Here is a 57,671-nt window from a genome sequence, read left to right on the forward strand (position 1 = left end):
AGTGGTGATACTTGGACCACCTGTGATGGTGAGACCTGCATTGTTCAGTAAGCTGTTACCCGTGGTGACACTATCAAGATCAAGCGCTCTTTTGGTTTTAACTTCGTAGTTGGTCGCGCCAGTAATGGCGTCGATTGACTCAGTAACTAAGATGTTCTCACCTTGGGTAACCGTAGTCTTGGCTTTGGTGGCGGTGTCTAGTACGTTTGTGATGGCGCCATCAATGGTGTTCTGACCGGTGCCACCAATGTTAGTGGTGCTGATAACACCTGCGGTGTTTGTCGCATTACCACCAATAACGTTTTTGACGGACTCTGCGGTGTTGAACAGCTGTCCACCATTCACCGCATCACTTGATCCAGCAGCAATAGTGCCATTAGCGACGTTGGTGATGGTGTTGTTGCCGTTGTTGAGACCGGTGTTGGTTAAGCTGACTGGGCTCGCACCGTTAGCGATAGTCACACCTGTCGTGGTAATGGTGGTGTTGCCCGCTGTCAAGGTATCTGCTGCCACACTGGTTAAACCAGTTAAATTCTTAGCCAGTTTCACGGTTAGATTGTCAGTACCATCAGCTACAACGCCAATGTTGTTGTCTGTTAGATCAGCAGCTACTGTCACGCCGCCTTTAACATTTAGGGTTTGACCCAGCTTACGAGTGACGTTAGTACCTGTGTCACCAGCGAAGGTTAAGGGGGTTTGTAGGGCTGAGTTGATAGCCGTTATCGCCTCACCCACAGTATTGACGGTGCTGCCTGTGCCGGTACCGCCAATCGTGGTGTTGCTTGGATTGGTAAAGACGCTGTAGCTTGGTGGGGTATAAGTATCGGTTGCCGCATCATAGCTGCCGCCTAAAGCAGTGGTGTTGCCTTGTGAGCGATTGGTGTTATCGGTTACGTTGGCGTTGGTTGAATTAAGCTGACCACCATTCACCGCATCACTTGATCCTGCAGCAATACTGCCTGCTGCAACATTCGTCAGTTTAGTCGGTGTGGTGGTACTGCCATTTGCGTTTTGGATTGAGGTCACAATGTTAGCAGGAGTAACCGCTGTGCCACTGCCATCGATAGCGGTGTTGAAGGTGCCATCGGCTTGTTTGTACACTTGAGCACCAGCTGCATTGGTGTAAACCACAGGAAGCTGCGCATTGTTAACAACAGCTTGCGAATTAACGGCAAGATCAAAGGTGGTGGCATTGGCGGCATTGGTGGTTGAAGTGACGCCTACGGTACCGTTAGTTGAGGTGACTTGAGTACGAGCACCGTCAACATAGCTTTTGTTAGTTACATCAGTGGCAGCCGTCGGTGCGCCCGTTACAGTGACTTTGCTAAAGGTTGGGGTGTCACTTAGACTGATAGCAATACCTGTAGCAGAAGATACGGTGCTCAAATTGCCGCTGCCTGTAATAGCAAGCGTCTGCCCAAGCTTACGATCAGTGGTTCCCGTATTTCCTGTAAAGGTCAGTGGGGTCTGTACCGCTGAGTTTAGGGCAGTAATAGCATCACCAACGCTACGAACATCACTTGCAGCGTTAGCGGGGTTGCTGACGACAGAGTAAGTGGGTGCTGAGATAGTACCAGTCGTTGCGTCATAAGTTGCACCGCCGCCTAAGTTGGTTGCAGTACTGCCTCCTAAATTATTAATCTGAGTGCCAGCAGCTTCAACGAGTGTATTGACCTGACCACCGTTGATAGCGTCTTTAGAGCCTGCAGCGATACTGCCATCAGCAACATTGGTGATGACTTTACTGCCCGCATCGATACCGGTAGTTGTGATACTTGGACCACCTGTGATGGTGAGGCCGGTAGTATTTAAGGTACTATCACCAGTTGTCACGCTGGTTAAATTCAGGTTTGGCGCTAGCTGGTAGTTAACTGTATTATCTGTGTTAGTCGCAATCAAATTGCCATTGCTACTAGTGAAGTTTACTGTTTGACCTAACTTGACGTTATCAGCAGTGCTAGCACCACCTTTAATATTAAAACCTTGATCTGCTGTTGTCTGTGCGGTATTCGCACTAGTCTGAGCAGCGTTTGCAGCGTTCTGCGCTGTTGTCACGTTATTGTTGGTTGTGGTCAGTTGACCGAAGTTTACCGCGTCTGTAGTGGCAGTACCTGCTGCAACGTTGGTGATCTTAGCATTATTAGCATCAAAACCATTGGCTTTTACTTGTCCAGTAAAAACTGGAGCATTAGCAAGTTGAATATCGATCGTATTACCAGTTACTACTGTTTTAATGTTGCTATTAGAGCTCGCACCAGCCAACCCACCAGAGATAGCAAGCGTCTGCCCAAGCTTACGATCAGTGGTTCCCGTATTTCCTGTAAAGGTCAGTGGGGTCTGTACCGCTGAGTTTAGGGCAGTGATAGCACCACCGACACCAGTGACATTACTTGCTGCATTGGCAGGGTTGCTTACTACTGAGTAGGTAGGCGTACTCACTGCGCCAGTTGTTGTATTGTAAGTTGAACCACCACCTAATGCTGTTGCGGTATCAGCGCCTTGCTTATCAGTTAGGGTTTTTTGGGCTTTTAACTGAGCCACGTTTACTGCATCAGTATCAGCAGAACCGCCTGCGACATTCTGGATACGTCTGGTTGCGGCAGCAGTGCCTACAGATATCACACCATTTGCAGGTACTGCAGCTTCGTTAGTCAAAAATGAGTTACCCGCTGGTGTAGTTGTCGTTGAGCCTGCACCCAAAGCGACAGAGTTGGCGATGCTTGCATTAGCACTGGTACCGATACTAATACTAGAAGTTTCAGAGGCTATAGCTCTCTGACCAATAGCAATAGCAGAGGTATTACTAGCTTTTGCACCGTCTGCGTTGGTACCGCCACTACCGATGGCAATAGCGCCAGTAGCAGTGGCGGCAGCTGCACCGCCGCCAGCTGAACCGCCACCTATGGCAACAGAGGATTGACCGGTTGAGCTTGCAGCACGACCGATAGTGACACCATATTGTTGAGTACTGCTACTATCTGCACCAAGTGCAACAGAGTTTTGACCTGCTGCATTGGCGTTTTCGCCGAGGGCATAAGCATTGGCGGCAGAAGCTTTAGAACCCTTACCGATAGCAACAGAGTTTGCGGCTGACGCATTCGCACCAGCCATGAGAGCCAAGGCATGATCTCCTGAAGCAACAGCACCATTTAGGCTATTAGTTGTGCCATTTCCACTTGACCCAATAGCAACAGAACCAACTCCATCTGCGATTGGACTATTTAAGGCTGTATTCAAGCCACTACCAATAGCGACCCCACCTGCACCAGTAGATGTAACGGGATTAGCATTGAAATTTGAACCAATGATAACCGCTTGTGCAGCAGTACTACTTGCAATAATATCATTACCGATAACGGTTGATTGCGAACCTTGTGCTGCAAGATTTGCGCCTATTGCTATTGTCTCTGCACCTGAGGCACAAGCAATATTACCAAAAACACCATTTCCAATAGCTACCGAAGTCGATTCAGTACCAAAACCATTAGTATCTCTTGTACAGTTTGTATTAGTCGATCCACCGCCTGCTTCATAGCCTGCTACTGCCTGCATACTAAATCCAGTAGCAGCCATCCCTACACATAATGCACCTAATTTTACTAGTCGTGCACCTCCTGCCATAGCGCCTGTAGAAGGACTAGCGCCAGAGCTGACAGCACCATTCGATGACTTGCCACGGCTCTTAGCATATTCTGCAACAGCGGTAAAGCAGCCAAGCGCACGATTCCAGATAACTTTATAATTGCGATTCATAACATTACTTCCTATGTAGTGATGTGATTACTGATAGTTTTAGAGATAAAAATGATACGTTTTTAGTATTTTCTAAATTAATAAAATAAAATTAAGACTCTAAATAAAGCTGAACTAAGAGCGTAATTGTTTGTATGATCTGTAGGATTTGAGTTATATATCTAGACTAACGAAACACATTGCTTTGATAAAAATACTTTTAATTACAGAATATTATCACCTTTCATAGACGTTTTACTACCGTTCGTCGGATGTTTGGCAGCATTAACCCTTGATATTTAAGTTCAATAAGGTGATTCAAATAAAAATTAATGTATCTCAATCAGGGAGTTAGTCTTAGCATCTACAAATTTTGTCAGTGGTAATTTTTTACCTGATCAAATCATCTAACTTAAATATGCAATTGTTGTGCCATATCTTAAAATATACTAGCTACGTGAAGAATCTAGAGTAAAGTATCCTTTGACAATGCTTTTGACATAAAAAAACCCTACATCGATAGCTACATCGACATAGAGTTTTGTCAAACTGACAATTTTTGACACCATTGAACTTTAATGCCATAAAAAATGCCTACTCAAAGGTAGGCATATATCGCTATAAATAAGCTAGGACAAGCATTAACTCAAAATCAAACTATCATCATCGACCTTTTCGCCGCGTGTTTGCTCAAACATATCGAGCAGATCATGGACGGTCATACCTTGGCGCTTATCGCCAGCGACATCGAGTACCACTTGTCCTTGATGCAACATAACCGTACGTGTACCGTGGGCTAGCGCCTGCTGCATAGAGTGAGTCACCATCATTGTGGTCAGATTATTATCGGTGACGATTTTGTCCGTTAACTCTAATACAAAGGCCGCAGTCTTGGGATCAAGCGCTGCGGTATGCTCATCAAGTAGTAAGATTTTGGACGGTTGCAGGGAAGCCATAAGCAGGCTGACCGCTTGGCGTTGACCACCCGATAACAGACCCATTCTATCGGTAAGACGGTTCTCAAGTCCAAGCTTTAAGACGGAGAGCTTTTCTCTGAATAGATCGCGGTTATTGGGGTTTAGCGCAAAACTAAGCCCGCGCTTGCCACCGCGCTTATAGGCTAATGCCATATTCTCTTCAATGGTCAGCGCCTCACAAGTCCCTGCCATCGGGTCTTGGAATACACGGGCAACCCAATGAGCGCGCTGATGCGCAGACTTTTTGGTGACATCGATGCCGTTTAATAAAATAGAACCACTATCGACTCGCGTTGTGCCACTGACTGCGTTTAAAAAAGTCGATTTACCCGCGCCATTGGTACCAATCACGGTCACAAATTCGCCGTCAGCAATATTGAGATCGATACCGCGCAATGCAGGGTTTTCGATGGGCGTGCCTGGATTAAAGGTCAAGCGCAAATCTTTAGCTTGCATCATAATCGTTATTCCTTCTGCTTGCTTTTTGGCCAATGAGCGCTTATTAATTGTTATAGCTACGATAAAATGATATGACTGAACCTATATCATTAATAATGCATCTCGTGGCTGCGCTTTAATTACTATGTAATAGACTTATTTTAGGGTTTGCTTATAAGACATAAGTTAATTCTCAGACTCGTAATTTACGACTCATAAACTTACCCTTAGCTTTTGGTAAGACTAGGGCAATGACGACCAATAGGGCAGTGATCAAGTTTAAGTCTTGCGGCCCAAAGCCGATACTGCGTAGGGAGTCGCTGGATAGTGCTACCTGAATAAATAGCTTGTACAGTACCGCACCTAGGATGACAGCCAAGGTGATTAACCAAATACGCTTGGCTGGAATAATCGTCTCACCAATAATAACCGCAGCTAGACCGATAACAATAGTACCGATACCGATAGAGATATCAGCGCCACCTTGAGTCTGTACAAACAGCGCTCCTGCCAAAGCAATCAACCCGTTTGAGACCGCCATACCTGTGATAGTCATCCACGAGGTATTGATGCCCTGTGCCTGTGCCATCCGTAAGTTAGAGCCTGTAGCGCGCATAGATAGACCGGTTTCTGTACTATAAAACCAGTCTAATAAGAGCTTGGCAATAATGACTACAGCGCCGATGATCAAACAGCGCATCCAATAACCGTTTCCATCAGTGACTAGCGAGCTAAACACGGTAGTCTCGCCTAGCAGTGGCAAATTCGGCGCGCCCATAATACGTAGGTTGACCGAATATAGCGCGACCATCACTAAGATACTGGCTAATAGCTGCAAGATACCGAGCTTGACGTGTAGCCAAGCGGTCACGATACCTGCGACTGAGCCTGCCAGCATACCGAAAAGACAAGCCAACCAAGGATTGATTCCAGCCACAATAGAGATGCCAGCGACCGCACCGCCTAATGGAAAGCTACCGTCAGCGGTCAAATCAGGAAAGTCCAAAGTACGAAATGAGATCAGCACGCCAAGCGCCACTAGACCGTAGATTAGACCACTCTCAAGCGCACCAAAAAAAGCAATTAAAGACATAAGTAATCAATAAGTCATAATCAAGCGTTTGGCATTAAAAATGATTTATAAATAAATAACCTTTATAGATCCTACGAGCCAAACCACTGAGCGGTGAATTTAACAGATCAAACAATCTGCAGTTAGGGTGAACCAGAACAGGTTACAATAACAGATAATCATAAGTATTTATTCTAAAATCTATAAAAAACAAGCCCAGCCTAAGACGTTATAGCTGAGCTTGTCTCCATATATATCTATGTATATAGTCATAGAACGCTATTATAGCGTCAAAACAGACGATAATTATGCTCAACTCATAAAATCATCGTTTAAAGCCAAGCTAGCACTAATCAAATAGAGCTAGCGCAAAGCCACTGATAACAAGCGACTTATTCTAGCACTTCTTTGGCTTCATCAATAAGCGCTTGTGGCAACGTAATACCTTGCTCTTTCGCGTTCTTTGGACTGACATATAGATTCAGCATTTGCGGCGTGTAGACTGGAATATCACCTGCTTTTTCACCGTTTAAGATACGAGCGACAATTTTGCCTGTCTCACGACCTAAGCTATAATAATCAACGCCCAATGCTGCAACAGCGCCACGCTCAACTGAGCTGGTATCAGAAGCAATCAGCGGAATTTTACTTTCTTTAGCAACTTGATACAAGGACTCATAAGCGGAGACGACGTTATTGTCCGTTGAGGTATAAATCATATCGACTTTGCCCTCTAAGCTACGAGCAGCCATAGCGATATCATTACTACGCTGAGCAGGCGCTTCTAAGACATTAATACCTAGTGGCGTCAATTTCTCTTTCAAATTCTTTAAGATAATCGTTGAGTTAACTTCACCTGGGCTATAGACATAACCGACGTTTTTCAGACTTGGAATAATTTGACGCATCAATTCAATTTGTGGCTCATAAGGAAGCGCATCAGAACCACCAGTGACATTAGTACCAGAGCCATCAAGAGTAGGGACGAGCTTGGCTTCTACTGGATCCGTCACTGCTGAGAATACTAGCGGGATAGTGCTAGTAGCGGCAGCTACAGATTGCGCCGATGGTGTACCAATAGCGACGATAACATCAGCTTCATCAGCGACAAACTGCTTGGCAATCTGACCAGCTGTTCCAGTATTACCTTGGGCACTTTGGAAATTAACCGTCAAGCTTTTGCCCTCGGTAAAGCCTTGCTCAGCAAGCTCATCAATGACCCCTTTACGGACATCATCTAGCGCTGGATGCTCAACGATAGCCGTGATAGCTACGTTTTTCATAGCCAAGCTGGTGTCGCCACCTACAGCGCCATCGACAGTATCAGGATCGTCTGTTGGTGCTTGATTACAGCCCGCAAGCAAGCCCGCGCAAACACCGCCTAACAATAAGGCTTTGCCAAAACGACCAACATAATTTTGATATAACATGGGTATCACTCCTAAAGGTAAAAGATGCTTCCATACATAGATAAAATGATAATCAAAAATAAAGCTTTTAATTTACTTAGCTTAGATCCTAGCTTCGCTATTTATTCAACTGCTTTAGCCGTTTTAGCATCAACGTCGATAGCTTTTTTGAGCATATCCGCTGACAAGGCAACGCCTTGCGCTTTGGCATGTTTTGGACTGACATACAGCGTCAGATCATTCATGACCTGCGGCTTGATAGTGTTTACCGCTTCACCATTCAATATTCGATAGACCATCTTGCCTGTAACTCGACCAAAATCATAGTCGTTCACGCCAAGTGCTGCTGTAGCGCCGCGCTGCACACTGAACTCATCAGAGGCAACGATAGGCATACGCAGCTCATTAGCCGCTTGGGTCATCGCCTCAAAAGCGGAGGCTACGTTATTATCGAATGAAGTATAAATAATCTCAGCACGACCCTGTAGACTACGAGTTGCCATACCGATATCGGTTGGGCGATTAGCAGGAATATCAAGCAGTTTCAATCCGCGTGCTGGCAGAGCCGCTTTGAGATCATCGCGTAATGATACGGAGTTGGCCTCACCTGGACTATAGACGTAACCGATAGTCTTAAGGTCAGGCTTGAGCTGTTGTAATAGATCCAGCTGTGGCTCTAACGGCAACTGACTAGACAATCCCGTCAAATTACTTTGAAAAGGACTGCCATCTGGATTAATAAGTTTGGCGCCTAGTGGATCAGATACGGCGGTATAGACAATAGGTATCGTAGTCGTCGCTGATACGATAGACTGGGCAGATGGCGTTGAAATAGCCACGATAGCATCGGGACTGTCACCAACGAACTGCTTGGCAATCTGACCTGCGGTTGCAGTATTACCTTGCGCACTTTGAAAGTTAACCTCTAGATTCTCACCTTCAACATAGCCATTATCTGCCAACTCATCGATAATACCGCGGCGCATATCATCTAAAGAGGGATGCTCAACGATTTGAGTGATGGCTATCGCTTTGGCAGGTTTATCTGCGACGGTACTACTGTCATCAGTGCTTACTGTCGTTTCGGTAGAGGAGTTTGAGCATCCTATAAGACCCAACATGCTGATGGCACTGATAGTAGCTCCGCATAAGCTTAGGCGTAAAGTCGTGGCAATAGTCATATATTCAGTTAACTCTTAAATTAGAAAGTGCAGGTTAATCATATAATAGAGCAATAAATAGCTGTCATGTACTGGTTTATTAACAATCAATTTTTTGATCTAAGTGGCTATATTATGACAGTAATGTAACTAAGCGCAATAAAAAATTAAGCCATAAGGGTCAAAGCATTGATTAGCGGTCAATCAAAGACTCGCCATAAGCTTTTAAGTAGCCAAACAAGTAATCGCAATGGTATCTCAAGCAATTCAACGAAAAACCACCAATCCCAAATATCATAAGCATCAATGTTGTGCTTACGCTTGTGCTGTGACTGTCTAATATCCGTAGTTATAATAAATAGTAAAAAGCTGATGACCCCACTAGCAATGGCAATAAGTAGGGCAGTCATATCTTCGGTAAAATACCAATAAGCAAGTGAGCCCAAAGCTAAATATAGGAGAATATCGGCTAATAGTCTAAGCAACACCATAGCGGTTCTCTTTTATCAAAGCATTATTAAGTTAGTCTTAAGCCAACACATCACCAATCACACAGTTATCAGGCAAGGTAACAACGGTCAGCTGAGTTTTTGGATTACCCGTAGACAGCACCATTCCCTCTGAGATGCCAAATTTCATCTTACGCGGAGCGAGGTTAGTCACGCAAATCACTTTTTTATTCAGCAGTTGTTCTGGCTCATAAAATTTACGAATACCGCTAAATACGTTACGTGGCTCATCTTCACCGACATCTAAAGTAAATTGCAGGAGCTTATCCGCGCCTTCGACATAGCTACAGTCGAGAACGTGCGCAACTTTCATTTCAACCTTACTAAAATCATCGATGCCGATATAGTCGATTTGCTCATTATCTGCGCCAGTTAGAGCGTCTTTAGCATTAGCGTTTTCGATAGTAGCGCCGCTGGTAGGTGCAGGAGCGGTTGTAACGTCAGAAGTAGACCCTAGCGATGCTTTTGAGGCTTCAACCATTGCATCAACATCTTTTTGTTCGATGCGCTGCATAAGCGGTTTAAACTTATTAATTTGGTGACCTAATAACCACTCGTTACGACTATGGAAACTTAAGCTATCAATATTTAAGAAACCTTTGGCATTAGCGGTCAGCTCAGGTAATACAGGTGCAAGATAAACCATTAATTGACGGAAGATGTTGATCGCAACCGAGCAGACGTCTTGTACTTCCTGCTCCGTTCCTTCCTGCTTAGCTAATGACCAAGGTTTTTTCTCATCGATATACTCATTGGCCTTATCCGCGCAGTGCATGATTAAGCGCATCGCTTTTGAGAATTCACGATTCTCGTAAGCGGCGGCAATTTCATCGCCTGTCTTAGTGATGTCTTCTAATAGACGCGGCTCAGCGCAAACCTCTGATAGCATACCATCGTATTTTTTGACCAAGAATCCAGCGCTACGACTGGCAATGTTGACTACTTTACCAACAAGATCAGAATTCACCTTTTGCATAAAGTCTTCTAGATCAAGGTTAATGTCTTCAACCTTGTCAGACAATTTACTAGCAAAGTAATAACGTAGATACTCAGGATGCAAGTGTTCAGCATAAGTTTCGGCCTTGATAAAAGTACCGCGCGACTTACTCATTTTCTCGCCATTGACCATCAAGAATCCATGAGCGAATACGCCCGTTGGCGTACGAAACTCACTACCTGCCAGCATCGCAGGCCAGAATAGCGCATGAAAATAGACAATGTCTTTACCGATGAAGTGATATACCTCAGTCTTATGCTCATTTTCTTGCAGCCAATAACGATCAAAGTCTAAAGGTTTGTCAGTGCCTTTGCGCTGCTCACATAAATTCTTAAAGCTGGCCATATAACCGACGGGCGCATCTAGCCAAACATAAAAGTATTTATCAGGCTCATCTTCAGGGGTATCGGGAATCTTAAAACCGAAGTAGGGCGCATCACGCGAGATATCCCAGCTGGCAAGACCGGCATCGAACCACTCTTGTAGCTTATTCGCCACTGATGGTTGCAGGCGATTGTCAGTGCGCGTCCAATCTTGCAAGAACTGATCAAATTCAGGCAAATCAAAGAAATAATGCTTAGAAATCTTTAATACAGGCGTTGCATTTGATAGCGTTGAGCGTGGATTCTTCAGCTCAGTAGCATCATAAGTAGTCCCACATACTTCGCAGTTATCGCCATACTGATCAGCCGCGTCGCACTCTGGGCATGTGCCTTTGACAAAGCGATCCGCTAAGAATAGCTGCTTCTCGGGATCGAATAGCTGCTCAACATCACGGGTTGAGATGTGCCCTGCGCTGTTTAGACGGCGATAAATCAGCTCTGAGAAATGCTTATTCTCATCTGAATGGGTCGAGTAATAATTATCAAATTCAATCAAAAACTTGGCAAAGTCCGCTTCGTGAGAGGCTTTGACCGTCGCTATCTGCTCTTCAGGCGTAATACCATTGTCTTCAGCCTTGAGCATAATAGCCGTACCATGCGCGTCATCAGCACACACATAAGTCACTTGATGGCCCTGCGCCTTCATCGCTCGTGCCCAAATATCCGTTTGAATATATTCTACAAGATGGCCTAAATGGATGTAGCCATTGGCATAGGGCAGGGCACTGGTCACTAGAATCTCACGCACTTTTATCACCTTAATTGAGTTGTATCACTGTTGCGTTTAGCGTCTGTACGGCTTTATCTTAGACACTTAGCAGATATTAGACTGTAAAATTAAAAAATTGCGCCTATGATACCGTAATTTGCCCTAAACGTGTCAGCAATTGAATATCAAGGTAAGAAATCACTATTATTGGTAGGCATTGATTGGACATTAAAAAACCCACCAAGCCAGCTAGCTTGGTGGGTTTGAAAATTATACTCACAATTGTAATCTTAGAACGACCCAAACATCGTACCTAAAACAATAACCGCCACCACCGCACATAAGGGAATGGCTATCGTGACCATAGCTAGATTGAGATAAGACTGTCTATGGGTTAGGCCACAAATCGCCAGCAAGGTAATAACCGCGCCACTGTGTGGCAAAGTATCAAGGCCACCTGCCGCCATCACAGCAACTCGATGCATCAACTCTGGATCAATACCAGCGGCAACCGCCATACGCAAATAATCCTCGCCAAGTGTGGTTAACGCAATACTCAAACCACCTGAGGATGAGCCTGTGATACCAGCTAGGGTGGTCATCGCCACCGCTTCTGAGATGAGGGGATTGTCAGGGCTTAGATTTAAGATACTATCGCGAATAATAAGAAAACCTGCTAATGAAGCAATAACCGCCCCATAACCGACCTCTGAGCCTGTGTTAAAAATAGGCAGCATAGAATCATAAGTACCACGGTTAATGGTCTTTTGCAGATCATTCCAGTGGCCTAAGCGTAATATAATAAGTACCACACAGGCAATAACGAGCGAGATAATGATCGACCATAAGCCAAGCGATCCTTGAATATTTAGATCAGGGAACTGGGCCTGTAAACTAGCAAAATCCATTGCTGGGAAAATCATATAAGTCAGTAGAGCGTTGAGACCAATAACCAATATTAATGGAATCATCGCAATAGCAAACGAGGTCTGATGGGTGTTACGAGCTTCAGCCTCATTGGCTAAGTTACTTTGCGCGATGTTACTTTGCGCACTGTCCTCTAGCGTAGCAGTCTTGCTTTGGCTCTCACCAACACCGCCTACACCGATATCATCGTCATGGATACCGTAACCTTCACCTGCGGCTTGAGCTTTATTAGCGCGCGACTGTAGCCATAACCAACCAAAGATAAACATGATCGTGCCACCGATGATACCTAGGATAGGCGCAGCAAACACGTTGGTATTATAGTAAGGGATCGGAATAGCGTTCTGAATGGCAGGCGTGCCTGGTAGGGCGGTCATAGTAAAGGTGAATGAGCCAAGGGCAATAGCCGCTGGTATTAGGCGCTTGGGAATATCAGCCGCCTTAAATAAATCTTTAGCAATCGGATAAATAGCAAAGGCTACAACGAATAATGAGACACCGCCATAAGTCAAAATAGCACAGACTAGAATGACCGCTAAGATGGCCTTACTAGCACCAAGTTTTTTGACAACAGTATTAGCGATCGCCGTCGCTGCACCTGAGTCTGCCATCAAGCGCCCAAACAAAGCGCCAAGCAAGAAAATAGGAAAGAATTTGAGCAAAAATCCACTTAGTGCTGACATGAATACGTCAGTATAAGCAGGGATACTACTCAAAAAATCACCCGATAAAAACACGGCTAAAACTGCCATGATAGGTGCTAGAATCAACACCGAATAACCGCGATAAGCGAAGAACATCAATAATAACAAAGTAATAACAATAGCAAGTATGCTAAACATGAGCGCCTCTCCTTGGCAAACTTCAAAACGCCGATTATGCCCTGCCTGCGGATGGAGGTCAATGAAAATCAAATACAGCGTTATTATCCAATAATTAACATATATATAGTGGATATCCGTATTCTTAACGGCCTACCTAAGAGAGTCATACAAGGCTTTTGATTTGCAAAATTTATTCGCTAGTCGCTGCGAAAATATTGTGCTAAGTTACCTCACGCTTTATCGAGGTTTTTATGATAATGGGTATTATTTTGTTTTATACCAATCTTTAATTATTATCATGCGTAGCACGTTCCTATAATAAATATGACATTTGCAAGGAGAGCATTATGAGTCAATCAAAAGTATATAGCAGTGCCAAAGAGGCTGTAGAGAGTGTTGTCAAAGATGGACAAACCTTGGCTATCGGTGGCTTTGGGCTGTGCGGTATTCCTGAGGCTTTGATCGAAGCCCTACGCGATAGCGGTGTGAAAGATCTGACTTGTGTCAGTAATAACGCTGGCGTCGATGATTTTGGTCTTGGGTTGCTACTGCAAACCCGTCAAATCAAAAAAATGATCTCCTCTTATGTCGGTGAAAACAAAGAGTTCGAGCGTCAGTATCTGGCAGGCGAATTAGAAGTCGAGCTGACTCCGCAAGGCACCTTGGCAGAAAAATTGCGCTCAGGCGGTGCTGGTATTCCTGCATTTTATACGGCAACTGGTGTCGGTACGCAAGTCGCTGAAGGTAAAGAAACCCGTGATTTTGATGGGCGCACTTACGTGCTTGAGCACTCAATAGTCGCTGATGTGTCATTAGTCAAAGCACAAAAAGCGGATAAAGCGGGTAATTTAATATTTAACAAAACCGCGCGCAACTTTAATCCAGATTGTGCAATGGCAGGTAAGATTACGATAGCCGAAGTAGAGGAGATTGTAGAGATTGGGGCGCTTGATCCAGATGAGATCCATCTGCCAGGGATTTTTGTACAGCGTATTGTGCTCAATGATAGCCCTGAAAAGCGCATTGAAAAAACAACGACTAAAGCTGTCGACAAGGCTTAATAGACAAAGCTCAGTTAGCAATCTTATAACGGTAAATTAACAAAATAGTGTAATAGATAAGGATGACACCATGGCATGGACAAGAGAGCAAATGGCGCAGCGCGCTGCCAAAGAATTACAAGATGGCTACTACGTTAACCTTGGCATAGGTCTACCAACCTTAGTCGCGAACTATATTCCAAAAGGTATGGATGTTTGGCTACAGTCAGAGAATGGTCTATTGGGCATCGGCGAGTTTCCAGATGAAGAGGCTGTCGACGCTGATCTTATCAATGCAGGCAAGCAGACCGTCACGGCTGAGTCTGGCGCTAGCTATTTTAGTAGCTCAGAATCATTTGCGATGATACGTGGTGGCCATGTCAATTTGGCAATTTTGGGCGCGATGGAAGTCTCAGAGCATGGGGATTTGGCCAACTGGATGATCCCCCAAAAGATGGTAAAAGGCATGGGCGGAGCGATGGATTTAGTCGCAGGTGTGCAGCGAGTCATTGTACTGATGGAGCAAGTCAATAAGCATGGCGACCCTAAAATCCTTGCCAATTGTGAGTTACCGCTGACGGGTAAAGGGGTGGTAGATCGTATTATCACTGAGCTGGCAGTGTTAGATGTCACTGATCAAGGGTTACAGTTGGTTGAGCTGGCAGAGGGCGTCAGCTTTGAAGAGCTGCAAGCAAAAACCCCTGTAGTCATTGCTCAATAAAGAGTGCTGGGTAACTTTTGCTCAATAATCACTGCTCAATAAATTTTGCTCAATTTATGGTAAGGATAACTTATGACCACGACATTAGAGAAAGATCTAAGTGGTAAAGTCGCTTTAGTCACAGGCTCTGCTAGTGGTATCGGCCGCGATATTGCCGAGACTTACGCTCGTGCTGGCGCTGCTGTTGGTATTGCTGATATCAACCTTGATGCCGCACAAAAGACAGTTAATATTATTGAAGCTGCTGGTGGACGGGCATTGGCGATTGAGATGGATGTCACCTCTGAGGAGGCAGTCAATGCTGGCGTACAAAGCTTAGTTGATGCTTTTGGTAGCATTGATATTTTAGTTTCCAATGCGGGTATTCAGATCATTGATCCCATAGATAAGATGGCATTTTCTGATTGGAAAAAGATGCTGAATATTCATTTAGACGGGGCTTTTTTGACCACCAAAGCGGCAATAAAGCATATGTATAGTGGCGATAAAGGGGGTACGGTCATTTATATGGGCTCGGTACATTCTCATGAAGCCTCCATGTACAAAGCGCCCTATGTTACTGCCAAACACGGCTTGCTTGGTTTGTGCCGTGTGCTGGCCAAAGAAGGCGCTGAACATAATGTGCGCTCGCATGTGATCTGTCCTGGGTTTGTGAAAACCCCATTAGTCGAAAAGCAAATTCCTGAGCAAGCGGCCGAGAAGGGTATTAGTGAAGAGGCTGTCGTCAATGATATTATGCTCGTCAATACGGTGGACAAAGAGTTTACAACAGTGACCGATATTGCCCAGTTAGCGCTGTTTTTAGCCGCATTCCCTACTAATGTATTTACAGGTCAGTCTATAGTGGCCAGTCATGGCTGGTTTATGAACTAGTATCACGTGCTTTATAGACCGTCGCATTCTAAATAACTATTACCCTTGTAAGAGGCAACCTATAAAGACACAACGCTTAGCAATAACTTTTAGTTATTGCTAAGCTAACTTATTCAATGGATAATTATTGCAAATTAACCTGTAATAATTCGATAAATAGTTTATATTAAGGGGTCACCTAAATTCAGTTTATAGGTGTTCACTGTAATACTCTTATAAAGACCGCTGTTATATCATTTAATTGAGCCAGTTTATTCATATCTACTCCTCTATACGATTTGATCACACCGCTTAGCACATACTATCGATTTTAGCCTAAAAATCTGCTCATTCGAATTACCCGCTGATTCATCTTACTGATCATCTTCACTCTTTATTCGTATTTACGTTTATCGGCTTTTCTTGGCTATTAGTCATTAATGTAACTAAATGTTGCGACCTACACTTCATAGAAAAGTGTGCGCAAACAGTTGCGTTTAATAACCTTGCCTCTAATGACTTTGCTTTTAATTGAGCTGCCTTTAACAACATCATTATCAGTATTTTTCGTTCAAAAATCAGTTAAAACATAGTCATAAATATTGGGGTATGCCCTCAATCTGAACAAAACCTTTTGAATGGTCTAAAAATGGCTATATTCTCGCCACTATTTGAAAATTTATAGACAATATATTCATATTCTCTGCAAAATTTACTTTGATTGGCAAAAATCTATCTCTTTTTTATCATCATTTTCAAAATGAGGACACGCCCTATAACAATAAAGCACACCTCCTAATTTTGATCCTTTTAAACAATAGCAAATGGATTGCTATTGTTTATTTCTTTAACTTTAATCTTCAAAACTTAAGCTTCAAAAATACAGTCAAACTTATAACTTATATAAGTAGCTAGTTTTACTGCATATCAACAACCACTGACCATAAAAGGGAAAATATATGGCGACCCAAATACAACAAGATTTAACTGGTAAAGTAGCTTTAATCACAGGAGCCGCTGCTGGTATTGGCCGTGATATCGCAGAAACTTATGCCCGTGCAGGCGCGGTTATCGGCGTGGCTGATATCGATGTCGATGGCGCAAAACAGACGGTCGATATCATCACTAAAGCGGGCGGCAAAGCTATCGCGATTGATATGGATGTGAGATCAGAGAATGCTGTTAACGATGGCGTCAAGCAGCTAATAGATACCTTTGGTGGTATTGATATTTTAGTCTCTAATGCGGGCATTCAGCTGATTAACCCTATTACTAAGATGACTTTTGACAATTGGAAAAACCTGTTAGCTACTCATTTAGATGGTGGATTTTTGACGACCAAAGCTGCTGTAGAGCACATGTATAAAGACAATAAAGGCGGCACAATTATCTATATCGGCTCCATTCATGCTCATGATGCCTCACTTTTTAAAGCGCCTTACATTACCGCTAAACACGGACTATTAGGCTTATGCCGCGCGGTTGCCAAAGAAGGTGCGCCGCATAATGTTCGCGCGCATATGATCTCACCAGGTTTTGTAAAAACCGCTATGGTCAACGATCAGATCCCATTGCAAGCTGCCGAAAAGGGCATTAGCGAAGATGAAGTCATCAACGATATTTTGCTGGCGAATACCCTTAATAAAGAATTCACCACTATCGAAGATGTCTCGCAAACAGCATTATTTTTGGCTGCTTTCCCAACGAATGTATTTACCGGTCAGTCTATCAATGCCAGCCATGGCTGGTGTATGAGATAAATATTATTTAAATAATAGCTACTATACTTGCACACTTAGTAGTACCTATAAGTAGCATAACAAGTCGCATAATTTGAGAACCACAACATCAGACTACTGGCGTTGTGGTTTTTTATGGCCCTGTTTTTAGACTTTTAAGTCTTGAGGATCACTAATGAATGGCGATGCTTGTTTATATATGGTAAAGCGCTATGATAGACGTCTTATTTGTAGCCTATATATTGACTACTCTATTTATTAATGTATGCACTAAAACGCTCTTGAAGCGCATGGAGTAAGAATCAATGAAAAATGACGCTCTTGCGCTAAATATAAGTGATGCGCTCACTAGTGTCTTGTCACGTAAATGACAATCAAGAAGATGTAGCAAAAGCCGTAGCACGTTATGACTTAATTGCCCTACCAATTATTGACGATAGTGGTGCTTTAGTAGGTATTGTTACCCACGATGATGCTATGGATGTAGCGAGTGATGAAGCGATTGATGACTTTCATAAATCGGGCGGTGTCACTACTATGGTCGGGCGTCTAAAAGACGCTAGCATTACCGTCTTCTATCGTAAACGCGTCTTTTGGCTGGTATTATTGATATTTGGTAATCTGCTTTCAGGGTTTAGTATTGTCAATTTTGAGGATCTGATAGCCGCTAACTTAGTCTTAGTATCCTTCTTGCCGCTATTGGTCGATAGCGGTGGCAATGCTGGCTCCCAATCGGCTACTTTGATGGTCAGGGCGCTAGCGACCGGTGATGTAGTGATGCGCGACTGGTTCTCACTATTAGGCCGAGAAGCCTTAGTTGCATTACTACTCGGCGCTACTATGGCGGTTGCGGTCGCTATTATTGGCTATATTCGCGGTGATGCCATCGTATCCTTAGTGCTAGCATTAAGCATAGTTTCGGTAGTCATGATTGACAGTATGGTTGGAATGAGTTTACCGTTTATACTTAATAAGTTAGGCTTTGACCCGGCTACTTCTAGTGCCCTTTTGATAACCTCAATAAGTGATGCTTCGGGCGTGCTTATCTACTTATTTATAGCCTCAAAATTCTTAGTGGTGGGTTGATCGTAGTTACACTAGCATTGTGGTTTTTTTATAGGGTTAATTCGGCTACACTGACCCTATACCATTTATCTTACCCTATTTCTTATCTTACTCTATTTCAAAAATACGAATCAATAAAGGTCACTATGTTTAACTTTATAAAAAAAATAAACCCGCAAAGAGCTGAAACTGCAAAACAAAAAGCGGAGCGTGATAGTGCGGTTGACAAAGTACTGCTGGGCTATCATGTCAATAACGTGAGTATTGCACAAATGGTAACAGGTATAGATCGCAATGATGATGAGCTGACTCTAGACTTGCGTTTACCGCAAGATAGTGATCCTGAAGTCATTCAGCAAGAGCTTGGCTCGCTACTACATTTGCACGGTATCAAAGCCATTCATATGAATGTGCGTCTGCCACCACCCGTCAAAGGTGGTAGCTCAACGTTGCCCAAACAGACAGCAAAGCCAATACCAAAAACGACTGATGCAATGGGTAACCAAGCCAATGCCGCACCGATGCCTGATATCAAAGCACCAAGTATTGAAGTACCAAGTGCAAAAGCCCCGCCGACCCAAGCATCGCTGCCAGTGCATCCCCATATCCGTCATATTATTGTCGTAGCCTCTGGCAAAGGCGGCGTCGGTAAGTCGACCACAACGGTCAATATTGCTTTGGCGCTACAACAGCTCGGTAATCGTGTTGGCGTGCTCGATGCTGATATTTATGGCCCAAGTATGCCAACTATGCTCGGTGTCGCTAGTGTCAGGCCTGAGCTTGAGAATGAGCAGTTCGTACCTATTGACGCCCATGGCCTTGCGATGCTCTCTATCGGTAGCTTGCTCGATGGCGATAATACACCTGTGGCATGGCGAGGTCCCAAAGCGACTGGTGCCTTGATGCAGCTCTATAACCAGACCAATTGGCCGCAGCTCGATTATCTAGTGATAGATATGCCACCAGGGACAGGCGATATTCAGCTGACCCTAGCCCAGCGTATTCCTGTCACTGGCGCAGTCATTGTCACGACGCCGCAGCATGTCGCGCTACTCGATGCCCAAAAAGGTATTGAGATGTTTAATAAGACCAGTATTCCCGTGCTTGGCGTCGTTGAGAATATGGCGCTGCATACTTGTAGCAATTGCGGCACTACTGAAGCTATCTTTGGCGCAGGTGGCGGAGATTTTATTGCTAAGCAATATCAAGTGCCGTTATTAGGTCAGCTGCCATTAGCTAGCGGTATTCGCGCGCAAGTCGATAAAGGAGAGCCTAGCGTATTGGCTAATGATGAGTTTGCACCTTACTATATAAGCATTGCTAAGAATATTGAAACTAATATCGATAAATTTGCCAAGCCTGTCGATGATAAGCGGATTTTTTAGAGATAACATGAGGAGAGAATTATGGGTGTAGTGAAAGATTTTAATTATTCCAGCTTGCCCATAATTAATAATTTGATTGAAGATGGCCAGCCAGTTTTTGGTATTTTCCAACAAGTTCAAAATATTAACTATCTCAACTATCAAAGCTATCTTATCTCGCAAAAGCGGTTACCAGACTGGCGCAAAGATCTAAAGGTTAATCAGTTTTGCTTTATCCAAATTATTGAGCCGCCATATCGAATTTGCCTAGCTTTAGCGACAATCAAGCTGGCCACTAGTGCTTTTGTTTACCTTTATAACGACACAACTCAACAGTTGGAAGTCTGCGAGGCGCTGCAACCTTTGACTCATAAGGCCCGTTTTTTAGGTGATCATTATCAAGGACAAATGAGCTTTTCTCACAGCAAGCTCAGTCTGACCTTGGACTTTGACCCGATGCAAGTAAGTGTCGATCTAGATAGTCAACATCTAAAGCTGGCCGCTGAGCTAACTCGTAACGTTCAGCCATTGTCTATTTGTACACCGACGGGTAGGCGGGGTTGGACCTTTACCCAAAAAGAACCGTTTACTACCATTGTAGGTGAGCTGCTAATTAAGGCTTCTTCGAAGATGACTGCTAATCATCAAGATGAGCTAGTGAGATTTAGTGAAACTACTATAGCTAATCTAGACTGGACGCTTGGCTACATGCGCCATGAGACCAATTGGTTTTGGGCTTGTATCAATAGCTATTTGGCAGAGGGTCGTCATTTTGCATTGAACCTATCGATGGGCGTCAATGAGACGGGAGCGAGCGAAAATGCTTGCTGGCTTGATGGAGAGATCTATCATCTACCACCCGTCCTCTTTGTACGTAAAGATTTTGATTCATCAGCACAGAATAGTTGGCACATTTATCATCAGAATCTAGGTTGGAGCAACATCGATATTGATCTAAGATTTACGCCTATTACTGTCTACAAAAAGACGGATGATTTCGGTGTGGTAGCTAGTATCTTTGAGCAGTGGATCGGTGAATATAGCGGTGAGATACGCTTGCAAGAGCAAGTGATTCGATTGGATAAAGTATTAGGACTGGCAGAAGATCATTTTGCTAAGTGGTAAGCTGTATAAAGCGGAGCAATGTATTATTTTATCTGCTGCAAAGTCTATAAATCAACCAATCAATTCCGTATAATCAACATCATCAAAAAACGCTCAAAATGTATAAATTAAATACGATAATCAATCTTAAGGATAAAAATGTCTATTAAATCTGACCGCTGGATTCGTGAAATGGCTGAAACTCAGCAGATGATTGAGCCGTTTGAGGCAGGTCAAGTACGCTTTAACGATGCAGGCGAGCGCTTGATCAGTTATGGTACCTCAAGCTATGGCTATGACGTGCGCTGTGCGCCTGAATTTAAAGTCTTTACCAATGTGCATTCAGTAGTAGTCGATCCCAAGAATTTTGATGAAAAAAGCTTTATCGATATTGTAGGCGACGAATGTATTATTCCGCCAAACTCGTTTGCGCTAGCACGTACCGTTGAGTACTTTCGCATTCCGCGTGATGTGCTCACCATCTGCCTTGGCAAATCTACTTATGCGCGCTGCGGCATCATCGTCAATGTCACTCCACTTGAGCCCGAGTGGGAAGGGCATGTGACGTTAGAGTTTAGTAATACCACCAATCTGCCAGCACGTATTTATGCGGGTGAAGGCGTAGCACAGATGCTGTTTTTCCAAAGTGACGCCGATGATGTTTGTGAGACTAGCTACAAAGATCGTGGTGGTAAGTACCAAGGTCAGCGTGGTGTCACGTTGCCGAGAACATAATCGTTTTTAGGATCGTATCCCTTTTAGGTCGACATAAAAAAAGCTAGACGTATTGATTACGCCTAGCTTTTTTATGGATTACGCTATTTACTATTTTAGAACTTTTAAGCCTGCTTTGTTATCACGCTTAGGCTTAGCAGCTGGGCTACTTGCTTTAGCAGATGTCGGCGTCGAGTCTTCTCCTGGCTCATAATTGTCATATTCATTAGGGTCAAAGAACATCCCCTGTGAGTTCTCTTTTGCATAGATACCCAAAACAGCAGTTAATGGTACCCATATCTCTTGCGAGACACCCCCAAAGCGCGCGCTAAAATTAATATAGTCGTTTTCCATACTCATATTACCCGTAGCACGACTAGCAATGTTCAGCACGATACGTCCATCTTGTACATGCTCAACAGGAATCTGTAAATTATCACCAGTCGCATCGACCATCATGTAAGGGGTGAGCTCATTATCTTCTATCCATTGATAAATCGCACGCACCATATAAGGGCGAGTTGGGGCAATAGAGGTGGTATCACTCATTTTATAGCTCCTGTACTAATAGGTTATAAAGATTACTTATTTATAGTTACGCTGGTAGACATACTATTTTACGCTTTTTCGGAAACTTTCTCGATCAAACAAACGTGTTTGATAGTCGAATAAAGGACGGCTAATAGCGCGTGGCAGCTCGATATCCATCTCCTCTAATCGCCAAAGCAGTGGCGCAAGTAGTACATCGCACCAACCAAAGCTATCGGCCATAAAATAAGACTTATGTGCAAATAATGGCGATAAGGTAATCAGAGAGTCAGCAAGTTGTTTTTTAGCCAGTCCTGCTTGCGCTTTATTAAAACTATCAGGATGCATCAATAATCGTCTACCAAGTACCAACCAATCACGTTGAATGCGCCACGCCAGCTGACGAAACTGCGCGCGCTCTTGTGGCGTTTCAGGCAGTAGCTTATTGGCATGATAGCGCTCTTCTAAGTATTCAAAGATTACATTGATCTCATACAGCGCAATCTCACGCTGTTGTAGCACTGGCAAAGTATGATAAGGATTAAGCTCAGTCAAATCCTCTGGACGCTCAGAGTGCAGGCGTGATAGATAATAAGCCAGCTTTTTTTCTTCAAGTAATAGGCGCACCACATGACTATCGTAGCCATCATCAGCATACAAAATCAGCTGACTACTTGGAATGTCATTCGCGTCGATCATAGCAGCCTAAAGGTAATGGTTAAGGCTGTCATCCTAAACCAAGGTAAGGGGTTTGGCAAGGTGTAAGCGTAATCCTACCTCGTCTATCGGCTTTAATGAGCAAAATCTTAATGTATAGCCATCAAAAAAGGCACTACCGAAGTAATGCCTCTTTGAATTTACAATAAAATCGACCATAAAACTAAATAGTCTATTAAATAAAGTTATTTAACATCTTTCCAAAACTCTTTATTTAGTAAGTAAACAGGGATCAATAATACTAATAAGAAAAGAATCACGAAAAATCCAATTACTTGACGGTCATGGCGGACAGGTTCTGCCATCCAAGCCATAAAGTTAACCAAGTCACCGACCTCAGATTCAAACTCTTCAGTACTCAAGTCTTCTTGCAGATTATGCAATACATGAGGCATCGCTGCATTTTTTAGTACTAAGTTATTAGCACCCCAAGGACGGCTTGGATCTTCATAAAATGACAACAGGTAAGTATACACCCAGTCATCACCACGCAGACGAGTCTCAAGCGATAGATCAGGAGGCGCTGCACCGAACCAAGAGGCTTGTACTTCAGGATCAATCTCAGCATTAATATGGTCACCGATTTGATCGGTGGTAACCATAAGATACTTTTCGACAAGCTCTGGTGGAATCTCTAAGTCTTTAGCAATACGTGAATGACGAACATACTTAGCTGAGTGACACCCAGCACAGTAGTTCATAAACATCTTTGCACCGTTTTGTAGTGAGCCTTTATTGGTAAAATCAATAGGGGCCTCGCTACAAGCTAAATGCTCAGTATAGCCTTCTGCATTGACGAAATCACCACACTCACCACCGCCTTCTGCCATCGCATTACCAGCACTCAACATTAATGCTGCGCCTAAGCCTAAACCAGCTAGGGATTTAATTAAGGTGCTCATTAGTGACCTCCGGTAACGCGTTCTGGTGGCTGTTTACACGTCTCAATAGAAGTATAAAACGGCATCAATAAGAAGAATAAGAAATACAAGACCGTGAATATCCGAGCCATAATCGTTGCAGTAGGCGTTGCAGGAGTCGCACCTAAATAGCCTAGCACCACAAAGCTAATAGCAAATATCGTCAAGGCAATCTTAGATAATATACCTTTGTAGCGCATAGAGCGTACAGGAGATCTATCTAACCACGGTATCAAGAACAGCACAGCAATCGCACCGCCCATAGCCACAACACCTAGGAGCTTATCAGGAACCGCACGAAGAATGGCATAAAACGGGGTGTAGTACCATACTGGTGCAATATGAGCCGGTGTTTTTAGAGCGTTTGCCGCCTCAAAGTTTGGTGGCTCTAAGAAAAATCCGCCGCCCTCTGGGAAGAAGAACACTACTGCAAAGAAGCAAATAAAGAATACGACAATACCGATCATATCGTGCACAGTGTAGTACGGATGGAATTCGATACCATCTAAAGGCACACCGTTTTTATCTTTTAGCTTCTTAATATCAATACCATCTGGGTTGTTCGATCCCACATGATGCAAAGCTACTAGATGCATAAAGACTAAACCGACTAATACTAGCGGAATAGCGACAACGTGAAGAGCAAAGAAGCGGTTGAGTGTGATACCTGAGATAATATAATCACCACGTACCCATTCAGCTAGGCCATCACCGATGACAGGCAAAGCAGCAGGAAGGTTCAAAATAACCTGTGCGCCCCAAAATGACATGTTACCCCAAGGTAGTAGGTAACCGAAGAAACCTTCCGCCATTAAGGCTAGATAAATACCCATACCGATGAGCCAAATAAGCTCTCGCGGTTTTTGGTAAGAGCCGTATAGCAAGGCACGGAACATGTGCAAATAAATCACGACAAAGAACGCCGAGGCACCCGTTGAGTGCATATAACGGATCAGCCAACCACCTTTTACATCACGCATGATGTATTCAACTGACGCAAAAGCACCTTCAGCACTTGGGTTGTACATCATCGTAAGCCAAATACCAGTCACTAGCTGATTGACCAATACCACCATAGACAGTACGCCAAAGAAGTACCAAAAGTTGAAGTTCTTTGGTGCATAATACTTTGACATATGGTATTCATAGGTTTCAGTCGCTGGAAAACGCGCGTCCACCCAATGCATAAGTTTTTTGCCAATACTCATACTAAGCCTCCCCAATCGTCAAGATGCTACCATCCATATTGTAATCTGGGATAGGTAAGTTAAGTGGTGCTGGAACACCACTATAAACCCGACCCGATAAATCGTATTTGGATCCGTGACAAGGGCAGAAAAATCCACCGTACCAATCGTTACCACCAAGATCAGCCGCACCTACATCAGGGCGATAGTTCGGTGCACAGCCTAAGTGCGTACACACGCCTTCAACCACCAATATTGATGGTTCAAGTGAGCGTGTAATATTTTTGGTATATTCAGGCTGCAGTGAGGCATCAGAATCAGGATCAGCTAACAAAGGCTTGACTGATTCCAAAGTACCTAGCATCTCCTCTGTGCGTTTAACCACAAAGATAGGCTTACCTCGATACTTGATGACGATCATTTGACCTTCTTCGACAGAACCTATATCTTGAGTTACCGCCGCTCCAGCGGCTTCTGCTTTGGCACTTGGATACCAAGAGCGCACAAAAGGAGTCGCAACAGCTGCGACTCCAGCTGCGCCAATTGCGGCAGTTGAGGCAATAAGAACTCTACGGCGTTGTACATTAACGCCTTCGGCTTGGCTCATTTGTACTTTCTCCAGGTGAATGAAATGGGATTATCCCACACTGGGTTTTATGGCTTTAAGATAAACGATATAAACGCCACATTGGCTATGCCTAATCTTGCTAATTGTTGCTATTCTAAGCTATTTCGGTCATAAAATAAATTATTGTGTTAAAAATAAAGCAGTCTTAATGGACTACATTAAGCTGTTGAATATTACAAAAGCGCTTTTCTACCTTTTATAAGTTTTTGGCAGGCTAATGTAGTCGATTAAAATAAAGCTAATCACCTTATAAGTTATAAGGATATTTAGTAACAGCGAATGATACTAGAAATGACGACAATGTTCACTAACTTTCCATATAATTGCGTAAGCTTGACGCATAAAAAGTTACCGAAGCTTATCTTTATTTCATCATTTTTGCTATAACCATAATAGTGGCAAACTCTCGAAGTTTAAACGCTGCAAATGGAAGATGTTGTCCAATTAACATCCATTTAAACTAAAAGTTTGCAATGCTAACGACCAATAGTTGCGACATCGTAGTCGCAATAACAGACCCTAATTATGATTGCAACCATTTAGCTCTCAAGCGTTTCCCAACGTTCAAGCTTACCCATCATTTCATCTTCGATAACCTGCAAACGTTCACTAGCTACTGTTGCTGCATCAAAGTCATTTATAAACCATGAGCCGTCAGCTAATTGCTCTTGTAGTTGAGATTGTTCCGCTTCCAAATCAGCGATCTCTTTAGGTAAGTTATCAAGCTCACGCTGATCATTGAAATTGAGCTTTTTGCTAGCTTTGTCTGGTTTAGCTGCTATAGCTGTTTTGTTTGTAGGCTTGGCTTTGCTCGCATCGCTATTAGCTTTAGCGGCTTTGGTTGCTTGCATACGGTTTTTTTGTATCAAATATTCTTGATAGCCGCCAACATATTCATCGACCACACCTTTACCGTCTGCATCTTTATCAAAGACCCAAGTGGAGGTGACCACATTATCCATAAAAGAGCGATCATGGCTAATCAATATAATAGTACCGTTGAAGCTGGCGACAGACTCTTCTAATAGCTCAAGAGTCGCCATATCCAAGTCATTGGTTGGCTCATCGAGGATTAATATATTAGCAGGCTTGAGTAGTTGCTTGGCGAGCAACACTCGGTTACGCTCACCACCTGATAAAGCCTTGACAGGGGTACGCGCGCGCTCTGGGGCAAACAGGAAGTCCTGTAAATAGCTCATAATATGAGTTCTACGGCCACCAACGTCTACAAAGTCTGAGCCTTCTGAGACGTTTTGTGCCACGCTTGCCTCAAGATCTAGCTGATCGCGCAACTGATCAAAAAAGGCAATCTTCAAGTTAGTTCCCAGCTCTACTTTACCGCTTTGGGTCACTTCATCATCAGACATATCAAGCAGGGCTTTAATTAAAGTGGTTTTACCTGCACCGTTTGGCCCGATGATACCAATTTTATCGCCGCGCATAATAGTGGTGCTAAAGTTATCAACCAATACATTACCGTCATATTCAAGATGCAAGTCTTTGACTTTACAGACCAGCTTACCGCTTTTTTCACCAGTATCCATGGTGATATTGACATTGCCGACTTGCTCACGACGTCCGCCACGCTCTTCACGTAATGCTTTTAGTTCACGCACGCGTCCCTCATTACGGGTACGGCGGGCTTTGATACCTTGACGAATCCAGACTTCTTCTTGCGCTAATTTTTTATCAAAGTTGGCATTGTTTTTCTCTTCAGCCAATAGCTGTAGCTCTTTGAGCTCCTGATAACGTGCGTAACCTTTTGCGCCTTGGGTCACATCATAGCTGGTCAATAGACCACGATCTAACTCAACGATACGCGTCGCTAATTTATTAACAAAGGCTCTATCATGGGTGACAAATAGTAAAGTCAAACCTTGCCATTCTAATAAAAAGCGCTCAAGCCATTCAATACTATCAACATCTAAATGGTTAGTCGGCTCATCGAGCAGTAATACATCAGGCTTCGTCACCAGTGATCTTGCCAGTAACACCCGACGCTTACGTCCGCCTGATAGTGACGATAAGTCGTCGTTAGGATCTAAGCCCATGGTAGTAATTAATCGGGTTGCTTCACGTTCCAAATCCCAACCGTGCACCGCATCAATATCGTGTTGCAAAGTCGCCATGCGCTCACAAGCATCCATATCGCCATCAGCACATAGATCCGTCTGCTCATTGTACTTAATCAGCAAATCCGCGGTACGGCGACTACCACCCATAACGATATCTAATATGCGACCACTAGTTTCAGGGACGTCTTGCTCAAGCATAGCGACGCTCACACTGCTACTAGTGATAACCTCACCGCTATCTGGCTGAATATCGTCATTGATAAGCTTAAATAAAGTGGATTTGCCTTCACCATTACGACCGATTAAACACACACGCTCACCCGCGTCAATGCTAAAATCAATGCCGTCAAGAACAGGAGCCACGCCAAAAGCGAGATGAATATCTTTTAAATGTATCAGTGCCATAAATTGTCTTATGCTTGTGTTGAGTAAAAAGTTATTGAGTAAAAATTTTTGGTCAAAATAGAGTAGATAGTGATAGCCGTTTTAGCAAAATAATAGCTATCGCTAAAGCGCTCGCATTATAACATGACCTCAGGTGACTTTGACGTAATGCCAAAAACTTTATCCTTATCACTATTTTTATTACTACAAAGCAGGATAATAAAAACTCTCATCCCATGGGTTCTATCATCATATAAGTATTATAACCATTATCGAGAACACTATGAATAAAGCAATCGTGCCGCCTACAACCGATACCAAGCTGCAAAACCAGCCCCAAGCCGAACTCAGTGAGCAAATGATTGAGCTACAAATGAGTATGGCCCATCTTGAGATGACCGTAGAGCGACTGGATAACGTTATTACCCAGCAGGACAAACATATTCGAGATCTACAACGACAGCTGCAACTGGTCTATAAACAAATTGAGGGTCAAGGTGCTGATGAAGGTATTGCGCCGTTTGATGTCATGGCTGATAGACCACCGCACTATTAATTGCAGAGTAGATAACAGCAGAGTAGGCAATAGCACAGTCAGTAATAGAATAAATGACTGTGCTATTAGTCATTATCTATTTATTAGATAAATATATCTCTCATGACTGATTGGTCATAACATGGAAATAGCGCACTTTTGTAGTTGTCTTACGCTCTAAAAGCCATTAACATCCTTCGGTTATAATGCTGCTCTGTTACCACATGTTGGAGTAGGGTGCTGATCAAGGTGTTAAAGAATTATTTTGGGGGTTACATTGAAAACTATTATACAGAACGCTTTTCCGATGAAAAATCTTGTTATGGCTATCGCCGCCTTTTCTATCGCTAGCACGGCTGGCGCTGCGGGTCTTGATCGTTCAGGTCAAGATATCACTGCCTTTTTACAAGATGGCTTGTATGCCGAGGCCAGCTATACTTATCTAGATGCTGACGTGACAGGTAACGACGCCTCAGGTAATAATATCGATGATATCGCTGAGTCTTATGACTTTTTTCGTTATGGGGTAAAAGCGGATATCAATGACATCTTTAGTGTAGGCGTGCTATATGACGAGCCGTTTGGCGCAGCAGCCGACTATCAAGGCGATAGTAATTTTGTCGATAAAAATCCTGCTTCACCTAGAAATGGCGAAGGTACTAATGTTGAAGTTCGTACTGAAAGCCTCACTGGTATCCTTGGCGCAAAACTTGGTGCCAATAAAAACTTCCAAATATATGGTGGCCCAGTCGCCCAACGTGTCCAAGCAGATGTCAAGTTGCGCGGTACAGCTTATGAAGCAGCTAACGGTTATACGACTCATATCAGTACCGATCAAGACTATGGCTGGCTAGCTGGCATAGCGTATAGCAAGCCTGAAATAGCACTACAAGCCGCATTGACTTATCGTTCTGAGATTGAGCATACCTCGAATGCTGCTGAAATTTATCCCTTGGCAACGGTAGTAGGTGGCTCTATACCACCAGTAGCTGGTGGACCGTTTGCATTTCCAACAAACAGAAGTGGTGATATTGAGATAACAACGCCTAAATCTGTAAACTTTGATTTTCAAACGGGTATCAACCCAACGACTTTAGCTACTGCAAAAGTACGCTGGGTGCCATGGAGTGACTTTGCCATTGTACCGTCATTATATAATGAGGTGAGTACTGCTAATCCTGCCTATCGTCCTGATGGTTTGCCGTTAGTAAGCTATGATAAAGATCAATGGTTAGTGGAATTAGGTCTTGCTAAGCGTCTGACGCCAGCATTAGCAGTAACCGGTAATATTGGCTGGGATAGCGGCGCTGGCGATCCAGTAACCTCATTGGGCCCTATTGACGGCTACTATAGCGTAGGTCTTGGCGCTAAATACAACGTCACTGAGAATTGGGCCGTATCTGCTGGCGGTAAGTATTTGTGGTTTGGTGATGCAGAGGGTCAGATACCTTCAAAAACCATCGTTGGAGAGTTTGAGGATAATGATGGCTATGCACTCGGCCTAAAGCTATCTTATCAAGCCAAGCAATAACTTATAGACTGAGCAATAAGCTCAACATTTATTGATACAGTTGATTTATATGCGGCTGCGGTTATTACAATGGTTATTAATCTAAAAGGCGATCCCAAGGGGTCGCTTTTTTATATCTATAAAAAATCGTTATTTAAGCGATAGATTCTTAACATCTTTATAAATAGTATTTGTACTGTGTAGTCATATTAGAGAAATAAAGTACTTTAATTGTTGTTTTAGTGTCAGAAAGCCATTACTATTCAATTCAGGACGCCGTTTTTATATTTAGTAACAACTTAATTATACTAACGGCAAAACAATGCGGATGTTTGGAGAGATACAATGCGCCCTACCTTTCACTTAAAAACCCTTGCGGTAGCAGTTGCTGCTTTTTCTGTCGCTAGTGCGGCTAGTGCAGCCGGCCTTGATCGTTCAGGTCAAGATGTTACAGCTTTTTTCCAAGATGGCCTATATGCTGAAACGGTATATACGTATATTGATGCCGACGTCAGTGGCAAAGACAGTGCTAACGTGATTCCTACTAGCAATACTTATGTTGAAGGCGGTAATACTGGTGATATTGCTGAAGATTATGACTTTTTTCGTTATGGCGTAAAAGCAGATATCAATGATACCTTTAGTATTGGTATTTTATATGATGAGCCATTTGGTGCTGCTGCTGAATATACTGAAGGCAATTTTGTAGCTCAAACTGGCGACAATCGTGATGCTACTATTGCAGCTATTTCTGGAGGTGCTATTGGTCCAGGTGGACCATTTGGAGCAGCAGCTAGTGACTTTGCATCGGCGCAAACCACAGTAAATAATCTCCAACTAGCATCAACCACTCGTCCTTTGACCCCTACGGAACTGTTTACTTTACAAACTTTAGCTCCAGCAGTCGGTATTGTAAATGGTGAGTTTGGTACAGCTGGTGAAAATACTAACGTTGAAGTACGTAGTGAAAACTTAACCGCACTATTAGGTATGAAGTTTGGCGCTAATAAAAACTTCCAGATATATGGTGGTCCAGTCGCCCAGCGTATTCAAGCTGAAGTGGCACTTCGCGGACTAGCCTATGGTCCAGCTAGTGGTTATACCTCAAACAGTAATCCTGATATGGATTATGGCTATATAGCCGGTATTGCTTATAGTAAGCCTGAGATCGCCTTAAAAGCAGCTTTGACGTATCGCTCAGAGATTGATCATGATGTAACGATATCTGAAACTTATCCGCTAGCAGGCACATTGGCAGGCAATCCAGCTGCGGCCACTCAAGTTAATGAATATCAAATCACTACTCCAAAATCAATTAACTTTGATTTTCAAACGGGTCTGAATCCAACCACGTTAGCAACAGCTAAAGTGCGTTGGGTACCTTGGAGTGACTTCTCTATCGTGCCACCATTATATAATGGCGTTAGTAAACGCAGTTTTGGTCCTGACGGCTTAGCTTTAGTCGATTATGATGACGACCAGTATCAAGTAGAAGTCGGTATTGCCAAGCGTTTAGCGCCAGCGCTTGCAGTTAGTGGTACAGTAGGTTGGGATAGTGGTGCTGGTGATCCAACCACTTCGTTAGGTCCTATCGAGGGCTATTACAGCGTCGGTCTTGGTGCTAAGTATAATGTAACTGAGAACTGGGCAGTATCCGCTGGTGGCAAATACTTATGGTTCGGTGATGCACAAGGCCGATTACCATCAGGTAAAATCGTTGCTGACTTTGAAGATAACGACGGCTTTATCTTAGGGGCGAAGATCTCTTATCAAGCTAAGCAAGGCTTCTAAGCTTTAAGTCTGTGGTAGAAACCATTTGAAAATAAAAAAGCGATCCTAAGGGGTCGCTTTTTTATGGCTGTTATTTATCTACATCATTCAAAACCTAAGCATATCCAGCGCATTAGCTTTACTACCTATAGTTTTTATCATTGCACATCATACAACTTATCACTGAAATAGAACTTATGTTTTTGAAAGGTAAAGTAGATAAGTAACAACATAAGCAAAAGCGCTGGGCTAAAAGCCTCAGCCGACAGTAATTTGCCTATTTAAGATTGACTGCTTACAAGAGGTCATACCTTTGCAAAGTGGTTAGCTGGAGGTAGGCAATATATCAGGCACTATTAGAACATCCTATATTTCTATCAATAGAAGCTGTTTACACTATTAAAACTGCCAATAAAAAACCTCGCTACTAGAGTAGTAACGAGGTTTGTAGTTATGACTTATGATAAGTACATACGACTTATTTGTTTAGATTAAGCTCCATCTCTTTGAAGGTAGCTACGACAGTAGGCTTTGGACCACCTGTTGCAGTACTGACGACAAAGATTGCGATGGTGCTGAGTATAAAGCCTGGAACAATAGCATATAACCATGAGTTAAGCGCCATGCCATTCATCTCGAATGGACCGTATATCCATAGAATAACCGTCAATGCACCGACGACCATACCAGCAACAGCGCCATTACGGTTCATACCGCGCCATATCAAGCTAAAGATAACTAATGGACCGAATGCGGCACCGAAGCCCGCCCAAGCATTAGACACTAAGGTCAATACTGAGCTATCTGGATCAGAAGCTAACATAATAGAAACTATCGCGACCAATATCACAGAGAGACGACCAACCATTACCTGGCGAGATTCTGATGCTTCTCTATCCAAGAATAGCTTATAGACATCTTTAGTCAATGAGCTTGATACTACTAATAGCTGTGATGAAATCGTACTCATAATAGCCGCTAAAATAGCCGCTAATAAGAAACCTGATACTAGTGGCGTGAATAAGAACTGCGTGAATACTAAGAAAATAGTCTCAGGATCATCCAAAGTCATCGCCGTTTTTTGCACATAAGCGCGACCGGCAAAACCAGTAGACAAAGCACCGATCAAACTAACAATCATCCAGCTCATACCGATATTACGTGCTGTCGGTACATCCTTCACAGAACGAATCGCCATAAAGCGAACGATAATATGCGGCTGACCGAAGTAACCCAGTCCCCATGCCATCAGTGAAACAATACCTAGGAAAGACATACCTGTAAAGATATTGAGCATGCTTGGATCAATGTTTCTAACCGACTCAGTAACTACACCAACGCCACCAAGATCAGTAAAGGCAACGATAGGCACGATGACCAAGGCAAATAGCATAATAACGCCCTGCACAAAGTCAGTCATTGAGACCGCTAAGAAGCCACCAAATAAGGTATAAGCAACCACCACACCTGCAGTGACCCATAGGCCAGTACTGTAAGGAAGGTTGAGCGAGCTTTCAAACAACTTACCACCGCCAACTAAGCTGGCTGCAGTATATACGGTAAAGAACAAAATAATGACTATCGCTGAAAAGACACGTAACATGTGTGACTTATCTTCAAAGCGATTTGCAAAATAATCTGGCAAGGTAATCGCATTGCCCGCAACCTCAGTATAGACTCGCAAACGAGGTGCAACAATAATATAGTTTAAGAACGCACCTAGAGTAAGACCTAGAGCGATCCAAATACTGACGACACCGTCAGAATACATATAACCTGGCAGACCAAGTAATAACCAACCGGACATATCTGATGCACCGGCGGAAAGAGCGGTTACTGCTGGACCCAAACTACGACCACCCAGCATGTAACCTTCAGTATCGTTGGCTTGCTTAAAGTAAGCATAGACGCCAATCCCAATCATCACTAGAAAATAGGCGGCAAGCGATATCAGTACGCCACTCGAAACTCCGTTCATAAAACTTTCCTTAGCCAACTGCGTGGCTTTAATATTGAGTAGATACATGGAATATTCATGTATCTACTCAATATTGAGATTTTTAAAAACAAAAAAAGCCATTAAGTCAGACGAAATGGCTTTTTACTTATCACTTAAGTACTTACTAATAGTTTTGTACGATTGAAAGTACTGTAAATATCTATCAAACGTCGTCATTGGGCTACCTCTCCCTGATGAGCATTTATACATGAGAACCATTGGAGCAAACCGTTATTACAGCTACGTATCAAAACCAATAAAAATGTTAGAATGTATTATTGCAGCTGTTGTGTTATTAGACAACGATACTATTTATTGCAAATATAGTATAAATTATTGCAAATATAGTATAAACAAAATCTAATTAGTAAGACTAAAAGACAGTTTATACAGGTTTTATTACCAAGCTGCAATAAGGTGTTACATAAACAATAAACTCAATGCTGGTAAAAGTCAATATTATGAATAATTTTACCAACTATTGTTTATCAATAATTTTTAATTAGTGACCACAAATCGTCACGTTTTTGCTAATCTATCGGTGACAACAGATCTAATAAAGCCAGCACACTGCTCGAAGGCGTTAGTTTTGGATTGATGACCACCCCTAGATAGCGCTGCAGTTCGACATTATTAGCCATATCGATACGTTCAAGGTCTTGGCTAATGAGCGTTTGCGGCAGCACAGACCATCCCAATCCTACTGATACTAGCATACGGATAGATTCGAGCGGATTGGTACTCATAGTGGCATAGGGTTTTAGATTGTGTTTAGCAAATTCGGCAAGCGTTATTTGACTGGTAAAAGTGTTGGCCGAAGGCAAAATAGCAGGGTAGCGCGCCAATTGCTCCAAAGTGACATTGGTTTTTTTGGCAAGTGGTGATAGGGTGCCTGTCATAAAAAACAGCGGATCCGACCAAAGGGTACGATAGGTCAAACGTTTATCGTATACTGGTGGTAGGGTCATAAATGCCAGTGATAAGTCACCGTCCAATACTGCTTTATGAGCCTCCTCTGAATCGACAAAGTGCACATCTAACTGCACCGCTGGGTAACTTTGGATAAAGTGTTTTAGCACAGGTGCTAAATGATGTAGGCCGATATGATGGCTGGTACCGATCACCAATTTACCTGAAACGATATGTTCTGCATGCTGAAGGTTTATTTTAAAATTCTCATAGTCCTCCAGCCAGCGCTTGGCATGAGGTAGCATCTCGCTTGCTGCTTGAGTCGGCACAATACCTCGACCTACGGTATCAAATAGGGTGATTTTGAACTCATCTTCCAAGTTTTTGATACGTTTGCTGACAGCGGGTTGAGTGATAAACAGCTTTTCTGCTGCACCTGAGATACTGCCTATCTGCATGACAGTTACGAAAGTTATCAAGTTAGTAGTATTCAATCTAAGATCCTTAGCTATAAAAGTAAGCTATAAATAAAAGTTATGATATCTTATAATAATATTATAGAAATAAAAGTTTGTGAATAGATAAAAATCATCAATTATTATTATAGGATTAGACTGTTATAATCACAAGACATCAAAGTTGTTTTTGACATTTTTATAATAAAACTTAGAATATTGACCTATTTGCGGTTTTAGATTATAGCAAGGCAACATCTTCTTCATGTTTTATAGTGATCAGTATGAAAAAGCTAAAGTACTTCATTAGCAATTATTCTATTCAGTACCTATTTATTAGTCATCAGTAATTAAGCAGTTAGCAACCTATAAAGGATAGTAATATGGCAGCTCAAACCTTATATGACAAACTTTGGCAAGCTCATGAAGTAAGCACGCGTGATGATGGATCAAGCTTAATTTATATTGACCGTCATCTGTTGCATGAAGTCACAACTCCGCAAGCGTTTGAAGGCTTAGAGCTAGCTAATCGCCAGCCATGGCGTTTGTCTGCTAATATTGCCAGCCCCGATCATAATGTACCGACAGTGGCTAAAGAGCGCTTGCAAGGGGTATCTGGCATCAAAGATGAAGTGTCACGCTTGCAGGTAGTTACTCTAGATGACAACTGCGCCAAGTTCAACATTGCCGAGTTTATGATTAACGATGCCCGTCAAGGTATCTTGCATGTGGTTGGCCCTGAGCAAGGTCTGGTATTGCCTGGTATGACCGTTGTCTGCGGGGATTCGCATACTGCCACTCATGGCGCATTAGGCTGCTTGGCGCACGGTATCGGCACCTCTGAGGTTGAGCATGTATTAGCCACTCAGTGCTTGATCGCCGTCAAGATGAAAAATATGCAAATTCGTGTCAATGGCGAGCTTGGCGCTGGCGTTACCTCAAAAGATGTGGTGTTGGCTATCATCGCTCACATAGGCACGGCTGGCGGCACAGGTCATGCGATTGAGTTTGCTGGCGAGGTTTTCGAGAATATGAGTATGGAGGGTCGCATGACCGTCTGTAATATGGCGATCGAAGCGGGCGCGCGGGTCGGTATGGTTGCTGTCGATGATACTACTATCGAATACTCTAAAGGTCGTCCTTATTCACCAACAGGCGCGCAGTGGGATCAAGCTGAGGCGTATTGGCGTACGCTTTACTCAGATGACGATGCAGTGTTCGATACTTTAGTTGAGATTGATGGTAGTAGCATTGCCCCGCAAGTGTCTTGGGGCACTTCACCTGAGATGGTGGTAGATATTACTCAGTCGATACCGACACCGGATCAAGCACTAGATGCCGCACAAGAGGAAGGCTGGTTACGGGCTTATACTTATATGGGTGTGCAAGGCGGACAAAAAATCACTGATATCCAGCTCGATCGAGTGTTTATCGGCTCTTGTACCAACTCACGCATCGAAGATTTGCGCGATGCCGCTGCGGTGATAAAAGGTCGCAAAGTGGCAAGCACGATCAAAGAGGCCATCGTCGTACCAGGATCAGGTCAAGTAAAAATACAGGCAGAAGCAGAAGGGCTAGATACACTGTTTACTGATGCAGGTTTTGAGTGGCGTGAGCCTGGCTGTTCAATGTGTCTAGCGATGAACGCCGATAAGCTTGAGCCAGGGGAGCAATGCGCCTCGACTTCTAATCGCAACTTTGAGGGGCGTCAAGGTAGTGGCGGGCGTACGCATCTGGTCAGTCCTGCAATGGCGGCAGCGGCGGCGTTGGCAGGTCATTTTGTCGATGTGCGGACTTTCTGATCTGTTGTTGATCCGTAAATTTAGCTAAATATGCTTTTTATAAACGGTTAGCTATGTATTAAGAATGACATTAATCCTTAGAATAGAGAAAATTTATGCAAGCTTATAATATACAACAAGGCATCGTCTGCCCAATGGATCGCGCAAACGTCGATACCGATCAGATCATTGCAAAGCAGTTTTTAAAATCGATTAAACGTACAGGATTTGGTGTCAATTTATTTGATGACTGGCGCTATCTAGATGAAGGCGTGCCTTCTTTGAGTGGCGGCCAAGACAATAGTAATCGCCCATTAAACCCTGACTTTATTTTGAACCAGCCGCGTTACCAAGGGGCAAATATTTTGCTGGCTCGTCGTAACTTTGGTTGTGGCTCAAGCCGTGAGCATGCGCCTTGGGCTTTATCAGAATATGGCTTTCGTACAATAATTGCACCGAGCTTTGCTGATATTTTTTATAATAACTGCTTTAAAAACGGTATGCTCCCTATCGTCCTTGACGAAGCCATCGTTGATAAACTCATGCAAGCCACCTTTGCCATTGAGGGCTATGAGCTCATCGCTGATTTAGAGCGTCAAGTGGTGATAGCGCCTACGGGTGAAGAGTATGCATTCGAAGTCGACGCTTTTCGCAAACATTGCTTGCTAAATGGTCTTGATGATATCGGCTTAACATTGCAGCAAAGCGATGCTATTAAAGTCTATGAAGCCAAAATGTTACAAAAGACGCCATGGATATTCAATGAGGTACACGCCTAAATATCAACTATCGTCTATAAACACCATACTTATCGGACTGCTAATATCAAAGAATACAAATAAAGGTATGCAATTGTTATCGTAGCGTTGAGTTATGTTAACAATGTAGCTAGAATGAAAAGCAATCTTTTATTGATAGAGGCAGTCACTACTATTATGAATGCAAAATACGATACTTTGTTTGGCTGTGCTGTATTCAACAGGACGGCAGTAGTTTCTAGCTTATTATCTGTGTTGGCACTATCTGTATTGACATTGTCAGGTTGTCAAACGTTGTCAGGCTATAACAAGATAGAAAATGCCAATGAAGCCGAGGTATGGGCAGGGCAAATAATTCCCCTTGATAACGAGGTTAATATTGCCTGTGCAGGGACTTACCATTGCGAAATTATCAAAATCGATAATACAGCAATAATCTCTGAAGACACTCATAAGCCTGTTAATCCTGCTCTTTTAGTGCCTATAGCTAATACTTTTGGCTTGCCATATAACCAGCTTAATCAAGCTCAAAAAGCGCAAGTACAAGCTCAGACCATACTGCTAACAGATAATAATTCAGTAAAACTGATAGCGCTATCTGCATCTGGCATACCAGGCTTGATGAATTACTATGCGAGTGTAAAACCAATTAAGCGTGAAGTACATGTCAACTATTATCCTGAAAATAATATGGATTATGTTGAGCGCTTTGCCTTGATTGACGAATTTAAAGAGCAGGGTATCTATCTATTACAAGCCTATCGCCAAAAACCTACTAAAGATGATGGCAGCCTATTAGATAATGCCTCAGCGACGCCCTTATGTATTGATTTGCTAAAAGATCGAGTATTGCAGCGTCGTTTTTGTAAGCAGCTAGACAGTGCTAATCAAGGCGAGTTTGTAGAGATGAGCATTAAAAGTTAATCATAGCGCTTGACTGATTTACCAGTTATCACTTATTGAATCATTTATTCACAAGGAATTATATGGCAACGATCTTAACACTAGCAGGCGATGGTATCGGTCCTGAGATTATGACCCAAGCGATTGACGTCTTAGAAGCCGTTAATAAAAAATTCAATCTAGAGTTGACGCTTGAATCAGGATTGATAGGCGGCGTTGCTTTTGATGCTACTGGTGAGCCATTACCAGAGGAGACACTCACTCGTGCGCGGGTAGCTGACGCAGTATTGTTAGGTGCTGTTGGTGGTCCTAAATGGGACAGTATAGAGCGTAGCAAGCGACCTGAGCGTGGCCTACTTAAGATCCGTAGCGAGCTGGGACTATTTGCTAACTTACGTGTGGCAAAGCTCTATCCGCAGTTAGCGAACGCTTCTAGTATTAAGCCTGAGATCATCAAAGGTTTGGATTTATTAATCGTGCGTGAGCTGACAGGCGGTATTTATTTTGGGGAGCCGCGCGGTATTCGCACGTTAGAGAATGGCGAGCAGCAAGGCTATAATACGATGGTCTATAGCACCAGTGAGATTCAGCGTATTGGTAAAGTCGCTTTTGAGCTGGCACAAACTCGTGCAAAAGCAGCAGGAACACCCGCAAAGGTATGTTCAGTGGATAAAGCTAATGTGCTAGAAGTGACTGAGCTATGGAAGCAGACGATGACAGCTATGCAAGAGGCGGACTATAGCGATGTGGCGTTATCACATATCTATGCGGACAACGCTTGTATGCAGCTCATTCGTGACCCTAAGCAATTCGATGTCATGGTGACGGGGAATATGTTCGGTGATATTTTATCTGATGAAGCCGCGATGCTTACAGGTTCTATCGGTATGTTGCCATCAGCCAGCTTAGACAAAGATGGCAAAGGCATGTACGAGCCTTGCCACGGTTCAGCGCCTGATATTGCAGGGCAAGATAAAGCCAATCCATTAGCCACTATTCTATCGGTGGCGATGATGCTGCGCTACACCTTTAAGCAAGAGCAAGCAGCACAGGCTATTGAACAAGCCGTCAGTGATGTGTTAGATGATGGCCTACGCACGGTAGATATCTTGGATAGCAGTGAGTCAGGCTTGACGCAAGTTGGCTGCACACAAATGGGTCAGGCCGTGTTGGCTAAATTAGTTTAGGCGGCTAGCCGTTTAGTCTAAAACTATAATAGTCAGTTCGAAATGAAATCGATACGCTAATATTAACGTGCAACTGGTATTAATTTTCCTTGCGTGCTGTGTCTACGCTGACAGAGGCTGCGCAAAATTAATCCCAGCTGCACTGCATCGGTTTTAAAGTGATTCAACTATAGTCTAAAGTCATATTATTTTAAACCTATAAATAGCGATGCTGTTTATAGGTTTTTTTATGCATCATTCATGTACTTGAACCATGGTTTTTAACACAGATACCCTATGGATGAGCGGTTATTAACACAACACTGTTATATGCTCACACAGCCCTATGGCATGATTGATAAGCTAATAAAATAGATAAAAATAATATATATCATCAAACTTGCTTGAGGAAAATAATATGTATGCATTAACTAAGATTAGCAGTGCTGTAGCTGCAATAAGTCTGTCTACTTTGCTGTTTATGAGTCCTACTATGGCAGCGACTACAAATGCTAATAATAACGACAGTAGCCCAGTAACCAATGGGGTTAGTCAAGCGCTCAGCGGTAATAGCAAAACGGTGAAATCCTTAAATAACTTATTACCGACTATCAAATACACCACAGATGGATTATCCAAATCTGCCCAACAAGTTAATAACTCAGATTGGAAACCGAATGCGAAAATAGATCGCAGCTTTGGTACTAAACTGCAAGCGTTGTTAAATTGGCATCAAAATGGCGTCGGCGCAGTAGATGGCTATTGGGGTAAAAATACTCGTAAAGCCATGCAAGCGTTCCAAAAAAAGAATAACTTGCAAGTAACGGATAATTTAAATGATGAAACGTGGCAAGCACTGACCGCCAGTGAGCGACTAACTCGTCAGCCTGTATTAGTCAGCTATAAGCTCACTAGTGATGATGTAGACTTTAAGACGACGACTATCCGTGCTGGTGCAGAGGCAAAAGCTGAGCTGGATGGTATGTATTATGAGAGCATCACTGAGGGTTTAGCTGAGAAGTTCCATATCAATGAAAAGTACCTTAAATCTCTAAATCCCAATGCGAGCTTTAGCGCTGGCGAGACTATTACTGTCTATAACCCAGGTAATCCCAATACTAAACCTGTCAGCCGCGTAGTCGCTGATAAAACCACTCAGACATTATACGCCTATGATGATAAAGGTGATTTAGTTGCCAGTTATCCGACGACAGTAGGTAGTACTTCAACGCCTTCACCATCTGGCACGCATAGTGTAAAGGTAAAAGTACATGAGCCCAATTACACTTATAGTAGTGATGATGGCGACAAATCTATTATCCCGCCAGGTCCGAATAACCCAGTAGGTATTGTATGGATTGGCCTGAGCAAACCTTCATATGGTATTCACGGTTCACCTGATCCTTCTCGCATCAGTCGCCAAGCATCAGCTGGCTGTGTCCGTTTGACCAATTGGGATGCGCTGGCATTATTAGGTACGATCAATGATGATGCGACGGTTGAGTTTAAATAGCTGTGGCTGAGCGTAATTAGCCTTGATTAAGCTTGAACAGTCATTACCTTAAGACAAAAAAATACCGCTGATTATTAGCGGTATTTTTTATTTAGCAATTCAATGTTTTAACTGAAGATAAGCACATAAGCGGGTATTTGTTATTATTATCCTTTGGGTCATCCAGCTATAAATCAATGATTGCTGGCTGGGTTAGCTGGATAAAACGCTTACTAACAGCTTATTTTAGCTTATATATTCTAGTTTATATACAGTATTAAGTCTTACCACGATAAGTGATACGGCCTTTTGATAAATCATAAGGCGTCATCTCAACTTTGACTTTATCGCCTGTCAAAATACGAATGTAATGCTTACGCATTTTGCCTGAGATATGAGCAATGATTTCGTGTCCGTTTTCTAAGCGAACTTTAAATAAAGTATTAGGAAGGGTGTCAATAACTTCGCCTTCAAATTCAATAATGTCGTCTTTTTTAGCCATAATTTTATGTCAATCAATGAAAAATAAGCCCATATTATACGTAATTTGACGCCTTAAAGCAACAAAACTAAGGGTTTTTACTTGACAGTATGTAAGTGATATGTATGCTGATCGCGAGCTTAGACTTCACATATAGTAGACCTTAATCAGGTAAATTAAGCCAAATAGGCGTTAGGGGTGCATTTGGCAATAGCTGCTGAAAGTGCTCAGGATAATAGGCATTAATAAAATATAGTCCATCACCAGATGCGGTAGGCGGGGCAAGGGTGCGATCTTTTTTTGCTAGTATCTCTAAAAAGCTTGTGGCTGGCAGATCATGACGACCGATAGCATATAGAACCCCCATAAGGTTACGCACCATATGATGTAAAAACCCATCAGCTTGGATATCAAAAACGATAAATTGACCGTGTTGAAACAGCTTGGCGTGACTGACATTGCGTACAGGCTGATTGGACTGACAAGCAGCGGCACGATAGCTACTAAAGTCATGAGTACCTGCTATGTCAGCGGCGGCGGTTTGCATCGCTGCTAGATCAAGTGGCTCATAAATATGAGTGACCTGATGATTAAGAATAGCAGGGCGCTGCGGCTGGTTCAGAGTAATATAGCGATACCGTCTAGCAATCGCTTTAAAGCGTGCATGAAAGTCGCTTGGCATCGGCTGCACCCAGCGTACAGCAATATCATCAGGTAGTAAGCTGTTGACCCCACGTAACCAATTATGTGCAGGCCTATAAGCATGAGTGACAAAATGGGCAATCATGTTGCTGGCATGAACGCTGGCATCAGTACGACCTGCCGCTACTACTTCAACGAGCTCATTAGCGACCTTGCTAATCGCAGTCTCCAAGGCTTGCTGAACACCGAGTACCTCTTGTTGCCGCTGCCAGCCATGATAATGCGTACCCAAAAACTCAATAGCGATTGCTAGAGTATAAGTGGGTGTCTCTATAGTAGGGTCTTCAATGATCATAGGTTCGGACATAGTCATTATCTAGCTAAAGTTTAAATTTATTTAGAGCCTAGCTGAGTTTAACGTTTTTTGATAGTGGTGCTGGTTTGATTAATATCATAAGACCAGCGTTGCCTGCGCCTTGCAGGACTATCATAACGCAGTAGCAACCACAATAATCTGGCGTAAATAGCCGCGATGGTCAAGCGACCACCAGCAATGACATGATAGTCATATTGCCAGCTACCTGCAGCATAGCTATCGCTGACCCCGCCGAACGGGCATTGACTGGCGCAGATTACCATATGGCCTTGGCTATAAGCTGCTTGCAGGGCTTCGGCTAAATCGGGGGAATAAGGAACGTTACCTGCACCAAATCCTAATAATATAATGCCACAAGGCGGCGTATCTATTAAAGCTTGCATCTGTTTGGTAAGAATGGAGGTGTCATTGGGTAGACAATATAACGCATGAACAGCAGCTTTCGGAGCGCGATCTTCTATGTCTTTGGCTACTAAGCTTTGATCATCTAGCCAATGCTGACGACGGATATCGGCAAAGATTTTGATATAGCTATTGGCAGGATAGGCGGCTCGCGAGTGACCCGTAAAGGCCATAAAGTCGTGACTATGAATCTTTTGCACGGTTTGAGCAGGCCAAGACTCACCACCGAAGCTGATCTTAACGCCAGATACGCCAGCACTAGCCACGCGTAGAGACTCTGTCAGATTATCCCAAGCATCACTACTTTGATCGACTTGATAGCTTTGTAGCACCTCACTATCAAGTAATGGTCGCATGCTACCCGTCACTACAATACAGATATCCGACCCTGCAAATGCCTCTGATAAAAAAGCACCTAAGTAGCTTAATGTATCCGTACCTGTAATTAATATAAAGCGCCGAGACCCTTGTGCGTAAGCTTGTAATAATAGCTTATAAAAATGCACAAAATCAGCTGGCGTCAGCTGGCTACTGTCTTTGATCAAAGCGTTATCTAGCCACGATATGACTGGCAAATTGCTTGCTTGCGCTTGCTCACTTAGCAAAGTCTGCAGGGCAGGTAAGAACTCATCAGCTGCTAGAGGCGCTAGCGGACGACCATAACTACCGAAAGTGCCACCAGCATAAATCAGCTGCACAGGGGCGGAGTTTGTGCTTATATCAGGTGGTGCCATAATAGGTAATGCCATAAAAAGTATCGCTATAAAATAAAAAATCAGCAGCTTATGATCGAATCAAAAGGTGCTGATTATAAATCGAAGTTAGATCTTGTACAGTCTCTAAGCAGTTTATGCAGTACGAGCCAATAACATCTTGGCTTTTTGTTGTTGCTCACTATTACCTTGAGTAATAACTTCGGTGAGCAGGCGCTTAGCACTATCATATTCACCCAACTGCAAATAGTGATCTGCCAACTCTAAGGTGACTTGATAACTGTTTAACGTTTTTACATAATCAAAATCGCTAGTAAGTATGGCACCAAGCGTTACTGGAGCTAGATTATTAGTAAGGATGATTTTTTGCTTACTGACAGGGCTAGAAGAATCTGTCACGGCTTCAACATCCAGACCATTATTATCATCAAATACCAGATCATCGAACATCAAATCATCGTCGAGTAATTCGTTACCGACTGATTCTTCGTCGTTAATAGTTGGTGACAATGCTCCTAGAGCATCTATTGTGCTAGGCGTATCTATAGCGATGTCATCAGTAATTGGCTTATTGGTATCTGATTTATCACTAGCTGGTTTATCAGCAACAGTAAAATCAAAGGTTTGTTCATCATCTAAGCTTGAGTTATCTGAATCAATAATAGCAGTATCATCGCTAGATATGACATGACTTTCATTATCAATATCACTTATTGCATTATCTGAGACAGGTCCTGTAATACTATCAAAATTATTATCACTTTCTTCTAAGTCAAAACTAAATTCGTCTATACTGAGGTCGTCTATACCTTGCTCGTCTATACTGTGCTCAATAATCGGCTGGTCTTCGCCCAAAGCATCGCTTCTAAGTACTGTGGCATAATCTTCTAAATCCAAGGTGAAGTCGTCCGCTGAATCTAGCGCCTCAGAATCACTATTAGTGCTGACATCTATTGAATGCTCATCCGCTAGAAGATATTCTGTTTCCTCTTCAGTGATAGTTTCAAAATCAAGAGTAAAGTCGTCATCTATATTAGCGGCATTATTAGAGCTAGTAGATAAGTCTGCTCCATCTATATCAATGTTTGATAGATCATTATCTTTAAAAGTATTCGTATCTTCAGGCATATCGTTAGAAGTATCTGTCGCTTCTAAGTCATCTAAAGTTAGGTTAAAAGAATCATTACTGCTGTCACGGTGATCGATTTCAGTATCAGTATCAGTATCAGCGGGTTGGCTATCACCAAATGTTTGATCACTATCAAAATCTAGCGACATATCCTCATGCAAAAAAGAATCAGTAGCAGATTCTTCATTAGGAGAGTCAACAAACGAGGAGCTATCTAACGACATATCATCAGAAAGGGAATCCTCAAATGACGTGGTATGCCTATCACTTATAAGCTCTTTTAGTTGATCCGCCTGTTCAATGGTTTCTGGATCGCCTTGCGCTTGTAGAGTATGATAGACCCGATCAAAATCTTGATACTGATTGGATACAACGTAGACGTTTAATAGCTTTAATAATAAAGAGTCATCGTGAGGTTTTTCAATGAGACCACGCTTTAGGGTTTCAATAGCTTTATCATAGCGCTGTTGATCCATGAATCGCTCAGCAATCGTGACATTGTCAAACTTAGTAGCGATACTATCATTATTCAAAGTTTTTGTTTCAAGGCCAGATAAGCCTTTATATGATCTATCATTCTTAATTTTGCGGCTATCGCCTAAAAATGTAAGATTTCGCGCCTGTCTTCTGCGCATCACTAATACAGCTAGCAACAAGATGATAACCAATACTGCAAGGATATATAGCATATTATCCATAAATACTCCCACGCCTATGAGCGCTGATTTTAGCAAAATGGCTAAGTAATTGCTAATTGCATAATGAGTGATACACGCTATAAAAATAGTGCGTTGTTGTTTTTATTTTTATTGCAAAAATTAGACCGTTTTATTGGAGTTTGAACGTTGCTGTCTTTTATCCGCAATGGCAGCTTGCAAGCCTTGTTGAGAAGGAACCGTAGCATAATGAGAAAGATCTAGCTTAGCATCAACCTTGAGATGATTTGAATCTTTTTTGATAAATGCATTTAAATTTTGTGTCTTGATTTGATTCATAACCATCAAAACATCAAGGTTATTTTGTTCTGCAACTTGCTGCGAGATCACCCATAAATTATCATTTTTTTGTACAATATAGCTAGGCGTTGACAGGTTTTGAATAGCTAAAGGTGATGATAATCGGTTCTGAGTATGATCCTTAGTAGAGATCGTTTTTGCAGAAGATGCCTCATCAAAATTCAAGTTTATAGTCATTATCTTGCGACTAATTTGAGTATTGAGACTAGGGTATGAAGCTAAGCGACTAGCTGGTTGTCTTTGCTCGTTATCGATTTTGGCTACAGATGCAAGCTCAATGATACGGTCTGCGCTAACGTCAGAGCTACTGATAGTATCAGAGGTGTTATTAATAGCAATTAAAGGGACAACTGGATCTATATCTATTTGAGATCGAATAGTAGAGATAGTATTTATTCTACGCTCATTAATACTAATAGTATTATGAGGAACTCTAGACTGCACTAATATGTCAGTCTTTTGAGTTTTGGGGATAGCAAATAAAGGCGGAGGTGCTTGGCGACTGGCGACTAATATCTGTGGGCTGCTAGTGTTAGACTCTGCTAATGAAGGGCTCTTTTTTCTTGGTAGCTCAATAGGCTGGCTGGCATTAAAAACAGGTTCTATCGACTTAGGGCTTGCAAACAAGGGCGGTGGCGCTTGACGACTGGCGACTAATATCTGTGGGCTACTGGTCTTAGACTGTGCTAACGAAGGACTCTTTTTGACAGGTAGGTCAATAAGCTGACTGGTATCAAAGCTAGGCTCTACTGTTTTGGACTTTACGAATATAGGCTTGGGTATTGCAAGCAATGGCAGCGATACTTGATGACTATTCGCTATAATCTGCGAGCTACTGGCATTTGACTCTGCTAAAGAAGGACTCTTCTTCACCGACAGCTCAATAGGCTGACTGGTATTAGAGATAGGTTTCACTATCTTGGACGTTGCAAGTGCAGGCTTAGACTTTACAAACGCTGGCGGCGATATTTGACGACTATTCGCTATAATCTGCGGGCTGCTGGTATTCGACTCTGCTAACGAAGGGCTCTTTTTAACTGGCGGATCAATAGGTAGGCCAGCGTTATATACGGGCTCTGCTGGCTTAGGACTAGCAAACAAAGACGGGGGCGCTTTACGGCTGGCCACTAATATCTGCGGACTATCGGTGTTTTTGTCCGATAATAAAGCGCTGTTATTAACAGGTAGAGTAACCGTTTTATTAGCCTGTATGACAGGCTCTACAGATTTGACATTAGCCAGTATTGGCGGTGCACCGCGCTTTACTATTAGTGGGTTAGCAGTATGAGCGTTGACGATAAGGGTAGAGTGGTCAGGGTTTTTAGCAGTCGCTAAGATAGAGCTCGACTGCTTGATTGAAACGTTAGTAGCCAAAGGCATCAACAAGGTTTTGGGAATAACCTTACGTTGACCTTGATCACTTAGAGCTAATACCACATCAGTAAAGGGCATAGTAATGGGCTGAGTACTGGTGATAACGACAGTACCAGTGGTAGCAGAAGTGGGTACAAAGCTGACAGACATAGAGGGCTGAGGCGTTAGACCTAATTGCTGATAGATGATAGGACTTGCCAAACGGGCTGAAAAATCTGCTGAGCGAATACTCGTCACAGTGATACTGGCAGTCAAAGGCTGATGCTGTACAGAGGTTATCACTGTCTTACCCATAGTCGCAGCTTGAGCTGCAGGCAGAATCACAGCGGTACCAACAGAACAAAGCAGTCCAACCGATATGCCTTTATGCATAGCTGACAGACGCATAAAAGGTAGATGCATACTGGTTAGGTGATGAGGTAGATACCAAGACATGCGCAGCCCTTATATAGCTCAAGAATGGTTAGACATATTTATTAATAATAAGCTATTGCGACTACGATAACAATACAATTTTATTCGTATGCTTACATATAGTGATTTAGGTTATTATTTAAGCAATATAGTAATATGACCTCTTATTGTTTTAACCGTAAAATTATTTTGACTATGAAAATTCATATTTTTATCTGATAGCTATTTTATCCAATAACATCGCATCACCATAACTAAAAAAGCGGTATTTGTGCTCGATAGCGTGCTGATAGGCTTGCTCAATAGCTGATTTGCCAGAAAAAGCAGCTACTAACATCAGAAGAGTAGACTTTGGCAAATGAAAATTAGTCAGCAATCTGTCTATAACCTTAAACTCAAAACCTGGATAAATAAAGATATCGGTATCACCTGACCAGCTGGATAAAGGTTGATTGTCTTTGGCCGTATGCAAATAGGCGCTCTCAAGCACACGAGTAACGGTAGTGCCTATAGCGATAACTTGCTTGCCATTGGCATGAGTTTGGTTAATCAGCTCTGCGGTAGCTTGTGGCAGGTGCGCGTATTCACTATGCATCGTATGATTGAGTAAATTATCGGTTTTAACAGGGGCAAAAGTACCTGCGCCGACATGCAAAGTCACAAAAGCGGTATGAATACCTTTATCAGCTAACATTGCTAATACTTGCTCGTCAAAATGTAGGCTAGCAGTAGGTGCGGCGACGCTGGCAAGCTTCGCTGGATCGTGAAAGACAGTCTGATAACGAGTGTTGTCTGTCTCGTCAGCATGACGCTCAAAATAGGGCGGTATCGGCAGCTCGCCATATAGCTCTAAGTTAGGCAAAATAGGCGCATCAAAGGCTAAGATAAACAAGTTCTCTTGACGTCCTAGCATCACGCCGTGCATATTATTATCTGCTAAAGACAAGTGCTGACCTAGCTTTGGCGCTTTACTGGCTTTTACATGACATAGAGCGACATGCTCAAATCTTTCTATTATCTTATCGTCATTATTAAAAAGGCCACTATCGATAAGACTTTCAACATCCGCACTATCGACTAAGCGCTCAATCAATACCTCAACTTTGCCGCCTGTGTCTTTACTACCGAACAGTCGTGCTTTCATTACCTTAGTGTCGTTAAAGACGATTAGATCACCTGCATTCAATAGTGAGGCAAGTTCAGTAAAGGTATGATCTTCTATGTGTGCATTTTGATTATCATTAACGACAGTAGTCGCTGGCAAGTACAACAATTGAGACGCTGAGCGCTGGGCTAGGGGATAGCGGGCGATCAATTCATCTGGCAGCTCATAATCGTAATCAGCTACGCTTAGGTAGTCTAAAGGTACTGAATCGCTATTATCAGTAGAAAGGTTAGAATGGGTGTTAGAAATTACTAGGTTGGATGCAGTCATAAAGGTCAGTAAATATAAGGTTATTTTGGCGTAATTGTAGCAGAAAGCAGAAGTGAAAACTTATAGTAGATAGTGTTTTTATTAAAAAATAGCCTAAGTAGTTATAGATGATGGTTTATATAAGATAGCTTTAACTAATCAAATAAATTCAATTGTGGCAAGGTTTGAGCAGCTGGCGCAAGCGACGAGTAGGTCACACCAACTAGTCGAATAGGCAACTCGCGTGGAATATCAGCGAACAGTTTGTCCAGCCAATAGTGAGCGGATTCAGCGCTATCAAAGGCGGTTGATAAGGTGTGCGAGCGGGTAATCTGAGTAAAGTCTGCGTACTTAATTTTTAGCGTGATCGTATAGCCCGTTAGCTTCTTATTATGCATCTGCGTATAGGCATCCGCATTTTGCTCATATATTTGCGCTAGTAGCTCTGTATCACCCGTTAAATTATCATGAAAAGTGGTCTCAGAGCCGACGGACTTGTGTTGCCGCTCAGCCTTGACAGGACGTGTGTCACGGCCATGAGCGATATCATGATAAAACTGCCCGCGTTTACCAAACTCATTGACCAAAGTCGTAGCGGGCATACGCTTAAGATCTGCACCCGTACTGATACCCATGGCATGTAAACGCTTCGCTGTGGCTTTGCCAATACCATGAAAGCGCTCAATCGGTAGCGTGCTAATAAAAGCATCGGCATCGGCAGGGGTGATAATTGCTGTGCCATTGGGTTTATTGATATCAGAGGCAATCTTGGCGAGCATTTTATTAAAAGACACCCCAGCCGAAGCGGTCAACCCTGTATGCTCTAATATCTGCGCTCGTAACCAATTTGCCATCAAAGTCGCCGAGCCTTGATGCACTGTCAAGCCCGTCACATCGATATAAGCCTCGTCTAAAGATAGTGGCTCAACTAAAGGCGTCAGACTGTGCATGATTGCCCTAATATCTTGACTGACTGCACGATAAACCTCAAAACGTGGGCGTACAAAGAGCACCTCAGGACAGCGCTTACGAGCCTCATAGCAAGACATCGCTGAGCGCACACCAAATTTACGTACTTCATAACTCGCCGCTGCAACCACGCCACGACCTTTAGGATCACCACCAACCACTAATGGCTTACCACGCAGCTCAGGAAAGTCGCGTTGCTCAACACTGGCATAAAAAGCATCCATATCGAGATGAATGATCTTGCGCTGGGTTGGGGTTATTAAGTCGGCTTTATCTTGATTGGTTTTGGGGGTCATAGGAGTTATTTTACCTGATAGCTTTTAATAGCTGTTGCTCTACGTCTTGACCTTTATCATCTTTTTTCACCGCCATTAAGAATAAGCATTGACCCTGGCTATGACTTGCCCAAAGTTCGCCTACCATACGTTTCTCTGCTGAATCATCATTGGTTTCGTAAGGCTTACCTTTATATTCCACCACCAAGATACGACCGTCCTGCAATTCAACGATAAAATCAGGATAAAAGTTGGTATGCGCCAGTGGTAAGCTAAACGATGCTTCTCCTCGTCTAACTAGATTTCTTACCCAATGTTTTACTTGAGGTAATAGATCGATAGTCTGAGCGCAATCAAACTCTTCACCTGAAGATTTCATATCCTCAATTTGAGGATAATATTGTTTATCAAAATTATAAATCCCTGAATAATAAGGTGGTCGCGTTGGATAATTATCTGCTTTAAATTCGTAACTAAAGTCATAAGTTGTGAGTACGTCAGCGTCGCTTGCAAATAATGTTTGCTGATATCCTTTAGTCATTGCTTGCTGTCTATATGCAGATACTAACTCCTGTATAGAACGAGCAAGGGGGTATTTACTACGTATGAGTGTGGTCAATGTAAGCGACGGTATTTGCAATAATTGGTTGATTACCTTAGTTAAGAAACTCGTCATTTCACGCTGAGTGACATCACTTTGACGACATTCATGGTCTAGCCAGCCTATAAGCTCATCTTGGGTTACTTCGGTATGCGCAAGGTTTAGATTTAGAGTTTGTGACTCATGAGCAAGGTTATATTTAACTTTTTTGCCTTCTACATCGACTAGAAAGCTTTTTGTTTCCTCGTGAGGCTGATAGTCGAGCTTAGCTGGATAATCTAATAGACTCCAACCTGATACATCCAAGAACACTTCTTTCTCAACCAGTTCAAGCTCACCCTGAACCATGACACACAATCTTGGTAGCGGGGCAAACTTCACTCCGTTCTCTGCTGGTGACAAAGCGGCATGTACACTAAGGTTATGCCTATCAACTGAAGTCTCAATCTCTTTTTTATTTTCAACGGCCACTTTGGTAATGGCTTTTTTCAACGGCTCTGAGACTTTACCCGTAACCGTGACCACTTGGCGACCATCTACCTCAGAGATCTTAATGCTACTGCGTTCTTCTTCTGATAACTCGGTAGTATCTATCGTATCCTGCACCTCAACCATCAGAGAAGGTGGTGTCAACTTAGGTTTCAAGTTTACAGCGTCATCTTTATCTATCTGACCAAATAAATCACCTTGATTGGCATCTTGTTGCCTAAGAAACGTGGCTACTTCTAACTCTTCAAAACCCATTGAGATAAGTTTATCTGTCAGCTCCTTTGCTGCTTGTGCCAAACTTGTGGTGGCCAAATGGGCATAAGCTCTATTTAGGTCTTCTATCACGCGGCGCTTTGCATAAGGCATCCGCAATACACGCCCCAATAGCTGCTCAGCATCTTTGCTAGAGGACACCTGTTTAACTGAACAAAACACATAAGCGAATGAGCAATCCCAGCCTTCTTTCAAAGCTTCTATGGTAATGATGTACTCGATAGGACAGTTAGGGTCAAAAAGATCGATACCATCTAGCTCTCGCTGTGATCCTGTTGCGACTGCAATTTTATCCTCAGTAATGCCATGATCTTCAATGAGACACTTTTTGAGTACTTCAACCGTTACCTTGCCGTTCTTATTCTCTGCCTGTAGTAGGACGATAGGACGTATATAGTCGATATCTTTTTGTGCCTTGATCTCCAATCTAGCGCGGGTTAATACCGCATCACGTACCGCTTCTTCCCAGCCATTAATATGCTCGGTCAAAATAATAGGGAGTTTTATCATCTCTTCAGCTTTGAGCTGCGCCGCTGAGACATGATATAAGATATTGCTACCATTGGTCGTTGATGTATTAGGAGTAGCAGTAAACTCAATAATAGCCGCAGGATGCACGCGCTTTAGAGTATCAAAGGTTAATGACGTCCTAGCATTATGGGCTTCATCAACGATGACTAAAGGGTTGTACAGCGCCAATAGGTTGGCAAAAGAGTACTTTATCTTACCAATATCATTGACGGTCAAACCGTTTTCGGAAACATCATCTTCACTGACGGTCTCAAGCTTGTCATAAAAGGGATGCTGACGACTCAGTTTGGCAAAATGCGGTTCAAAGTCTTCGTGATACTGATAGACCTTGCGATCAGACGTTTTAGTAACACGTAAATTGGCAATGGTAGAGACGACTATGATTGTTTTATTGCCAATATCCTGCGCACGGATTTGATTGACATCAGCGATATCGTACACACTGACTTGATTGGCAAAAGCGCGGTTTAGATGATCAGTATAGTCTGGGTTGCTCTTGAGCGCTGAAACGGTCTGCTGCTGAATGGTAGTAGTCGGTACTAGCCATAATACAATGGGGAAATCTTGCGATAGATAATGAGTCGCCGCTGTAGAGACCGCATAAGCACCTAATACAGTTTTGCCGCCACCTGTCGGAATGCGAATACATACATAAGGCGTATCAACGAAAGAGTAAGCACGATAAGGAATTTCTACAAAATTATTATCCTGTAATGTCTGCTGAAATGCTGTGTCAATGTCACCATCCATACGACAACGCTTGAAAAAACGGGTAAGAGTATTAAGCGCTTCTTGCTGGTATTCTTTTAATTCAAACATCGCTTATCTTCCTTTCACATCGTATGGTATTTGCTTAAATATAATATTTTCACTCTTCAATCGAGCGTCTCCCATACATCTCCTCTCACCATAGATGACTTTTTGACCATTTTCTGGATCTTCAGGGTGAGGTGGCAGTATGGCTAGCACTTTTGATGTAAGTACGTTACCACCGTCAGGACGTTTGTCACCTAAAATACCGTTATAAAGTAGGTAGTAAGCAATACCATTATGCACACCAAGTAGCGGGGACTTCGCTGACTGCTGTAGCGATTGCCTAGTATCGCCATACCAAATGTGGGAAGCCAGCGCATCAAAGCTGATACCTTCTCTTAAAGAGCCGTTTTCATTAAAGATGACTTCACCTAAGCGGTAGAATTTGAAGCCACTACCACCTGTCCAGTTGACGTCTTCTGAAATACCACCTTGCTCACCATCGACTACTTTTTTTAGCCTTGGTTGGCAATGAGTGACTGCATGATCCCCAAGCTCAATACCAATGAACTTACGGTTCATTTTCATAGCAACAGCGGCAGTTGTGCCAGATCCAAGGAATGAATCTAAAATAAGATCATTAGGCTTTGTGGCGAGATCTAAAACTCTTTTTATCAATCTTTCAGGTTTTGGAGTTGTAAAAGCATCCTCCTTATCAAACACTTTCACCTCTTCTCGCGCTTCATGATTATGACCTGCATCGCTATGTAACCAAATGGTAGATGAGGGTGTACCTGAACTTTTAAGTTCGCTCAAGAAAGTTTTTCTGGATGGAGCTGCATCACCTTTTACTCCAAACCATATTTCATCGTTTTCGTCCATTTTTTTCAGAGTCGATTCTGGAAACCTCGGTGATGTCCCAGCTGGTGGAGTCCATATGTATCCGTTTTTAAAAGTATATGAAAACGCTGCTTCTTTTTCAGATCCTTTTCTTTTTGCATATAAAGGAGTTGATTTCCAAACGCCTTTAGGATGATTATCAGGATTTTTATATCTATTATTCATAGCCTCAGTTCTTTCTAAGGGATAAGGTCTCCATTCTTCTTTGTTTTTGGCATAGATTAATAAATGATCATGACTATCTGATAACCACTTGGCATCATTAGCGATTGTATATTTTTTCTGCCAAACACTATTAGCGACAAAGTTTTTCCTTCCAAAAATTTCATCACACATCACTTTTAAATAGTGTGATTCAGAATCGTCGAGTGTAATCCAAATAGAACCGTCTTCAGATAGTAGCTGATGCAATAGCTCTAAGCGTGGATAGATCATCGACAGCCATTTGCTGTGCTCTAAATTATCGTCATAGTGTTCAAAGGCGCTTTTGGTGTTATAAGGCGGGTCAATAAAGATGCACTTTACTTTTCCTGAATGCGTAGGAATGAGTGCTTTCAATGCATCGAGGTTGTCGCCTTGAATAAGCATATTGTCAGTATCTGACTCGCCATACGATAATTCTGGCACTAGCTCTACCAAACGATACGGACAGTCACGTGCTGTAGTCAACGCTTGCTCTTTATTCAACCAGTTCAATATAGGCATATCGCCTCACTTCCTTCTTTATTTTTAGCCACGAAAGGCATGTTTAGTGCTTAATATTCTGAGTGGTAATTTATCATATAAGCCAATTACTCTCATCGAAAACAGACGAATTGATAAGACATTTTGGTAGTTTGCTTTAGTAAGGATACTGTAGGCTATTATTAAATATTTTTCATGCTTAATTAGCTTTTAGGCGACATTGATTGTCGTAGAATGATTATCTTTTGGAATAACATATAAAGAGACGCTCAATAATATTACTGAGCGTCTCTTTATAAATAGATTTATCATTTTTTATACATGAGAATGTTATTTTCGCATATGATTCTCAATCAATCCACTTTTGCTACATCCAAATCCCCAGCATAAGCGAATAGGGCAGGCGCGCCGCCCGTATGCCAAAATAGTACGCTATCGCTTTGCTTAATTTGACCTGTACGTATCATATCTATCAGTCCACCCATCGCGCGCCCTGTATAGACAGGATCTAATAATATGCCCTCAGTCTGCGCGGTCATCTCGATAGCTTCATTCTCTAAAGTACCAACCACCCCGTAACCTTCGCCAACGTAATCAGCGTTCAATATCAAATCGCTAGCTGAAAACTCATAATCTGTATCAAGTAGTTTTGCCGTGCTATTTGCCAGTGCGACAATGTGTTTATCAAAAGGCGTTTCATCGCTTTCGCCTTTATCGATATTGATACCAACTATTTTGTACGAGGACTCAAAGATCTTATTGCCTAGCATCAGTCCCGCTTGCGTACCACCTGAGCTTGAGGCAAAGACAATATGAGTAAAGTTTATACCCCTATCTTGACGCTGCATTTCAAGCTCCTTAAATGCCTCAACGAATCCTACCGCGCCAAGCTCGCTTGAGCCACCATAAGGAATGACATAAGGTTTTTTGCCTTCAGATTTCAATTGCTTAACTAGCTCAGGAATATCTTCGCCTTTACGATTAGCGCCTGCCCAGTGAATATGACAGCCAAAGAGTTTATCTAGTAATAGATTGCCTTGCGCCCGTAGCGGCTCCGCGCCGCCTAATACTAGATGACACTCAAGTCCTAAGCTTGCGGCCGCTGCTGCGGTCTGCCGACAATGATTGGACTGCGCAGCCCCTGCGGTAATGATCGTATCGGCACCTTGAGCGAGCGCGGCTCCAAAGATAAACTCAAGCTTACGGGTTTTATTACCGCCTAGCGCCAGTCCCGTATTATCATCGCGTTTCATATAAATCTTAGGGCCGCCTAGTGTCTGACTTAGTTTGGTCAGCTCTATGAGAGGCGTTGGGAAAAACCCTAAAGACTGTCTGGGTAGGCTTGCCATAGTTGATAAGCTTAAAGAGTTTGTATTTGTCATATGTTATCCGTCTATATAAAGCAGCGTTAAGACTGTACTGAGCTGGCGCGTTAATGTTGTAGACTATTAATCCTCATCAAAATCATCATTAGCTTCAATTCGATTATTAATAACATTGCCGCTTATTGCATCGACTTTCATATTGTGTAGCTCATCATATATTTTAAATTTTATGACTATCTATTCACTATAACAGCTTACCAAAATTCAGACACAAAAAAACCCCAAACAAGCTAATGTTTGAGGTTGAAACTTTGCTTAAACTTAAAAAGTTAACTAAGTTTTAAATATGGCGCAGCGGACGGGACTCGAACCCGCGACCCCCGGCGTGACAGGCCGGTATTCTAACCAACTGAACTACCGCTGCTAAGGTCGTACTAGCTTTTGTCCTTTCTTTTATAAGAAGATAAGACCCACTTGCTAATAAGTGGTGGGTGATGACGGATTCGAACCGCCGACATTCTGCGTGTAAGGCAGACGCTCTACCAACTGAGCTAATCACCCTTGCTGTGGGTGTGTATTATATACATCTAATTGCGCCTGTCAAATATTATTTCATCGATTACCAAAATATTTTGCGTTATGCCTTATGAGATAACTACAAGGACTAGCTATTGGCTGCGCAGTCGCCTATTGTACCAATGCCAAAAGCTATTATACTAGCTACTTTGCAAAACTATTATTCTAAAACTATTATCTTAAAAAATAAAAGAATATCTAAAGATAATCGTATTAAATAAAGGGAGACCAATATAGACGCTATAGCTGCTGAACCAACTGCCCCTTGGTCTTGGGTCGATCTTGCAGGATATGGCTGGATATTGCATATCTTAGTGATGATTGTGATGACCCTACGGATTGTCTCAGTACAGCGCAATATCGGGGTGGCGATCGCGTGGATTGCGATGCTCTATACGCTACCAGTGGTAGGCTTGATCGCTTATTTATTATTGGGTGAACCAATGATTGGTCGTCGCTACCGTCAGCGTATGCAGCAGGCACAGCTATTAACTAATGAGATGGCTGTGCGTGAACGTCTGATATTGGATAAAGGTCAGAGCTTACTACCAGATAACTATCGTGGCGTCAGTCGTATTGGTACACGTTGGACGGGCTTTGGGGTTTACCCTGATCATCAGATGCAGCTACTCACCAGCTCGCAAACGATCTTTGAACGTCTGATCATCGATATAGACGAAGCTAAGCGCAGTATCTTAATAGAGTTCTATATTATCTATCCTAAGGGTCAGGTGCTTGAGGTATTAGCCGCTATAGCAGCAGCTGCTCAGCGTGGGGTTGAGTGTCATATTTTAGTCGATAGTGTAGGTAGCTTTAGCTTTTTTAACAGCTCTGAACATAAAGCGTTGGAGCGGGCAGGAGTGCTAGTACATCAGTCGCTG

41 protein-coding genes, 2 tRNA genes and 2 pseudogenes (2 of these 45 cut by a window edge) are annotated in these 57,671 nt (G+C 42.8%); 17 read left to right on the forward strand and 28 right to left on the reverse strand.

The genetic code is table 11. From position 1 onward, the window contains the following. From ACR63T_RS04195 to ACR63T_RS04230, 8 genes and pseudogenes are all read right to left on the reverse strand, one after another. A pseudogene (locus tag ACR63T_RS04195) lies at positions 1–3,753 on the reverse strand (ESPR-type extended signal peptide-containing protein) (its annotated part extends 8,703 nt beyond the left edge of the window); the annotation flags it as partial. A 620-nt stretch (positions 3,754–4,373) separates the two neighbouring features. Further along, entirely contained in the window at positions 4,374–5,168 is a 795-nt protein-coding gene (locus ACR63T_RS04200; protein ID WP_305899833.1) for an ABC transporter ATP-binding protein, read from the reverse strand. Between the two features lie 172 nt (positions 5,169–5,340). Then, a complete protein-coding gene (locus ACR63T_RS04205; protein ID WP_472784867.1) occupies positions 5,341–6,240 on the reverse strand; it encodes an ABC transporter permease in 900 nt (299 codons plus the stop codon). 371 nt (positions 6,241–6,611) lie between these two features. Further along, a complete protein-coding gene (locus ACR63T_RS04210) occupies positions 6,612–7,649 on the reverse strand; it encodes an ABC transporter substrate-binding protein (protein WP_472784868.1) in 1,038 nt (345 codons plus the stop codon). 101 nt (positions 7,650–7,750) lie between these two features. Further along, entirely contained in the window at positions 7,751–8,809 is a 1,059-nt protein-coding gene (locus ACR63T_RS04215) for an ABC transporter substrate-binding protein (protein ID WP_472784869.1), read from the reverse strand. A 179-nt stretch (positions 8,810–8,988) separates the two neighbouring features. Further along, a complete protein-coding gene (locus tag ACR63T_RS04220) occupies positions 8,989–9,279 on the reverse strand; it encodes a hypothetical protein (protein WP_472784870.1) in 291 nt (96 codons plus the stop codon). A gap of 37 nt (positions 9,280–9,316) precedes the next feature. Next, the gene (gene metG / locus ACR63T_RS04225) at positions 9,317–11,425 is read right to left on the reverse strand and encodes a methionine--tRNA ligase (protein WP_472784871.1); all 2,109 of its coding nucleotides are present in this window, start codon (positions 11,423–11,425) and stop codon (positions 9,317–9,319) included. 251 nt (positions 11,426–11,676) lie between these two features. Then, the gene (locus tag ACR63T_RS04230; RefSeq protein WP_472784872.1) at positions 11,677–13,155 is read right to left on the reverse strand and encodes a GntP family permease; all 1,479 of its coding nucleotides are present in this window, start codon (positions 13,153–13,155) and stop codon (positions 11,677–11,679) included. 329 nt (positions 13,156–13,484) lie between these two features. On the opposite strand from ACR63T_RS04230, the gene ACR63T_RS04235 reads away from it, so the two are divergent. The 8 genes and pseudogenes from ACR63T_RS04235 (at position 13,485) to dcd (ending at position 21,757) form a co-directional block, all read left to right on the forward strand. Beyond that, a complete protein-coding gene (locus ACR63T_RS04235) occupies positions 13,485–14,198 on the forward strand; it encodes a CoA transferase subunit A (RefSeq protein ID WP_305899839.1) in 714 nt (237 codons plus the stop codon). A gap of 70 nt (positions 14,199–14,268) precedes the next feature. After that, positions 14,269–14,898 (forward strand): CoA transferase subunit B, encoded by a 630-nt coding sequence (locus ACR63T_RS04240; protein ID WP_201572581.1) that lies wholly within the window; start codon positions 14,269–14,271, stop codon positions 14,896–14,898. A gap of 72 nt (positions 14,899–14,970) precedes the next feature. After that, positions 14,971–15,771: a 3-hydroxybutyrate dehydrogenase gene (locus ACR63T_RS04245; RefSeq protein WP_472784873.1), complete on the forward strand. Its 801-nt coding sequence runs from the start codon at positions 14,971–14,973 to the stop codon at positions 15,769–15,771. A gap of 938 nt (positions 15,772–16,709) precedes the next feature. Beyond that, positions 16,710–17,510 (forward strand): 3-hydroxybutyrate dehydrogenase, encoded by an 801-nt coding sequence (locus ACR63T_RS04250; RefSeq protein WP_201572583.1) that lies wholly within the window; start codon positions 16,710–16,712, stop codon positions 17,508–17,510. Between the two features lie 324 nt (positions 17,511–17,834). Further along, positions 17,835–18,575 (forward strand): annotated as a pseudogene (locus ACR63T_RS04255) (magnesium transporter); the annotation flags it as partial. Between the two features lie 125 nt (positions 18,576–18,700). Beyond that, positions 18,701–19,939, forward strand: a complete 1,239-nt coding sequence (apbC, locus tag ACR63T_RS04260; protein ID WP_472784874.1) for an iron-sulfur cluster carrier protein ApbC — start codon at positions 18,701–18,703, stop codon at positions 19,937–19,939. A gap of 21 nt (positions 19,940–19,960) precedes the next feature. After that, positions 19,961–21,043, forward strand: a complete 1,083-nt coding sequence (locus ACR63T_RS04265) for a DUF2804 domain-containing protein (protein WP_472784875.1) — start codon at positions 19,961–19,963, stop codon at positions 21,041–21,043. 138 nt (positions 21,044–21,181) lie between these two features. Beyond that, entirely contained in the window at positions 21,182–21,757 is a 576-nt protein-coding gene (dcd, locus tag ACR63T_RS04270; protein WP_201572589.1) for a dCTP deaminase, read from the forward strand. A gap of 90 nt (positions 21,758–21,847) precedes the next feature. On the opposite strand, the gene ACR63T_RS04275 is transcribed toward dcd, so the two are convergent. From ACR63T_RS04275 to ACR63T_RS04300, 6 genes are all read right to left on the reverse strand, one after another. Next, on the reverse strand, positions 21,848–22,285 hold the full coding sequence (locus ACR63T_RS04275; RefSeq protein ID WP_472784876.1) for a ClpXP protease specificity-enhancing factor: 438 nt from the start codon (positions 22,283–22,285) through the stop codon (positions 21,848–21,850). 63 nt (positions 22,286–22,348) lie between these two features. Continuing rightward, positions 22,349–22,963, reverse strand: coding sequence for a glutathione S-transferase N-terminal domain-containing protein (locus ACR63T_RS04280; RefSeq protein WP_305899845.1), 615 nt, complete (start codon positions 22,961–22,963; stop codon positions 22,349–22,351). 203 nt (positions 22,964–23,166) lie between these two features. Beyond that, complete coding sequence (locus tag ACR63T_RS04285) at positions 23,167–23,883, reverse strand: cytochrome c1 (RefSeq protein WP_305899846.1); 717 nt, start codon at positions 23,881–23,883, stop codon at positions 23,167–23,169. Then, on the reverse strand, positions 23,883–25,088 hold the full coding sequence (locus tag ACR63T_RS04290) for a cytochrome b (protein ID WP_201573744.1): 1,206 nt from the start codon (positions 25,086–25,088) through the stop codon (positions 23,883–23,885). Before ACR63T_RS04290 ends, ACR63T_RS04285 begins: the two co-directional genes overlap by 1 nt. Before the next feature lie 22 nt (positions 25,089–25,110). After that, a complete protein-coding gene (petA, locus tag ACR63T_RS04295) occupies positions 25,111–25,695 on the reverse strand; it encodes a ubiquinol-cytochrome c reductase iron-sulfur subunit (RefSeq protein ID WP_305899847.1) in 585 nt (194 codons plus the stop codon). A 560-nt stretch (positions 25,696–26,255) separates the two neighbouring features. Beyond that, positions 26,256–28,196 (reverse strand): ATP-binding cassette domain-containing protein, encoded by a 1,941-nt coding sequence (locus ACR63T_RS04300; RefSeq protein ID WP_472784877.1) that lies wholly within the window; start codon positions 28,194–28,196, stop codon positions 26,256–26,258. Positions 28,197–28,458: 262 nt separating this feature from the next. On the opposite strand from ACR63T_RS04300, the gene ACR63T_RS04305 reads away from it, so the two are divergent. From ACR63T_RS04305 to ACR63T_RS04315, 3 genes are all read left to right on the forward strand, one after another. Further along, positions 28,459–28,731 (forward strand): SlyX family protein, encoded by a 273-nt coding sequence (locus ACR63T_RS04305; RefSeq protein WP_472784878.1) that lies wholly within the window; start codon positions 28,459–28,461, stop codon positions 28,729–28,731. Positions 28,732–28,999: 268 nt separating this feature from the next. Further along, positions 29,000–30,241 carry an OmpP1/FadL family transporter gene (locus ACR63T_RS04310; protein WP_472785230.1) on the forward strand — a complete coding sequence of 414 codons (1,242 nt, stop codon included), beginning with the start codon at positions 29,000–29,002 and terminating at the stop codon, positions 30,239–30,241. A 324-nt stretch (positions 30,242–30,565) separates the two neighbouring features. Further along, positions 30,566–32,011 carry an outer membrane protein transport protein gene (locus tag ACR63T_RS04315; RefSeq protein ID WP_305899849.1) on the forward strand — a complete coding sequence of 482 codons (1,446 nt, stop codon included), beginning with the start codon at positions 30,566–30,568 and terminating at the stop codon, positions 32,009–32,011. A 457-nt stretch (positions 32,012–32,468) separates the two neighbouring features. On the opposite strand, the gene putP is transcribed toward ACR63T_RS04315, so the two are convergent. Together putP and ACR63T_RS04325 are read right to left on the reverse strand one after the other, a co-directional pair. Then, the gene (gene putP, locus ACR63T_RS04320; protein WP_472784879.1) at positions 32,469–33,968 is read right to left on the reverse strand and encodes a sodium/proline symporter PutP; all 1,500 of its coding nucleotides are present in this window, start codon (positions 33,966–33,968) and stop codon (positions 32,469–32,471) included. Between the two features lie 551 nt (positions 33,969–34,519). Then, a complete protein-coding gene (locus ACR63T_RS04325; protein WP_472784880.1) occupies positions 34,520–35,392 on the reverse strand; it encodes a LysR family transcriptional regulator in 873 nt (290 codons plus the stop codon). A 344-nt stretch (positions 35,393–35,736) separates the two neighbouring features. Here ACR63T_RS04325 and leuC point away from each other — a divergent pair, with 344 nt between their 5' ends. The 5 genes from leuC (at position 35,737) to ACR63T_RS04350 (ending at position 41,474) form a co-directional block, all read left to right on the forward strand. Further along, complete coding sequence (gene leuC, locus ACR63T_RS04330; protein WP_472784881.1) at positions 35,737–37,155, forward strand: 3-isopropylmalate dehydratase large subunit; 1,419 nt, start codon at positions 35,737–35,739, stop codon at positions 37,153–37,155. A 95-nt stretch (positions 37,156–37,250) separates the two neighbouring features. After that, positions 37,251–37,913, forward strand: coding sequence for a 3-isopropylmalate dehydratase small subunit (leuD, locus tag ACR63T_RS04335; protein ID WP_201572610.1), 663 nt, complete (start codon positions 37,251–37,253; stop codon positions 37,911–37,913). Positions 37,914–38,027: 114 nt separating this feature from the next. Continuing rightward, complete coding sequence (locus ACR63T_RS04340; RefSeq protein ID WP_472784882.1) at positions 38,028–38,816, forward strand: hypothetical protein; 789 nt, start codon at positions 38,028–38,030, stop codon at positions 38,814–38,816. A gap of 62 nt (positions 38,817–38,878) precedes the next feature. Beyond that, the gene (leuB, locus tag ACR63T_RS04345) at positions 38,879–39,982 is read left to right on the forward strand and encodes a 3-isopropylmalate dehydrogenase (protein ID WP_472784883.1); all 1,104 of its coding nucleotides are present in this window, start codon (positions 38,879–38,881) and stop codon (positions 39,980–39,982) included. Between the two features lie 397 nt (positions 39,983–40,379). Then, positions 40,380–41,474, forward strand: coding sequence for a L,D-transpeptidase family protein (locus tag ACR63T_RS04350; RefSeq protein WP_472784884.1), 1,095 nt, complete (start codon positions 40,380–40,382; stop codon positions 41,472–41,474). 256 nt (positions 41,475–41,730) lie between these two features. On the opposite strand, the gene infA is transcribed toward ACR63T_RS04350, so the two are convergent. The 12 genes from infA to ACR63T_RS04410 form a co-directional block, all read right to left on the reverse strand. After that, positions 41,731–41,955, reverse strand: a complete 225-nt coding sequence (gene infA, locus ACR63T_RS04355) for a translation initiation factor IF-1 (protein WP_007395612.1) — start codon at positions 41,953–41,955, stop codon at positions 41,731–41,733. Positions 41,956–42,097: 142 nt separating this feature from the next. Next, on the reverse strand, positions 42,098–42,943 hold the full coding sequence (truA, locus tag ACR63T_RS04360) for a tRNA pseudouridine(38-40) synthase TruA (protein ID WP_371747908.1): 846 nt from the start codon (positions 42,941–42,943) through the stop codon (positions 42,098–42,100). A gap of 47 nt (positions 42,944–42,990) precedes the next feature. After that, positions 42,991–44,103, reverse strand: a complete 1,113-nt coding sequence (locus ACR63T_RS04365; RefSeq protein ID WP_472784885.1) for an asparaginase — start codon at positions 44,101–44,103, stop codon at positions 42,991–42,993. 99 nt (positions 44,104–44,202) lie between these two features. After that, positions 44,203–45,894: a FimV/HubP family polar landmark protein gene (locus tag ACR63T_RS04370; protein WP_472784886.1), complete on the reverse strand. Its 1,692-nt coding sequence runs from the start codon at positions 45,892–45,894 to the stop codon at positions 44,203–44,205. Positions 45,895–46,014: 120 nt separating this feature from the next. After that, positions 46,015–48,021 carry a type IV pilus assembly protein FimV gene (locus tag ACR63T_RS04375; RefSeq protein WP_472784887.1) on the reverse strand — a complete coding sequence of 669 codons (2,007 nt, stop codon included), beginning with the start codon at positions 48,019–48,021 and terminating at the stop codon, positions 46,015–46,017. Positions 48,022–48,211: 190 nt separating this feature from the next. After that, positions 48,212–49,435: a tRNA preQ1(34) S-adenosylmethionine ribosyltransferase-isomerase QueA gene (gene queA / locus ACR63T_RS04380; protein ID WP_472784888.1), complete on the reverse strand. Its 1,224-nt coding sequence runs from the start codon at positions 49,433–49,435 to the stop codon at positions 48,212–48,214. Positions 49,436–49,569: 134 nt separating this feature from the next. Continuing rightward, complete coding sequence (gene dinB, locus ACR63T_RS04385; protein WP_472784889.1) at positions 49,570–50,679, reverse strand: DNA polymerase IV; 1,110 nt, start codon at positions 50,677–50,679, stop codon at positions 49,570–49,572. 10 nt (positions 50,680–50,689) lie between these two features. After that, entirely contained in the window at positions 50,690–53,371 is a 2,682-nt protein-coding gene (locus ACR63T_RS04390; RefSeq protein ID WP_472784890.1) for a DEAD/DEAH box helicase, read from the reverse strand. Positions 53,372–53,374: 3 nt separating this feature from the next. After that, a complete protein-coding gene (locus tag ACR63T_RS04395) occupies positions 53,375–54,910 on the reverse strand; it encodes a site-specific DNA-methyltransferase (protein WP_472784891.1) in 1,536 nt (511 codons plus the stop codon). Between the two features lie 332 nt (positions 54,911–55,242). Continuing rightward, positions 55,243–56,271 carry a D-cysteine desulfhydrase family protein gene (locus ACR63T_RS04400; RefSeq protein WP_472784892.1) on the reverse strand — a complete coding sequence of 343 codons (1,029 nt, stop codon included), beginning with the start codon at positions 56,269–56,271 and terminating at the stop codon, positions 55,243–55,245. Positions 56,272–56,561: 290 nt separating this feature from the next. Continuing rightward, positions 56,562–56,638, reverse strand: a tRNA-Asp gene (locus ACR63T_RS04405). A gap of 61 nt (positions 56,639–56,699) precedes the next feature. Continuing rightward, positions 56,700–56,775: transfer RNA gene (locus ACR63T_RS04410), tRNA-Val, on the reverse strand. Between the two features lie 341 nt (positions 56,776–57,116). On the opposite strand from ACR63T_RS04410, the gene ACR63T_RS04415 reads away from it, so the two are divergent. Beyond that, positions 57,117–57,671, forward strand: partial view of a cardiolipin synthase gene (locus tag ACR63T_RS04415; protein WP_472784893.1) — the beginning only. Its footprint extends 999 nt past the window's final position; only the first 555 of its 1,554 coding nucleotides appear in the window; the start codon lies at positions 57,117–57,119; its stop codon lies beyond the right edge, outside the window.

It is taken from the genome of Psychrobacter sp. M17(2026) (assembly GCF_055699815.1).

Excerpts from the sequence above, each read along its gene's own strand:
- ACR63T_RS04200 (WP_305899833.1), bottom strand. The coding sequence starts at position 5,168 with ATGATGCAAGCTAAAGATTTGCGCTTGACCTTTAATCCAGGCACGCCC.
- ACR63T_RS04205 (WP_472784867.1), bottom strand. The coding sequence starts at position 6,240 with ATGTCTTTAATTGCTTTTTTTGGTGCGCTTGAGAGTGGTCTAATCTAC.
- ACR63T_RS04210 (WP_472784868.1), bottom strand. The coding sequence starts at position 7,649 with ATGTTATATCAAAATTATGTTGGTCGTTTTGGCAAAGCCTTATTGTTA.
- ACR63T_RS04215 (WP_472784869.1), bottom strand. The coding sequence starts at position 8,809 with ATGACTATTGCCACGACTTTACGCCTAAGCTTATGCGGAGCTACTATC.
- ACR63T_RS04220 (WP_472784870.1), bottom strand. The coding sequence starts at position 9,279 with ATGGTGTTGCTTAGACTATTAGCCGATATTCTCCTATATTTAGCTTTG.
- ACR63T_RS04230 (WP_472784872.1), bottom strand. The coding sequence starts at position 13,155 with ATGTTTAGCATACTTGCTATTGTTATTACTTTGTTATTATTGATGTTC.
- ACR63T_RS04235 (WP_305899839.1), top strand. The coding sequence starts at position 13,485 with ATGAGTCAATCAAAAGTATATAGCAGTGCCAAAGAGGCTGTAGAGAGT.
- ACR63T_RS04240 (WP_201572581.1), top strand. The coding sequence starts at position 14,269 with ATGGCATGGACAAGAGAGCAAATGGCGCAGCGCGCTGCCAAAGAATTA.
- ACR63T_RS04245 (WP_472784873.1), top strand. The coding sequence starts at position 14,971 with ATGACCACGACATTAGAGAAAGATCTAAGTGGTAAAGTCGCTTTAGTC.
- ACR63T_RS04250 (WP_201572583.1), top strand. The coding sequence starts at position 16,710 with ATGGCGACCCAAATACAACAAGATTTAACTGGTAAAGTAGCTTTAATC.
- apbC (WP_472784874.1), top strand. The coding sequence starts at position 18,701 with ATGTTTAACTTTATAAAAAAAATAAACCCGCAAAGAGCTGAAACTGCA.
- ACR63T_RS04265 (WP_472784875.1), top strand. The coding sequence starts at position 19,961 with ATGGGTGTAGTGAAAGATTTTAATTATTCCAGCTTGCCCATAATTAAT.
- dcd (WP_201572589.1), top strand. The coding sequence starts at position 21,182 with ATGTCTATTAAATCTGACCGCTGGATTCGTGAAATGGCTGAAACTCAG.
- ACR63T_RS04275 (WP_472784876.1), bottom strand. The coding sequence starts at position 22,285 with ATGAGTGATACCACCTCTATTGCCCCAACTCGCCCTTATATGGTGCGT.
- ACR63T_RS04280 (WP_305899845.1), bottom strand. The coding sequence starts at position 22,963 with ATGATCGACGCGAATGACATTCCAAGTAGTCAGCTGATTTTGTATGCT.
- ACR63T_RS04285 (WP_305899846.1), bottom strand. The coding sequence starts at position 23,883 with ATGAGCACCTTAATTAAATCCCTAGCTGGTTTAGGCTTAGGCGCAGCA.
- ACR63T_RS04290 (WP_201573744.1), bottom strand. The coding sequence starts at position 25,088 with ATGCATTGGGTGGACGCGCGTTTTCCAGCGACTGAAACCTATGAATAC.
- petA (WP_305899847.1), bottom strand. The coding sequence starts at position 25,695 with ATGAGCCAAGCCGAAGGCGTTAATGTACAACGCCGTAGAGTTCTTATT.
- ACR63T_RS04300 (WP_472784877.1), bottom strand. The coding sequence starts at position 28,196 with ATGGCACTGATACATTTAAAAGATATTCATCTCGCTTTTGGCGTGGCT.
- ACR63T_RS04305 (WP_472784878.1), top strand. The coding sequence starts at position 28,459 with ATGAATAAAGCAATCGTGCCGCCTACAACCGATACCAAGCTGCAAAAC.
- ACR63T_RS04315 (WP_305899849.1), top strand. The coding sequence starts at position 30,566 with ATGCGCCCTACCTTTCACTTAAAAACCCTTGCGGTAGCAGTTGCTGCT.
- putP (WP_472784879.1), bottom strand. The coding sequence starts at position 33,968 with ATGAACGGAGTTTCGAGTGGCGTACTGATATCGCTTGCCGCCTATTTT.
- leuC (WP_472784881.1), top strand. The coding sequence starts at position 35,737 with ATGGCAGCTCAAACCTTATATGACAAACTTTGGCAAGCTCATGAAGTA.
- leuD (WP_201572610.1), top strand. The coding sequence starts at position 37,251 with ATGCAAGCTTATAATATACAACAAGGCATCGTCTGCCCAATGGATCGC.
- ACR63T_RS04340 (WP_472784882.1), top strand. The coding sequence starts at position 38,028 with ATGAAAAGCAATCTTTTATTGATAGAGGCAGTCACTACTATTATGAAT.
- leuB (WP_472784883.1), top strand. The coding sequence starts at position 38,879 with ATGGCAACGATCTTAACACTAGCAGGCGATGGTATCGGTCCTGAGATT.
- ACR63T_RS04350 (WP_472784884.1), top strand. The coding sequence starts at position 40,380 with ATGTATGCATTAACTAAGATTAGCAGTGCTGTAGCTGCAATAAGTCTG.
- infA (WP_007395612.1), bottom strand. The coding sequence starts at position 41,955 with ATGGCTAAAAAAGACGACATTATTGAATTTGAAGGCGAAGTTATTGAC.
- truA (WP_371747908.1), bottom strand. The coding sequence starts at position 42,943 with ATGTCCGAACCTATGATCATTGAAGACCCTACTATAGAGACACCCACT.
- ACR63T_RS04365 (WP_472784885.1), bottom strand. The coding sequence starts at position 44,103 with ATGGCATTACCTATTATGGCACCACCTGATATAAGCACAAACTCCGCC.
- ACR63T_RS04370 (WP_472784886.1), bottom strand. The coding sequence starts at position 45,894 with ATGGATAATATGCTATATATCCTTGCAGTATTGGTTATCATCTTGTTG.
- ACR63T_RS04375 (WP_472784887.1), bottom strand. The coding sequence starts at position 48,021 with ATGTCTTGGTATCTACCTCATCACCTAACCAGTATGCATCTACCTTTT.
- queA (WP_472784888.1), bottom strand. The coding sequence starts at position 49,435 with ATGACTGCATCCAACCTAGTAATTTCTAACACCCATTCTAACCTTTCT.
- dinB (WP_472784889.1), bottom strand. The coding sequence starts at position 50,679 with ATGACCCCCAAAACCAATCAAGATAAAGCCGACTTAATAACCCCAACC.
- ACR63T_RS04390 (WP_472784890.1), bottom strand. The coding sequence starts at position 53,371 with ATGTTTGAATTAAAAGAATACCAGCAAGAAGCGCTTAATACTCTTACC.
- ACR63T_RS04395 (WP_472784891.1), bottom strand. The coding sequence starts at position 54,910 with ATGCCTATATTGAACTGGTTGAATAAAGAGCAAGCGTTGACTACAGCA.
- ACR63T_RS04400 (WP_472784892.1), bottom strand. The coding sequence starts at position 56,271 with ATGACAAATACAAACTCTTTAAGCTTATCAACTATGGCAAGCCTACCC.